52 protein-coding genes (2 of these 52 cut by a window edge) are annotated in these 56,647 nt (G+C 58.9%); 27 read left to right on the top strand and 25 right to left on the bottom strand.

The features are described from left to right. The 3 genes in view from ACJ8OK_RS21470 to ACJ8OK_RS21460 are tightly spaced (at most 45 nt apart) and all read left to right on the top strand, a layout consistent with a single transcriptional unit that may run on beyond the window. Positions 1-187 carry the 3' portion of an ArsR/SmtB family transcription factor gene (locus tag ACJ8OK_RS21470; RefSeq protein ID WP_004941008.1) on the top strand. The gene continues 128 nt to the left of window position 1, outside the view, so the window shows 187 of its 315 coding nt (coding positions 129-315); its start codon lies off the left edge, out of view; the stop codon is at positions 185-187. Continuing rightward, complete coding sequence (locus tag ACJ8OK_RS21465; protein WP_015377555.1) at positions 184-513, top strand: SRPBCC family protein; 330 nt, start codon at positions 184-186, stop codon at positions 511-513. The genes ACJ8OK_RS21470 and ACJ8OK_RS21465 overlap by 4 nt, the downstream gene beginning before the upstream one ends. Positions 514-558: 45 nt before the next feature. Further along, positions 559-1,152 carry an ATP-dependent Clp protease proteolytic subunit gene (locus tag ACJ8OK_RS21460; protein WP_015377556.1) on the top strand — a complete coding sequence of 198 codons (594 nt, stop codon included), beginning with the start codon at positions 559-561 and terminating at the stop codon, positions 1,150-1,152. A gap of 35 nt (positions 1,153-1,187) precedes the next feature. On the opposite strand, the gene ACJ8OK_RS21455 is transcribed toward ACJ8OK_RS21460, so the two are convergent. Next, positions 1,188-1,397, bottom strand: coding sequence for a hypothetical protein (locus tag ACJ8OK_RS21455; protein ID WP_235363105.1), 210 nt, complete (start codon positions 1,395-1,397; stop codon positions 1,188-1,190). A gap of 829 nt (positions 1,398-2,226) precedes the next feature. Between ACJ8OK_RS21455 and ACJ8OK_RS21450 the strand changes: the two genes are divergently transcribed. The 4 genes from ACJ8OK_RS21450 to hutU all read left to right on the top strand — a co-directional run bounded on the left by ACJ8OK_RS21450 (position 2,227) and on the right by hutU (position 6,982). Continuing rightward, on the top strand, positions 2,227-2,535 hold the full coding sequence (locus tag ACJ8OK_RS21450; protein ID WP_234722519.1) for a phosphoribosyltransferase family protein: 309 nt from the start codon (positions 2,227-2,229) through the stop codon (positions 2,533-2,535). Between the two features lie 16 nt (positions 2,536-2,551). Continuing rightward, entirely contained in the window at positions 2,552-3,784 is a 1,233-nt protein-coding gene (locus ACJ8OK_RS21445; protein ID WP_085058628.1) for an MFS transporter, read from the top strand. An 11-nt stretch (positions 3,785-3,795) separates the two neighbouring features. Then, positions 3,796-5,208 (top strand): UbiD family decarboxylase domain-containing protein, encoded by a 1,413-nt coding sequence (locus ACJ8OK_RS21440; protein WP_442531008.1) that lies wholly within the window; start codon positions 3,796-3,798, stop codon positions 5,206-5,208. Between the two features lie 79 nt (positions 5,209-5,287). Further along, positions 5,288-6,982: a urocanate hydratase gene (gene hutU, locus ACJ8OK_RS21435; RefSeq protein WP_033633317.1), complete on the top strand. Its 1,695-nt coding sequence runs from the start codon at positions 5,288-5,290 to the stop codon at positions 6,980-6,982. Positions 6,983-7,111: 129 nt separating this feature from the next. On the opposite strand, the gene ACJ8OK_RS21430 is transcribed toward hutU, so the two are convergent. The 6 genes from ACJ8OK_RS21430 to ACJ8OK_RS21405 form a co-directional block, all read right to left on the bottom strand. Beyond that, positions 7,112-7,984: a hypothetical protein gene (locus ACJ8OK_RS21430; protein WP_033633316.1), complete on the bottom strand. Its 873-nt coding sequence runs from the start codon at positions 7,982-7,984 to the stop codon at positions 7,112-7,114. A gap of 43 nt (positions 7,985-8,027) precedes the next feature. Beyond that, positions 8,028-8,777: a fimbrial biogenesis chaperone gene (locus ACJ8OK_RS21425; protein ID WP_048322974.1), complete on the bottom strand. Its 750-nt coding sequence runs from the start codon at positions 8,775-8,777 to the stop codon at positions 8,028-8,030. Further along, positions 8,777-10,117, bottom strand: coding sequence for a fimbrial protein (locus tag ACJ8OK_RS21420; RefSeq protein WP_442531005.1), 1,341 nt, complete (start codon positions 10,115-10,117; stop codon positions 8,777-8,779). Before ACJ8OK_RS21420 ends, ACJ8OK_RS21425 begins: the two co-directional genes overlap by 1 nt. 27 nt (positions 10,118-10,144) lie before the next feature. Further along, the gene (locus ACJ8OK_RS21415; RefSeq protein WP_082996832.1) at positions 10,145-12,676 is read right to left on the bottom strand and encodes a fimbria/pilus outer membrane usher protein; all 2,532 of its coding nucleotides are present in this window, start codon (positions 12,674-12,676) and stop codon (positions 10,145-10,147) included. Between the two features lie 20 nt (positions 12,677-12,696). Beyond that, complete coding sequence (locus ACJ8OK_RS21410) at positions 12,697-13,419, bottom strand: fimbrial biogenesis chaperone (protein WP_082996831.1); 723 nt, start codon at positions 13,417-13,419, stop codon at positions 12,697-12,699. A gap of 88 nt (positions 13,420-13,507) precedes the next feature. Next, positions 13,508-14,041: a fimbrial protein gene (locus tag ACJ8OK_RS21405; RefSeq protein ID WP_336954885.1), complete on the bottom strand. Its 534-nt coding sequence runs from the start codon at positions 14,039-14,041 to the stop codon at positions 13,508-13,510. Between the two features lie 480 nt (positions 14,042-14,521). Between ACJ8OK_RS21405 and ACJ8OK_RS21400 the strand changes: the two genes are divergently transcribed. After that, complete coding sequence (locus ACJ8OK_RS21400; RefSeq protein ID WP_442531003.1) at positions 14,522-15,100, top strand: helix-turn-helix transcriptional regulator; 579 nt, start codon at positions 14,522-14,524, stop codon at positions 15,098-15,100. A gap of 7 nt (positions 15,101-15,107) precedes the next feature. On the opposite strand, the gene ACJ8OK_RS21395 is transcribed toward ACJ8OK_RS21400, so the two are convergent. After that, positions 15,108-15,602 (bottom strand): winged helix-turn-helix transcriptional regulator, encoded by a 495-nt coding sequence (locus ACJ8OK_RS21395; RefSeq protein ID WP_442531001.1) that lies wholly within the window; start codon positions 15,600-15,602, stop codon positions 15,108-15,110. 227 nt (positions 15,603-15,829) lie between these two features. After that, entirely contained in the window at positions 15,830-16,711 is an 882-nt protein-coding gene (locus ACJ8OK_RS21390) for a LysR family transcriptional regulator (protein WP_442530999.1), read from the bottom strand. 181 nt (positions 16,712-16,892) lie between these two features. Between ACJ8OK_RS21390 and ACJ8OK_RS21385 the strand changes: the two genes are divergently transcribed. Continuing rightward, positions 16,893-17,837, top strand: coding sequence for an amidohydrolase family protein (locus ACJ8OK_RS21385; protein WP_033633305.1), 945 nt, complete (start codon positions 16,893-16,895; stop codon positions 17,835-17,837). Between the two features lie 131 nt (positions 17,838-17,968). Here ACJ8OK_RS21385 and ychF read toward each other — a convergent pair whose 3' ends face one another. Beyond that, positions 17,969-19,060: a redox-regulated ATPase YchF gene (gene ychF, locus ACJ8OK_RS21380; RefSeq protein ID WP_004941048.1), complete on the bottom strand. Its 1,092-nt coding sequence runs from the start codon at positions 19,058-19,060 to the stop codon at positions 17,969-17,971. 334 nt (positions 19,061-19,394) lie between these two features. Between ychF and ACJ8OK_RS21375 the strand changes: the two genes are divergently transcribed. After that, positions 19,395-20,924: a SulP family inorganic anion transporter gene (locus ACJ8OK_RS21375; protein WP_033633303.1), complete on the top strand. Its 1,530-nt coding sequence runs from the start codon at positions 19,395-19,397 to the stop codon at positions 20,922-20,924. Between the two features lie 37 nt (positions 20,925-20,961). Here ACJ8OK_RS21375 and pth read toward each other — a convergent pair whose 3' ends face one another. After that, positions 20,962-21,552: an aminoacyl-tRNA hydrolase gene (gene pth, locus ACJ8OK_RS21370; protein WP_021504829.1), complete on the bottom strand. Its 591-nt coding sequence runs from the start codon at positions 21,550-21,552 to the stop codon at positions 20,962-20,964. A 301-nt stretch (positions 21,553-21,853) separates the two neighbouring features. On the opposite strand from pth, the gene ychH reads away from it, so the two are divergent. Further along, positions 21,854-22,132, top strand: coding sequence for a stress-induced protein YchH (ychH, locus tag ACJ8OK_RS21365; RefSeq protein ID WP_004941056.1), 279 nt, complete (start codon positions 21,854-21,856; stop codon positions 22,130-22,132). Between the two features lie 184 nt (positions 22,133-22,316). On the opposite strand, the gene prs is transcribed toward ychH, so the two are convergent. The 3 genes from prs to lolB form a co-directional block, all read right to left on the bottom strand. Continuing rightward, on the bottom strand, positions 22,317-23,264 hold the full coding sequence (prs, locus tag ACJ8OK_RS21360) for a ribose-phosphate diphosphokinase (RefSeq protein WP_004941061.1): 948 nt from the start codon (positions 23,262-23,264) through the stop codon (positions 22,317-22,319). A gap of 174 nt (positions 23,265-23,438) precedes the next feature. Further along, positions 23,439-24,305 (bottom strand): 4-(cytidine 5'-diphospho)-2-C-methyl-D-erythritol kinase, encoded by an 867-nt coding sequence (gene ispE / locus ACJ8OK_RS21355; RefSeq protein ID WP_048322990.1) that lies wholly within the window; start codon positions 24,303-24,305, stop codon positions 23,439-23,441. Continuing rightward, positions 24,302-24,925 carry a lipoprotein insertase outer membrane protein LolB gene (gene lolB / locus ACJ8OK_RS21350; RefSeq protein ID WP_004941069.1) on the bottom strand — a complete coding sequence of 208 codons (624 nt, stop codon included), beginning with the start codon at positions 24,923-24,925 and terminating at the stop codon, positions 24,302-24,304. The genes ispE and lolB overlap by 4 nt, the downstream gene beginning before the upstream one ends. 467 nt (positions 24,926-25,392) lie before the next feature. Between lolB and hemA the strand changes: the two genes are divergently transcribed. From hemA to kdsA, 6 genes are read left to right on the top strand one after another with little or no spacing between them, the layout of a single operon-like run. Beyond that, positions 25,393-26,655 carry a glutamyl-tRNA reductase gene (hemA, locus tag ACJ8OK_RS21345; RefSeq protein WP_004941072.1) on the top strand — a complete coding sequence of 421 codons (1,263 nt, stop codon included), beginning with the start codon at positions 25,393-25,395 and terminating at the stop codon, positions 26,653-26,655. Positions 26,656-26,686: 31 nt separating this feature from the next. Continuing rightward, positions 26,687-27,772, top strand: a complete 1,086-nt coding sequence (gene prfA / locus ACJ8OK_RS21340; RefSeq protein WP_015377573.1) for a peptide chain release factor 1 — start codon at positions 26,687-26,689, stop codon at positions 27,770-27,772. Beyond that, complete coding sequence (prmC, locus tag ACJ8OK_RS21335; RefSeq protein ID WP_060559350.1) at positions 27,772-28,605, top strand: peptide chain release factor N(5)-glutamine methyltransferase; 834 nt, start codon at positions 27,772-27,774, stop codon at positions 28,603-28,605. Before prfA ends, prmC begins: the two co-directional genes overlap by 1 nt. 40 nt (positions 28,606-28,645) lie before the next feature. Then, complete coding sequence (locus ACJ8OK_RS21330) at positions 28,646-29,047, top strand: SirB2 family protein (RefSeq protein WP_171455054.1); 402 nt, start codon at positions 28,646-28,648, stop codon at positions 29,045-29,047. Continuing rightward, complete coding sequence (gene sirB1, locus ACJ8OK_RS21325; protein ID WP_015377575.1) at positions 29,044-29,853, top strand: invasion regulator SirB1; 810 nt, start codon at positions 29,044-29,046, stop codon at positions 29,851-29,853. Before ACJ8OK_RS21330 ends, sirB1 begins: the two co-directional genes overlap by 4 nt. Before the next feature lie 58 nt (positions 29,854-29,911). Continuing rightward, a complete protein-coding gene (gene kdsA / locus ACJ8OK_RS21320; protein ID WP_004941087.1) occupies positions 29,912-30,766 on the top strand; it encodes a 3-deoxy-8-phosphooctulonate synthase in 855 nt (284 codons plus the stop codon). Positions 30,767-30,811: 45 nt separating this feature from the next. On the opposite strand, the gene dauA is transcribed toward kdsA, so the two are convergent. Both dauA and ACJ8OK_RS21310 read right to left on the bottom strand, forming a co-directional pair. Continuing rightward, positions 30,812-32,500 (bottom strand): C4-dicarboxylic acid transporter DauA, encoded by a 1,689-nt coding sequence (gene dauA / locus ACJ8OK_RS21315; RefSeq protein WP_048322997.1) that lies wholly within the window; start codon positions 32,498-32,500, stop codon positions 30,812-30,814. Between the two features lie 235 nt (positions 32,501-32,735). Continuing rightward, positions 32,736-33,218 (bottom strand): heme-degrading domain-containing protein, encoded by a 483-nt coding sequence (locus ACJ8OK_RS21310; RefSeq protein ID WP_410213740.1) that lies wholly within the window; start codon positions 33,216-33,218, stop codon positions 32,736-32,738. A gap of 323 nt (positions 33,219-33,541) precedes the next feature. Between ACJ8OK_RS21310 and ACJ8OK_RS21305 the strand changes: the two genes are divergently transcribed. Next, complete coding sequence (locus tag ACJ8OK_RS21305) at positions 33,542-34,642, top strand: GGDEF domain-containing protein (protein ID WP_033633297.1); 1,101 nt, start codon at positions 33,542-33,544, stop codon at positions 34,640-34,642. Between the two features lie 32 nt (positions 34,643-34,674). Here the strand turns inward: ACJ8OK_RS21305 and mfd are convergent, their stop codons facing one another. Both mfd and ACJ8OK_RS21295 read right to left on the bottom strand, forming a co-directional pair. After that, complete coding sequence (gene mfd / locus ACJ8OK_RS21300) at positions 34,675-38,148, bottom strand: transcription-repair coupling factor (RefSeq protein WP_442530994.1); 3,474 nt, start codon at positions 38,146-38,148, stop codon at positions 34,675-34,677. A 204-nt stretch (positions 38,149-38,352) separates the two neighbouring features. Beyond that, positions 38,353-38,958, bottom strand: a complete 606-nt coding sequence (locus ACJ8OK_RS21295; RefSeq protein ID WP_164122932.1) for a serine O-acetyltransferase — start codon at positions 38,956-38,958, stop codon at positions 38,353-38,355. A 419-nt stretch (positions 38,959-39,377) separates the two neighbouring features. Between ACJ8OK_RS21295 and lolC the strand changes: the two genes are divergently transcribed. From lolC to cobB, 5 genes are all read left to right on the top strand, one after another. Continuing rightward, the gene (lolC, locus tag ACJ8OK_RS21290) at positions 39,378-40,580 is read left to right on the top strand and encodes a lipoprotein-releasing ABC transporter permease subunit LolC (protein WP_213929096.1); all 1,203 of its coding nucleotides are present in this window, start codon (positions 39,378-39,380) and stop codon (positions 40,578-40,580) included. Beyond that, complete coding sequence (gene lolD / locus ACJ8OK_RS21285; protein ID WP_004941120.1) at positions 40,573-41,277, top strand: lipoprotein-releasing ABC transporter ATP-binding protein LolD; 705 nt, start codon at positions 40,573-40,575, stop codon at positions 41,275-41,277. The genes lolC and lolD overlap by 8 nt, the downstream gene beginning before the upstream one ends. Next, positions 41,277-42,524: a lipoprotein-releasing ABC transporter permease subunit LolE gene (lolE, locus tag ACJ8OK_RS21280; RefSeq protein WP_015377581.1), complete on the top strand. Its 1,248-nt coding sequence runs from the start codon at positions 41,277-41,279 to the stop codon at positions 42,522-42,524. Before lolD ends, lolE begins: the two co-directional genes overlap by 1 nt. Positions 42,525-42,577: 53 nt before the next feature. Next, on the top strand, positions 42,578-43,495 hold the full coding sequence (gene nagK / locus ACJ8OK_RS21275; RefSeq protein WP_033633294.1) for an N-acetylglucosamine kinase: 918 nt from the start codon (positions 42,578-42,580) through the stop codon (positions 43,493-43,495). 91 nt (positions 43,496-43,586) lie between these two features. Next, on the top strand, positions 43,587-44,423 hold the full coding sequence (gene cobB, locus ACJ8OK_RS21270) for a Sir2 family NAD+-dependent deacetylase (RefSeq protein WP_033633293.1): 837 nt from the start codon (positions 43,587-43,589) through the stop codon (positions 44,421-44,423). A gap of 47 nt (positions 44,424-44,470) precedes the next feature. On the opposite strand, the gene potD is transcribed toward cobB, so the two are convergent. Then, positions 44,471-45,514, bottom strand: coding sequence for a spermidine/putrescine ABC transporter substrate-binding protein PotD (potD, locus tag ACJ8OK_RS21265; protein WP_033633291.1), 1,044 nt, complete (start codon positions 45,512-45,514; stop codon positions 44,471-44,473). Between the two features lie 236 nt (positions 45,515-45,750). On the opposite strand from potD, the gene ACJ8OK_RS21260 reads away from it, so the two are divergent. Further along, the gene (locus ACJ8OK_RS21260) at positions 45,751-46,461 is read left to right on the top strand and encodes a MurR/RpiR family transcriptional regulator (RefSeq protein ID WP_004941137.1); all 711 of its coding nucleotides are present in this window, start codon (positions 45,751-45,753) and stop codon (positions 46,459-46,461) included. Positions 46,462-46,473: 12 nt separating this feature from the next. On the opposite strand, the gene ACJ8OK_RS21255 is transcribed toward ACJ8OK_RS21260, so the two are convergent. From ACJ8OK_RS21255 to ACJ8OK_RS21230, 6 genes are all read right to left on the bottom strand, one after another. After that, positions 46,474-47,859, bottom strand: a complete 1,386-nt coding sequence (locus ACJ8OK_RS21255; RefSeq protein WP_048323015.1) for a family 4 glycosyl hydrolase — start codon at positions 47,857-47,859, stop codon at positions 46,474-46,476. Positions 47,860-47,883: 24 nt separating this feature from the next. Further along, positions 47,884-49,443 carry a PTS transporter subunit EIIC gene (locus ACJ8OK_RS21250; RefSeq protein ID WP_060559365.1) on the bottom strand — a complete coding sequence of 520 codons (1,560 nt, stop codon included), beginning with the start codon at positions 49,441-49,443 and terminating at the stop codon, positions 47,884-47,886. A gap of 219 nt (positions 49,444-49,662) precedes the next feature. Further along, a complete protein-coding gene (gene potC / locus ACJ8OK_RS21245; protein ID WP_004941147.1) occupies positions 49,663-50,445 on the bottom strand; it encodes a spermidine/putrescine ABC transporter permease PotC in 783 nt (260 codons plus the stop codon). Beyond that, entirely contained in the window at positions 50,442-51,302 is an 861-nt protein-coding gene (gene potB / locus ACJ8OK_RS21240; protein WP_004941149.1) for a spermidine/putrescine ABC transporter permease PotB, read from the bottom strand. Before potB ends, potC begins: the two co-directional genes overlap by 4 nt. Continuing rightward, entirely contained in the window at positions 51,286-52,401 is a 1,116-nt protein-coding gene (gene potA / locus ACJ8OK_RS21235; protein WP_004941151.1) for a spermidine/putrescine ABC transporter ATP-binding protein PotA, read from the bottom strand. Before potA ends, potB begins: the two co-directional genes overlap by 17 nt. A gap of 8 nt (positions 52,402-52,409) precedes the next feature. Continuing rightward, complete coding sequence (locus ACJ8OK_RS21230; protein ID WP_130054910.1) at positions 52,410-52,700, bottom strand: hypothetical protein; 291 nt, start codon at positions 52,698-52,700, stop codon at positions 52,410-52,412. A 57-nt stretch (positions 52,701-52,757) separates the two neighbouring features. Here ACJ8OK_RS21230 and pepT point away from each other — a divergent pair, with 57 nt between their 5' ends. The 3 genes from pepT to ACJ8OK_RS21215 all read left to right on the top strand — a co-directional run. Next, entirely contained in the window at positions 52,758-53,987 is a 1,230-nt protein-coding gene (gene pepT, locus ACJ8OK_RS21225) for a peptidase T (RefSeq protein WP_004941154.1), read from the top strand. A gap of 300 nt (positions 53,988-54,287) precedes the next feature. Then, positions 54,288-55,418, top strand: coding sequence for a tail fiber domain-containing protein (locus ACJ8OK_RS21220; RefSeq protein ID WP_082996821.1), 1,131 nt, complete (start codon positions 54,288-54,290; stop codon positions 55,416-55,418). Positions 55,419-55,624: 206 nt separating this feature from the next. After that, positions 55,625-56,647, top strand: partial view of an S-type pyocin domain-containing protein gene (locus ACJ8OK_RS21215; protein ID WP_235363293.1) — the 5' end (the start) only. Its footprint extends 1,119 nt past the window's final position; the window shows 1,023 of its 2,142 coding nt (coding positions 1-1,023); it begins with the start codon at positions 55,625-55,627; its stop codon lies beyond the right edge, outside the window.

Genomic DNA, 56,647 nt, shown 5'->3' with positions numbered 1-56,647 from the left:
GTCGCAACACCTGGCGGTGCTGCGCAACGCCGGACTGGTACGCGAGACGAGGCAGGGGCGCTGCGTCAATTACCAGGTCGACCCGGAAGGGCTGGCGCAGATCGCCCAGTGGCTGGCGAAGTACCGCGCCTACTGGCCGGCGCGCATCGACGCGCTGCAAACTTTGCTGAAGGACATGGATCAATGAACAAACAGGCTGAGCGGCCGCCGCGCGACCGGCTGGTGTTGGAATATTCGCTCGAGGCGCCGCCGGAAAAAGTGTGGCGGGCGCTCAGCGTTCCCGAATTGCGCGAGCAGTGGCTGCCGACGGGGGATCTGGCGCAGGCCGAGCCGCTGGCCGCCACGCCGGGTGAGGCGGTGAGCTATCGCCTGCGCGATGACCAACCGCCGTTTCTCGAAAGCGTCGTCACCCTGCAGATCGTGCCGGACGCCGGCGGCGGCAGCCTGCTGCGGATTATCCACCAGCTCGATGCCGCCAACGATGGCCCGCCGACGGTGATGCGCGCCGCCTGACGCGTTAAACACATTTCTCTTTGTTGCCAACCCAGGAGTTCACCGATGCGTGAGAAGATGATGCTCGTCCCGATGGTGGTGGAACAGACCAGCCGGGGAGAACGTTCCTTTGATATTTATTCGCGCCTGCTGCGCGATCGGATAGTGTTCCTTAACGGCGAAGTCAACGACGACGTGGCCGAAATGCTGTGTGCCCAACTGCTGTTTCTGGAGGCGGAAAACCCGGAAAAACCCATCCATCTTTATATCAACTCGCCGGGCGGGGTGATCACCAGCGGGCTGGCGATTTACGACACCATGCAGTATATCCGCGCCCCGGTGCATACGCTGTGCATGGGCACCGCGCGCTCGATGGGCTCGTTCCTGCTGATGGCCGGCGAATCGGGGCACCGCATGGCGCTGCCTAATGCCAGCCTGCACGTGCACCAGCCGCTGGGCGGCTTTCAGGGGCAGGCCTCCGACATCTTGATCCACGCCGAAGAGATGAAGCGCACCAAAGACACGGTGATTCGGTTGTATGCCCAACATTGCGGCCTAAGCTATGAAGAGGTGGAGCGGGTGTTGGATCGCGATCGCTTTATGACCGCCGACGAAGCGGCGGCCTGGGGGCTGATCGATCGGGTGCTGCGGGCGCGGTGAGTGTCGGCCCCGATAGCTGAATGAAGGGGGCAATATCATTGGTAGGTGAGCGCCGTTGAGGTGGTCCAGCCTCGCTGACCGGCACATTCGCCGATAATGATGGCGATCTCTTTCCTTTCTGCATTGCCGATGTTCATTGCAGCGCTTTTACCCGTCAATGTGACCTGTGTGCCGGCGATGAGCTGGCAAATATGTTTGGTGGGCTCCAACAAGTTATCCATATTGGGTTGAGTAATTAATGGCATCGGGCCGCTTCAGCACTAGCTGAGGCGCCTTTTAACCGGGTGTGTTGGTGATGGTGATATTTTCGCAATTATTTCCAATCGTCGTATTCGCACTGCCATTAACGAACTGACTGCGTGTTTCCATTGAAGATGAAAAGGCAGAATAACCAGCGAAGAGGGTATCGATAATTGTGGCTATACCCGCGAGGATGGGGATTTTATTGTGCAGGATATTTCTCTATGGGTATTTGTTATATTGATGCTTGGTAAATATACCTTTCTCTACTAAATGGGTAAAGTGTAACTGAAAATATAATTAATTGAGTTTTAAAATGCATTTTTGCTTAATTATTCAACAAATCTATGATTATAAATGGGAACATTCTAATTATTGTATTTGGTTGTTTCCTTCAGCAATAAAACCAAATTGGAGCGCATACTTCATCTTCCTCGCAGTTATTAATGCAGTGGCCTTTATTTTTCCCCTTATTTAACAGTGTGGTTAGCCATTCTGTATCTCGCTTTTGCACACTTCATTTTGCCTCTTTTTTTGAACCAGTAATACCTTTTTCTCTTCAGGGGTAATTGTTATGAATTTGTTTCTGATCACAAATTGAGCAATTTTATATTGCCATGATCTTGTCTATACAACTATATACTTGAGACAAAACGAATGACCAATAACCAGCTGGACTTTACGTGGTTAATTTTTTTTGGTGTTTAATTTTACGATTTAATAATGTCTAAGTATTAATTCATTTTTATTTTGAATGAAATTGATGGATTGAATGTCAATTTACCGTATATCACGTGCTAATCGGGATTTTACGCTTCAAGGAGATAGTCGAACATGAAACTTGGCGCATTTTTAATGCCGGCACATCCGCGTTATCGCTCGTGTCTCTTTTTGAACGGTGTAGAGCCAGGAGACAACGTTTACATCGTGGACGATCTCATCAGCACCGGTGGAACATTGGTGGGATTAATCTCCGCAGTGCGTAAAGCCGGAGCCGAAGTGTCAGGCATCTTATGCGTGGTGGAAAAACGCAACTATGGTGGAGCCAGGCGTGTGTTCGAGGCGACGGGGATCTCGGTGCAATCGCTTATTGAAGTGGATGTGAGCGGCGAGCATTCGGTCGTTGTGGGCGTCAATTATTAAATAAAAGGAGGCTGTGATGATCAAGGAAGGGCAGTTTCGCGGTTGGTACATGGTCGGCGCCGTTCATCTTTTGCTGGCGGTTATTTTTGGTGCGGCCTATTCATTCGGAGCATTTTTTACTGCATTACAGACGAACTTTGACGCTGGGCGTTTTTCTACCGCCTCAATCTTCTCGCTGACGGCGTTAATTTACTATGCCGTTGGGGTATTTTCCGGTGCCTGGAGCGATCGTACTTCGGTGAGGACGGTAACCGGCATCGGTATTTTACTGCTTTCGCTGGGATTCTTCGGCAGTAGCCTGCTGGCATCGTCACTGACGGCATTTTTGCTCACGTTTTGCCTGTTGGTAGGGGTTGGCGTCGGATTGGTTTACGTGCCGGCTGTTTCAACCATCCAACGTTGGTTCGTCGTTCATCGCAGCTCGGCTTCCGGCCTGGCGCTGGCCGGCACCGGCTTGGGAACGCTGGTGGGGCCGATGGTGGCCGGTGGGCTGATGCAACATTTGTCCTGGCAAAGCACTCTGCAAATTTATGCCGTCGCTATCGCCGTATTGGGGTTGGCTGCCGCCTTCATTTTACGAGGCCGGCCAGAGGACGTGGGCGAATATCCCGATGGGCTTCGTCCCGTTGAGGTGACATCAATACCGGGTTCCGCGTTTAACGGTAGCGTTACGTTGCGAGAAGCGGCGAGACAGGCTCAGTTTTGGTGGTTTTTTATCGCGATATTTTTCGGTTCGATCGGGCTGTTTCTGGCATTGGTTCATATCAATCCTTATGCGCTGCAACAGGGGCTAAATTCAACGCAGGCCAATCTGCTCATCGGCTTGATCGGCGTGGGCAATATCGGCGGCCGTCTGGTTTTGGGGCGGATAGGCGATCGCATGGGCGCGCGACGTTTTTTGGTCATTGTTACGTTGAGTTTGGCCGTGTTGTGCGGCTTTTGGAGTGTGGCGCACAGCTTTACCGCGCTTGCGATTTTCGCGTTGTTATTCGGCGCGGCCAACGGCGGCTGTATTGCGCTGTATCCGGCGGTGGCCAGTACATGGTTCGGCACCGCCAATCTGGGCGCCATTCTGGGGGCGTTGTATATCGCGGTGGGGATCGCCGCCGTTGGCGGGGGCAGCGCCGCCGGTTGGCTGTATGATCTGTATCAGAGTTACACGTTGTCCATTGCGTTGGCCGGCATGGCGGCGCTGTTGTCTGCGTTGGGGATCGTCTTGGCTTCTCGCTGTACTTCCCGGATGGGATGAGGGGGAGTCAAATGCTATTGCCTAATGACTTGCGCTCTACCTTGGCGCTGTTGCGGCAAACAGGGGATGAAATCACCCTGGTGAAGAGATCGATTTCTCCCGAGGTGGAGATGATTGAAGATTTTCTCGATGCCTATCGCCAGCCTGGCGGTTCCTGGTTTGCCGATGAGCAACCGTTACGGCTTTATCGACGACCAACACGGGGCGAGTTTCCCGTTTTGATGGGGATGTTTGGCAATCGTCGCCGTTGTAGGTTGTTTTTGGATCCCTACGGACGTTATTCCTCAGAAATATCAAATGCTCAGTTGCTGCTGCAGGCGGCGAGTAGTCCGATAGCACCCAGATTACTGGGCGGGGATAAACGCAACTTTCGCAACGTGCGTAAGCCTGCTGAAATCCTGGATTTGCTGCCGATCCTACGTTATCTGCAAGATGATCCTGGGCCGACGGTGACGTTGGGGTTGATCTATGCGCACGATAATCGAACCGGAGCCGCGAATTGTTCTTACCACCGAATTACCTTCAAAGAGGATTCCGCAGTGGTGTCGATTGACTCTCGTGGTCACTTGCAACACATGCTTTCGACACATCTGGCGCGCGGAGAGCGACTGCCGATTTCCGTCAATATTGGGCTTGATCCGGCCATTTATCTGGCTTCGACATTGACTCGGCCTTGTCTTTCTTACGGTAGCGACGAGTTAGGCGTTGCGGGGGCCCTGCGCAGCAATGCGGTCGAGGTTGCGCCATGTCGCGCCAATACGGGGCGATATATCGCCCATGCCGAGATCGTTATAGAAGGGATGTTGAGTGCGGAAAAAGAGCCGGAGGCAGCAGAGGTGGCCGGTTTTTCCTTACCTGAATATCTCGGTTATCGCTCGCCATGCGGTATGGCCACAACACTGCAGGTTCAGGCGGTAAGCTACCGCGCCGGGGCGATATATCAGACGCTGTCGGGTCCTGGAGTGGAGCAATCCATTCTGCTTGGTTTAGGCCAAGAGTGTTCGCTGCTCGCCCGACTAAAAACAGAAGGGCTTGAGAGGTTGTTTTGTCGAGTCGCGGCTCTGCCTTCCGGCGACGGTCACTTGCTTACCGTATTGCAAGTCGCTAAACGCGCTTGCGGTGACGATCTGTGCGTTATCGACGCAGCCAAGAGATTGCTCGGCGAAGTGCCGTCACTCAAAAATGTGTTACTGGTGGATGAGGATGTTGACCCTTATTCGGAGCGTGATGTCCTCTGGGCTATGAGTACGCGCGCCCGACTTGAACGCGACATTCACGTTAGCGCTTTGCTGCCCGGCACTTCCCTTGATCCCTCGCAATTGCCGCTTTATGGCGGGAGTGATGCGAATGGGTTCGTCAATAAATGCGTCGTTGATTGTACGGTTCCTTTTAGCTCTCGGCGGCGTTTTCAACGGGCGTTTTAATGTGAGCGGTACGCCTTTCTGTAGCCTGCCTGACTAGGCTGGCGAACCATGATGTCTGTCATGTTGAAGGAGACAAGCCATGACGAATACTCTCGATCCTCGTTTCGATTCCACCCGGAATATTTGTGCTCCCAGGGGCAATCAATTGACCTGCAAAAATTGGCTGACTGAGGCGGCCTATCGCATGATTCAAAATAATTTGGATCCCGACGTCGCCGAAAACCCGCAAGGGTTGGTCGTGTATGGCGGTATCGGTCGCGCTGCTCGCAATTGGCAATGTTACGATCAGATTTTAGCCTCACTTAAAGCGCTCAATGAAGACGAAACTCTGTTGGTTCAATCCGGAAAGCCGGTTGGTGTATTCCGCACCCATACCGATGCTCCCCGAGTGTTAATCGCCAATTCTAATTTGGTTCCACAGTGGGCCAATTGGGAACACTTCAGCGAGCTTGATCGCAAGGGATTGTTCATGTACGGGCAGATGACGGCCGGTAGTTGGATCTACATAGGTAGTCAGGGCATTGTGCAGGGTACGTTTGAAACGTTTGCTGAAGCGGGCCGCCAGCACTATGGCGGGGATCTGACAGGACGCTGGATCCTTACCGCCGGGCTGGGGGGCATGGGCGGGGCGCAGCCGTTAGCGGCGACATTGGCCGGCGCGGTTTCTTTGAATATAGAGTGCCAGCAGAGTAGCCTGGATTTTCGTTTGCGCACGCGCTATCTCGATAAGCAGGCAAAAGACCTGGATGAAGCTATCGCTTTGGTTAAGGAATACACGGCGGCCGGACAGGCGATTTCTATAGGGCTGCTAGGCAATGCCGCAGAGGTGTTGCCTGAGCTGGTCAAACGCGCGCGTGCAGGCGGTATCCGGCCCGATCTGGTTACCGATCAGACCTCTGCGCACGACTTGATCCACGGTTATTTGCCGGTTGGATGGAGCGTGGCGCAGTGGAAAGCAGCGCAACGCGATCCGGCGCAACATGCCCGATTGTCTGACGCTGCAGCCGGTAGCTGCGCCATTCATGTGCAGGCTATGCTTGATTTCGTTGACATGGGGGTGCCGGCCGTTGATTACGGTAACAACATTCGCCAGGTCGCACGCGACATGGGCGTGGAAAATGCTTTCGATTTTCCTGGCTTCGTACCGGCTTATATTCGCCCGCTGTTTTGCGAAGGCAAAGGACCGTTTCGTTGGGTAGCGTTATCTGGCGATCCGGAAGATATCTACAAAACGGACGCCAAGGTTAAAGCGCTGTTTCCTGAAAACCAGCATATCCATCGTTGGCTGGACATGGCGCGTGAGCGCATTGCTTTCCAGGGGTTGCCGGCGCGCATCTGTTGGTTGGGGTTGGGCGAACGCCATCTGGCAGGCCTGGCTTTCAACGAGATGGTGCGCAGAGGGGAGCTTAGTGCACCGGTTGTTATCGGCCGAGATCATCTGGACACGGGTTCAGTCGCCAGCCCCAATCGTGAAACCGAAAGCATGAAGGATGGAACCGATGCCGTTTCCGATTGGCCGTTGCTGAATGCATTGCTCAATACTGCGGGCGGCGCTACCTGGGTGAGTTTGCATCATGGTGGCGGTGTGGGTATGGGATATTCACAGCACTCGGGAATGGTGATCGTGTGCGATGGCAGTGAGGAGGCTGACCGGCGGCTTGCTCGGGTGTTGGTCAACGATTGCGGTTCCGGCGTGATGCGCCATGCCGATGCCGGCTATGAGCAAGCCGTTGCCGCCGCGAAAAGGTTTGGATTGAAACTGCCGATGCTTTGAGAATCAGAGCTTATTGGGACTTTATAGCGGTTCTTATAGGGTGGAACCGCTATTTTTCTATAGGCCGATTTTCACACCATTGTGAGTATTTCACCTCTGGGCATGTGACGATTTAGTCTCGGCGTCAACTTACGATTTTGCTGTCTGGCCTTCTTGCCTGTTTTGCCAAACCCGTTCAAGTCCGAATTCGACCATCGCGAAATAGAGACTAAAATAGCGCTCCGCCATGATGAAGAACGAACTGTTGAGTTCGATCACCACATTATTGGTGGTGGTCAGCAGGCCGGATTTTTCCGCCGCCTGCAGAATGCGGTTCACGTGCGCGCGTGAGACGGAGCAGGACTTGGCGATTTTCGCCGAGGAGAGCAGCAGAAAGGGGGAGTCCTGTCGGATGCTTTCGATAAACAACATCAACAGCACCATGTGGCCGGCATCTTTGCTGATGAACAGCGCGGATTGCGGCACCAGGTCGATCAGGTAGACCTCCTTGAGCATCAGTTGCCCGTAGGCGGCGAAAAAGGTGGACAGAAAGTCGGGCGCCGCCAGCAGCGCCGCGATGGGCATCTGTGGCGCCAGCGCCTGGTAAGGGCGCGCCATTGAGGCGATCAGCGCCTGGGTTTCCGCCAGCGCGTGCGGCGTAGGCTTATAGCGTAACTGGCGTTTGTCATGCTCGCAGGGTTTGACCTCCAGCCGGCGCCCGACCCGTAAAAAGAACAGAAAGGAATCCAGGGAATTCTCGCTGATCATATTCTTCCCTTTGAAAAAGGCCTTGATGTCTTTCAGCGCGGCGGCGGGCTGGTGGTAATAAATGGACAGGATGGTGGAGCAGATGATGAACCGGCTGTTCCTGAAAATGATTTTGTAAAACAGCGGATGCTTCTTGTAGGTCTCCCTCAATAATTCCCCGTGTTTGACGATGGCGGCGTGGAACGCCGGTGACTGCCTGATGATGTTGGCCTGTTTCTCCAGGTGAAACTGTAGCTGGAATCTGCTTAGACTCATTTTCCCTATTTCCTGTACTTAAAAAATGTGCTGCTTTTTATCGTTATGGGTTTGCTGTGTATGACTTGACGATCTGCTGGCCCTGGTCGTTGATGAGGGTGGTCTGAACGGTGGCCCGAGAGGGGAGCCCGGATGCCGAAACGCCGTCGAGGTGATAATCCCGCGAGCTGAATGGCGCGGTCATCATGTCGCTTTCTTGTCGCACCGGGTAATCGCGCCTGTTGGTGTGCACGGCGATGTGCGCGAACGAGAGATAAAACGCCGATCGGTTTTGACAGCGCAGCAGATAACCGTCCGGCGATTTTTGCAGCGTGAATGAGACGGCCCCGGCCGCGTTTTCGGCTTTCCCCTGCAGCGCTCTGGGCCGGTAGAAGATTTTCATCTGGGTGTTCATCGCCAGCGTCACGCGCGACGCCAGCGGCGGCGTGGCCGGCCGGCTGGGCGGGATCTCATACAGGTTAAGCCAGAACACCGACTCCCGGTCGGCGGGCAGGTTCGCGCCGGCAAACAGGATCCTAAGCCCCTTCAGCGCCGAAGGCGGCAGGGCGAACACGCTGGGCAGGGTGACAAACGGCGCGCGGGACAGTTCGGGGGCGGCGTTGACGTCGCCGTTATCGACCCAGGTTTGCGCCACGATCGGATAGCCGTTGGTGTTGAGCAGCATCAGGGTTTTTTCCGTCTCGCCTTCGCGGAAAATCACCCGCGTGGCGGAGGCGATGATGCCCGCCTGCGCGCCGATGGAAGCCAGCGCCAGCAGCAGGGCGCATCCCATCGTCAGATATTTCTTTCTCATCATTGAACCTTAACCCAAACGTAGGCCCTGGCGTCCACCTTGCCGGCGGTGACGGTTTGCCCGGGCAGCCGGGCGAGCGTGGCGGTGAGCTGGGTGGTGTAGTGGGTAAACCCCGCCGAGGTGCTGCCGCCGCCGCTGGCGCCGTTGAGCACCGGGTACCAGCCGGCGTCGTTGCCCTGCGGGCATTGCCCGGCGCTGCAGCGCGCCCAGCCGACGAAATTCATCGGCGCGCCGTTGCCGGCGTTGGCGAGCGCGATACCCACGCCGGTAGCGACGCTGCTGTCGGTGCCGTAGCCGCTGGAGAGCAGGTAACTCACGCCGCCGTTGGCGCTGACCAACCCGAGCCGCTGCGCCGCGACATAGCTTTCATACGGCACCTGCAGGCCGAGGGCGGTATTGTTGCTGCTGACGCCGGACACGGCGGCGTTGTCACATTCGATATTGAGGGTGAACTGCGCCTGTGAGGTTTGCCCGGCGGTCAACTGGCTGACGGAAATGGTCGGCAGGATCACCAGCGGCGTGACGTTGCGCGCCACGCAGGTGGCGGTATAGGTCAATGAGGAGATCGGTGCGGTGCCCATGCCCATCGCGTTCCAGCGCCCGGTGCCCCAGGTGGCGTAGTTGGTGGCGGAATCGCTGCCGATAGGATCCGAAGCGATGCCGGGCCCCTGAAAGGTGACATAGCCGTTCGGCTGCGTGCAGGTATAGTTCGAATTGCCGGTGGTCGACGCCATGCCCACCAGCGGGTTGCCGGCGCTGTAGCCGCAGTAGTTGCTGGCGCCCGCGCCCGGCAGCGAGCTGATGCGGATCAGATCGGCGCGGATGGCGCTGAAGTCTTTCACCCGGATCTGGATTTTGTTGCCGACGGTGGCGTAGCGGGTAATCGGCGCCGACTGCCAGTAACGGGTAAAAACCTTGCCGGAATCCAGGTGGGTCAAACGGATGCCGACGTAAGGGAAGTAGGTGGCGTAATAGTTGGGGTTGCCGTCCTGGGCGCCCAGATCGTAATAGCCGCCGACGCGGTCGTCGCCGTTGGTGGCGAAGACTTCATAAATTTGCCCAACATCGCCGGCATCGCATTCATACAGCACCTTGTTGGGATCGGGATAACGGGTGCCGGAGGTCAGATCGAACACGCTGGTGCCGAGCGGCGTGCCGACGGGCTGCAGGTAAGTGCTGGTCAGGTTGACCCGGCCCAGCGCCGTGCCCACCCCGCAAGGATCGCAGCCGGAGTCGATCCAGGGGGCGACCCGCGTGCATTGCGCCAGCGCCGCGGGGGCGCCGAACAGCGACAGGGCGAACAGCGCCGGGGCGGCGACCAGATAAGAAATGCGTTTCATCGTCTCTCCTGAGATAAGTTAAACGGGCTAACGGCACGGGGCGCTGAGCCGCTGAATCGGGTTGTCTTCCGCGGCGGGCAGGCGATAATGCAGCGTGCACTGCTGGCCGGGCGCGTCGCCCCAGTTCAGCGTCAGCGTGCCGGCATTCCGGTCGCTGCGCAGATATACCTGATTGGCCTGGCCAACCATGCCCACGCTGTTGCCTGCCGCGTCAAGGACGTTGGCGCCCATCGGGATCGGTGCGTTATCGGGCCGCTGTGCGGTGATCAGCAGCGCCTGGCCGCGCACGGTGTTGAAGCGCAGGCGCACCGTGGCACCGGCATAAGGAGCCACGCGCCGCTGGCCGTCTTCCAGTTCCGCTTTGTCGTTCATGCCCTCGGGGTTCAGCGCGACGGTGTTGTAGTGATAGGGCACCAGCGACGGCGCCAGGGCGTAGCCGAAGCGATCGACGCGCGCGCCCTGGCCGTCCATCACCCGTGCGCCGCTGGCGCCGGGCGCTTCGATCAGGGCGAAGGTGTCGCCGACATACGGCCCTAATGTCACGCCGCCGCGGTGCGCTACCACCGCGCCCTGCAGCGACAGGGAGCCTTGTCGGTACTGGCGCGCGGTGGAGAACGAGCCGGTGACGTTGGCGTAAGGCAGGCGGGTTTGCAGGTTGCCGCCCCAGACGCTTTGTTGGCGATCGTCGTCGGTGGTGAAGTTCAGGCCGTAACTGACCGGCTGTTCGTCGCCGACGCTGCCCGACAGCGCAGCCTGATAGTTGCCGCCCTGACCCTGGCTGTGGTTGGCCAGCAGCGAGACGCTGGGGGCGGATGATGAGCGCCCGAGCGGGAAGCTCAGCGACAGGGCGGTGACGGTCTGCGCGTTCTGCGCCAGCGGCGCGCTGTAGACGTTATCCAGCGGCCCGTAGCCGCGGTAGTCGCCGTTGCTGTAGCCCAGGCTGCGGGTGCGGGTGACGGAGAGGTTAAGCGCCACGCCGTTGCCGAAGGTTTTCCCCCAGCCCAGTTGGAGCTGATTGTCGCGGCCGCGCTGATCGCGGTAGTCCTGAGTCGAGCCGGACATCGTCAGGCTGCCGAACGCGCCCATGCCCTGATTGACGGCCACCTCGAAACGCGAACGCTGGCGGTAGGAGTCGGACTGCCAGTTTTGGCCGGTAACGGCGGCGCGCCGCACGCCGAGCACGTCGCTGAGATCGCGAAAGCCTTCGGTAGAGTAGCGGTAGCCGGCGATGGATAGCGTGGTGTCCGTCGGGCTGAAGGTTCGGCTGTAAGAGAGGTGCAGCATCCAGCCGGAGGCGCCGCCGTCCGGCAGGCTGGCGTGGGAATAGGTGGTATCCATGCCGAAGGCGCCCAGCCAGCTGCTGTACACGCCGCCCAGCATCATCGCCTGATAGCCGTCCGCCAGCTGATTGCCGAGGTTGAAGGTCAGGGCGTTGGTCAGGCCGTGCTGCCAGGTCACTTCGCTGAACAGATCGTTGTCGCCGACGTAGCGGGAACGGCCGACGATGGCGGAGTAGCGCGACTGGCCGGGGCGAATGGATTCCGGCACCGCGGCGAACGGCACGGTGAAGGTGCTGACGCTGCCGTCGGCTTCGGTCACCACCACGGTCAGATCGCCGGCGTAGTTGGTGGCGTACAGATCGTTGATGGCGAACGGCCCCGGCGCCACGGTAGTTTCGTACAGCGTGCTTTTACCCTGCAGCACCGTCACGCGCGCGTTGCTTTTCGCCACGCCGCGCACCACCGGCGCATAGCCGCGCTGTGAATCCGGCAGCATGCGATCGTCCGAGCTGAGCTGAATGCCGCGAAAGCCCAGGCCGGAGAAGAAGTGCCCGTCGGTAAAGCCTTCGCCCAACAGCATTTCGCTGCGCCAGGGCAGGATTGCGCGCTGCACGTAGCGGCGGCTGGTGTCCAGGTGACCGCCGAACTCCCGATCGTAGCGGTAGCTGGACTGCTGGCGGTAGCGCCAGAGCCCGAGGTTGAACCCGCCGTTCAGGTTGGCGTAGGTCGAATCGAGATCGCGGGTTTGCCCCTGCCGGTAGCTGACGTGGTACTGGTTGAGGTTGTAATTGACGAAGGCCATTGATTCGCCGCTGTCCAGGCTGGCGGGATTGACGCTGCCGCGCGGCCGGCCGTTCAACAGCGCCTGCGGAATGCTGAGATCCAGCCGCAGCCGCGAGATATCGGCGTTCACCATGATGTCCTTCAGATCCCGGCCGGGCAGCAGGCATGCCGTTTCGGCCGCCGGCGGATTTTTCAGCCCGAAGCGCGTCAGCTGCGGTCGATCGAAACAGGGCAGCACCTGTTTGCCTGCGCGCATGAAGCGAATTTGATCGCGCTCGAGAAACTGGCCGTTGAGGTACAGATCGATCTGATAGCTGCCGGGGGCGACGGCGTCCTGCTGGTTGAACTGGCTCAGGGCGCTGTTGCTCAGCACGCTGCCGCGCAGCAGCGCGGGATCGAAGGTGTAGCCATCGGCGGCGGCGCAGCCCAGCGGCAGCGCCAGCAGCGCGCAACACCAGCGTGCGGGAAGCGGCGTCGCCTTGCGAGCATCGAACATGAAAACCTCCCTGTCTGGTTTCAGCGCGCGACGTTCAGGGTGCGTGTGATTTCCACCCCATAGTCATTGATGACGCGCAGCGCGATCTGCCGCACCTCACCGTTCACCGGCCAGCTGGCCTGCGAAAACGGCGGGATCAGGTCCGCCTGCGGGATCACGGTGCGTTTTGCGCCGCTCAGGATCGCGGCCTGGCTGACGTTGGCGTAGTAGCCGGTCGGGTTATCGACGCGCAGCGCGTTGCCGACCTGGCGCAGGTTGAGCTTATCGATGACGTGGTTGGCGTCGCCGGCCAGCCCGGCCGGGCGATAGAACACCTTCAGCCGGTTGGTGACCACCAGCAGCAGTTTGTTCTTGTCGCTGTCCGTCTGACGCACGGCGGGGACCTGCAGGAAGTTGAGGTAGAACAGCGATTCGCGATCGCGCGCCAGCGGCTGGCCGACGAACGACAGCCGCACCATTTGCCCGCTGTGCGGATCCATGCGGAAGATTTGCGGCGAGGCGACAAAGGGCGCATCGGCGTTTTCCGGCGTGGACTGCGGGTTGTTGATGTCGAGCCAGATCTGCATCAGCGCCGGGGCGCCGTCATCGTTGGTGAACTGCAGCGTTTTCTCCCGCGCCTCGGCGGGGTAGATCACGCGGTTGCCGAGCAGCGTTACGCTGGCCAAGGCGTGGGTGGCGGCAAAACTCATCAGGCAAAGCGACAGGGCGGCCCATCGGCGGGCGGAACGGGATATCTGCGGCATAAACGTGAACCGATAAAGAAGCGAGTCATTCAGCGCCGTCCGCTAAGGAACGGCGCTGGCATCAACAGGTATGGCGCCTGACGCCGGCTTATTTGTAGCTAATGGCGAACTGGGCGGTGGCGATCACCGAACCGGCCGCCACGCCGGTGTCTTCCGCGTAGTAGCGGGCCACCAGGTTCTGCGAGGTGGAGGTGGCGTCTTTCGCCAGCGTCATCGCCGACGTGGTGACGGTCGAACCGCTGGCGAACGACAGCGGCGTGGTGGCGTCGCTGTCCAGCAGTTGAATGGACACCTTGGCCGCATCGCCCGCGTTGCCCAGATTGCCGTTGGTGGTCGGGTTGTTGCCCGCCAACACGGTTTTGATCGCCGTATCGTTGGTCGCCGCCGCACAGCCCGTGACGTTAACGGTAAAGGTGGTGTCGCCGGCGGTGGCGCCTTTGGTGGCGAGCTGGCTGGCGGCGACGGTCGGCAGTAATACGACCGGGTTGGATTGGTTGCCGTTAATATTCACCGAACAGGTTTGCGTGCTGACTTCGCCTTTGAATTGCACGGTATTGGACGAGGCGGCCGCACAGGCGCCGGAGAGAGCCAGCATGGATAATGCGACTAATTTAACATTCATGTGAAATACCCTTTAATTAACTTTAGAGAAAAGCTTTCCTGACAGTAATAAATTACTGACGTGCGTTTGTTGATTAATCATGTTGCGCAATTGTTTTTTAAACGCGTCGGCAAACATGGATTTTCATCCTAACAAACTAAGAATTTTCCCTATAGGTGTTTTCCGCATGGTAATAAGTTTGCGATGCGGGTTGTTACATTTATTTTCATTTTTGCTTATATCATACAAAATGGAAAATAGATCTATATCATTGCGTTGCGTTTTTATTGGATCGTCGGTTTTTGTTTATGAAATAATTTGAAACATTCATGCCTTTTTTGCGTATTAATCAAAGTGCTGGCTGTTGCGTGATTATTTGAAAAACATGTTATCAAGATGTTTTATATCGGTGTGCTTTGCAGGCGAATTACCCCAAAAAAGAGCAGCGACAAGCCGCCTGAGGTGTGGAAGCATACTTTCACGCTGATAAGGAGAATTAAAGTGAAAGTGATTTATATCGACGGTTCGCCGCTGTGCTGTTTGGGGATGAAAACATTATTGGGAGAAGGAGTGATAACCTTATCCTCGCCCAATATTAATATTATTAAAAATATAAGCCCTGCGCCTGATTTAATTATCATGGATTTTCCCCATGAAATTTATCGGTTCGAAGCGTATTTGCGATTTATTCACGCCTCACGTGCTGAATATGAAGGCGTCCGGATACTGTTCTTCGTCGATAAGACTTCGCCGCTGATCATGGCATTTATCGCGGCGGCGCAGCCGGATGCGATTTTGCACAAACGGGAAGCGCTGCGAGTGGTGTGGGAAACCTGCGCGGCGCTAGTCCGCCGTGAAGAGGCGGGCGAACGGCGCGTGGTGAGGCGGCATCGGGCGGCGGCGATCACGCCCGGCGAGGCGGCGGTGCTGTGTGAAACGGCCCGTACGGAAGATATCCGCCTGACCGCGCGGCGGCTGAATTTGCACCCGAAAACCGTTTATTCGCACCTCAACAATGCCGGCAAGAAGTTCGGCATCCGCAATCGGGTGGAATTGCTGAAGATGATTGCGCTGCTGTAGCGCGCCGTTAACGGGCCTGGCCGACGGCCAGTCGCCATTGCGTCATTTCGTCGGCGCCCGGCCCGGCCGCCAGCGCCAGGCTTTGCGGCGGCAGAGATTCGCCGGTCACGGCATCTACCACGCGCAGGGTAGCGGGGTGGCCGGTCGCGCGGTCAACCACGCGCAGCGGCGGCCCGGCCAGCTCGGACAGATTCCATTTGTCGCCAATCTGAATCATCGCCATCACCAGCAGCCCGAGATCTTTTCCCTTCTCCGTCGGCAGATACTCGTAGCGAGCGGGGCGCGTTTGGTATTGCCGCTTTTCGATAAGGCCGTGGCTTTCCAGGGCCTTGAGCCGGTCGGCCAGCGTATTGTTGGTGATGCCGGTCGATTGGCGCAAATCGTCATAGCGCGAGAGCCCCAGCAATAGATCGCGCATGAGAATCGCGCCCCAGCGATCGCCCAGTGCTGACAGCACGTGCGCCACCGAGCACGTCATGCCTTCAAACCCTTTTGCTTTCACGTTGCCTTACCTCCGCTTGCCGCCTGATTGCCGAGAATTTTATCGCCTCGGCTTGATAACTTCAATAATTGGAGTTATTACTCTTATTATTGGAGTTTATGATTAACAGCGGCTGATGGCCTGAACGCCGGCCGGAAAGCCACGCTTTCACCGTGAGTGTCGGCTTTTATCTTCGCGTTCAAAGAGGGGGCGAGATTAAGCGTGGGGAGAGGAGAAATCGACGAAAGTCATAGATTACTTTTTACATCTGATATGAAGGCATTAACGATGGCGGATTTTTCATTCTCACGATAGATGAAAAAAAACTCAGTCACGTTATCGACACCGAGGATCGCTCTGTAGGTAATGTTAGGCAGCTTGATTGAGGATAGTGTAGAAGGAACGATAGCGATGCCCAGGCCAGAAGCCACCATGGCGAGCACGCTTAGTGTACTGTCCAGCCGATAGGAAACCTGGACGTCTTCTTCAAGAATGGCTTTCAGGATACGAAGCTGACCATCGTCTCCGCTGTTTTCCGAGTAGATGATAAAGTCTCGTCCCGAGAGGTCTTCTTTTTTCAAGGTCTCTTTTTTAGCCAGATCGGAGTCTTCCTGAATCACGACGACCCAGTCAAACTTTTTAATGGGTATAAGGCCGAGCCCCGGTGGGATTTTGAGATCCAGATTGGGGCAATAGCTGACGTCGATATTTCCGTTGACGATCTCATCGGTTTGTTTCCAATAAGACATCTCTTTGGCGAGGAAATTAACGCCGGGATGCTCTGCTTTAAATCGATGAATATCGGCAGTGACTAATCCCGCCGCGACGGCATTGCCGACAAATCCGATTCGCACATTGCCATTCTCACCTTTCGCTGCTGCTTTGGTTTCGTCAAGCGTGCTTTTTATTTTTTCATAAATATCCGGTGCATTTTTTAAAAATATCGCTCCTACTTCGGTTAGTTCGACATTGCGGTTGTTGCGAATAAAAAGTGGTGCGCCAATTTCTTCTTCCAGCGCTTTTATCTGCATGCTGAAAGCCGACTGTGTAACATGAATTCGCTTAGCCGCCTTGCCGAAATGTTTTTCTTCAACGAGAGCCAGGAATGCCTGGATATGGCGAAAATTCATGGATTAGATTCCTGTGTCAGTCGTTCAAAAAAATGAATTGGATATATAGCGATCATGAAAATACCCTCTAATAGAACTCGCGTTAAAGTGTAGATTATTTCTGGAGTGCGGGCTAGTCAACAACACTCAGCGTGTTGCTATCTGTTTCAAAAACCGAATATATGTATAGTGGAGGCGTTAAATGAATTCATTAGCCAGAATCGATGTTCATACTCACCTGGTCCCGCCTTTTTGGGGCAGCGCGCTGCCCAGCCACGGCGGCGATCCGTCGGGCTGGTCTCTGCCCAAATGGACGGCGGACGACCATCTTCGCTATATGGACAAACAGCAAATAGCGACCAGCGTCCTGTCGTTAACCGCGCCGAGCGTGGTTGGCTGGGAAGGCCAGGCGCGCCGCGATATGGCCAGAAAAGTCAATGAGTATACGGCGGATCTGGTGGCGAAATACCCTACGCGGTTTGGTAACTTCGCGACCGTGCCGTTGCCGGACGTTGAGGGGGCGGTGCTGGAAGTGGAGTATGCATTAGATGTGCTGAAAGCCGATGGTGTCGTATTATTGACCAACTATGAAGGGGTTTATTTAGGGGATAAAAAGTGGGCTCCGCTTTGGGCCGCGCTAAATCAACGCTCTGCCGTTGTTTTCATTCACCCTGGTCATCCCATCATGGATTTGCTGGATGGCGTTCCGGGTCCCTTGGTTGATTACCCGTTTGATACGGCGCGCAATGCCGTCCATATGGTATTGAATGGCGTTATGGACAATTATCCTAACGTGAGAATTATTCTTTCGCATGCCGGCGGATTCCTGCCTTATGCCATTCTGCGCTTTACATTGTTGGCGGAATCGCTTAATCCAAATGGGCCGTCAGTTCAGGAGTTGAACGATAAATTTAAGCGTTTTTATTTTGATACCGCATTGTCTTCCGGCCCTAATGCATTTTCCAGCTTGCTGACGTTTGCGAATCATAATAATATTCTGTTCGGTAGCGATTATCCTTATGCGCCGGAGTCCGTTGCCGTTAAGTTTAATCATATTCTCGATGCTGAGACAAATCTGACGGATGCGCAGAAAGTACGCTTCAACCGGAATAACGCTCTGGCGCTTTTCCCTCGGTTAAATAAATAAAGGTTCTGCTGGGGAGGGAGATGCCGCATTGCTTTTAGCGCCGACGCATCCCCTTTCGAAAACAAAAAATCCACGCCGAAGCGTGGATTTTTCCGTTTCCGGCAGCGGAGAGAAACGCTGCGGGGAAGGAGTTAGACGTTGAACAGGAAGTTCATCACGTCGCCGTCTTTGACGATGTAGTCTTTACCTTCGGAACGCATTTTGCCGGCTTCTTTGGCGCCTTGCTCACCCTTGTAGGTGATGAAGTCGTCAAAGGCGATGGTTTGCGCGCGGATAAAGCCTTTCTCGAAGTCGGTGTGGATCTTGCCGGCCGCCTGCGGAGCGGTGGCGCCGACCGGGATGGTCCAGGCGCGCACTTCTTTCACGCCGGCGGTGAAGTAGGTTTGCAGGTTCAGCAGCTCGTAACCGGCGCGGATCACGCGGTTCAGGCCCGGCTCTTCCAGGCCCAGCTCGGCCATGAACTCGTCGCGTTCTTCGTCTTCCAGCTCGGCGATGTCGGATTCCACGGCGGCGCACACGGCGACCACCACGGAACCTTCGGCGTCGGCGATTTTACGCACGGTGTCCAGGTACGGGTTGTTCTCGAAGCCGTCTTCGTTGACGTTGGCGATGTACATGGTCGGCTTCAGCGTCAGGAAGCTCAGGTATTTGATCGCCGCCTTGTCTTCCGCGGTCAGATCCAGCGCGCGCAGCATGCCGGCGTTTTCCAGGTGCGGCAGGCATTTCTCCAGCGCCGCCAGCTCGGCCTTGGCGTCTTTGTCGCCGCCTTTGGCTTTTTTCTGCACGCGGTGGATGGCGCGCTCGCAGGTGTCCAGGTCAGACAGCGCCAGCTCGGTGTTGATCACGTCGATATCTTCGGCCGGATCGACCTTGTTGTTGACGTGGATGATGTTGTCGTTCTCGAAGCAGCGCACCACGTGGCCGATGGCTTCGGTTTCGCGGATGTTGGTCAGGAACTGGTTGCCCAGGCCTTCACCCTTGGACGCGCCTTTCACCAGGCCGGCGATGTCGACGAATTCCATGGTGGTTGGCAGAATGCGCTGCGGTTTGACGATCTCGGCCAGCTTATCCAGACGCGGATCGGGCATCGGCACCACACCGGTGTTCGGTTCAATGGTGCAGAACGGGAAGTTGGCTGCTTCAATGCCCGCTTTGGTCAACGCGTTGAACAGGGTGGATTTGCCTACGTTAGGCAGGCCGACGATACCGCATTTGAATCCCATGTTGTAATCACCTTAAATATCTTAACTATCAGCCGGTTAGGTTTAACCGACTGCATAAAGGGCAAAATAATGCCGCCATTATACACGTAATGGGCGTTTATCTCGATCAGACTTGCTTGGCCGGGGCGAACGCAGCGCGGACGACCGGTTTTTATTTGAGATTTGCATCACATTTACCCATACTGGCCGTTCCGATTAACCGACAGGAAACGCGCCGGATGTATTTCTTGCCTACGCCACCCTGAGCTGTGCCCGCCTGCACTCTGCCGCCCCTTGCGGCTCCCCATACCCGCTACGCGGGGAGATGATGTCATCTGTCATAAGTGAATAATGCATGTTTAACCTGAGTAACGTCAGGATCGCGGACGTTAAAAATGAAGTCCTGGCGGGCTTTGTGGTGGCGGTTTCGATGATCCCCGAGGCGGTCGGCTTTTCGCTGGTCGCCGGTCTTTCGCCAATTGTCGGCTTGCATACCGCGTTTATTATCGGCCTGGTCACGGCGCTGTTCGGCGGCAAACCGGGCATGGTTTCCGGCGCCGCCGGCTCCATTGTGGTGGTGCTGATGAGCCTGGCGGCGCAGTACGGCATGGGTTACGTGCTGTGGGCCACGCTGTTTGCCGGGGCGATTCAAATCCTGATCGGCGCCTTCCGGCTGGGCAAGTTCATTCGTCTGGTGCCGCTGCCGGCGATCCACGGCTTCGTCAACGGCCTGGCGATCGTCATCATGCTGGCGCAGCTGAAGATGATCGCCGGGCAGGGGCCGCTGATGTACGGCCTGGTGGCGCTGGCGATTGCGGTGGTGGTGCTGTTCCCGCGCCTCACCAAAGCCATTCCGTCTTCGCTGGCGGCGCTGCTGGTGGTCTCGGCGTTGGCGATTGGCCTCAACCTGCACACGCTGCGGGTGGGCGATCTGGCGGACATTTCCGGCGCGCTGCCGCACTTTAGTCTGCCGACGGCGCCGTTTACCCTGGAGATGGTGCGGGTGGTGCTGCCCTACGCGGTGGTGATCGCCCTGGTCGGTTTGATTGAATCGCTGCTGACCATGACGGTGCTGGATGAAATGGGCGGCAAGAAGGGCAACGGCAATCGCGAGAGTATCGCGCAGGGCGCCGGTAACGCGGTATGCGGCCTGTTCGGCTGCTTCGCCGGCTGCGCGATGATCGGCCAGTCGATCATCAACTTCACCTCGGGCGGGCGCGGGCGCATCTCCGGCACGGTGGGCGCCATCCTGCTGATTCTGTTCGTGGTCAGCCTGTCGCGCTATATCGGCCTGCTGCCGGTGGCGGCGCTGGCCGGGGTGATGCTGGTGGTGTGTTACAACACCTTCGAGTGGAGCTCGCTGCGCCGCTTGCGCCGCATGCCGAAAGCCGACGCGCTGGTAATGATCGTCGTCACGCTGATCACCATCTTTACCGATCTGGCGGTGGCGGTGATCAGCGGGGTGATTATCTCAGCGCTGGTGTTCGCCTGGCAGCAGGCGCGCATCCGCGTGCGCCAGCGGCAGGTGACGGGCGACGTGGCGGTGTATCAACTGGATGGCCCGCTGTTCTTCGGCTCCGCCGCGGCTTTCGCCGAGCTGTTCGATCCGCAGAGCGATGCGCAGAATGTGGTGCTGGATTTTGCCGGCACCCGGGTGATGGATTCCAGCGGCGTGGAGGCTATCGATAAGCTGACGGCGCGTTATCTGGCGGCGGGGAAAAGCATTCGTCTGCGCCACCTGAGCGCTGACTGCGTGCGCCTGCTCAAACGCGCCGGGCCGTTCTGCAGCCATGAGCTGGACGATCCGCAGTATTACGTGGCGGAAGAGGGCTTCACCGCCGATGAGCGCCGGGTGGGCGAGGAAACCTTCAACCCGCGCGGCTAAAAGCAGGCAGCGGGCAGGGCGCCCGCTGCGGCAAGGATCAGGCCTGCGCCTTGAAGCTGTGCAGGCGCTGAACGGTTTTTTCCAGCCCGTCTTTCATCAGCATTTCGGTGCAGCGCAGCGACTCATCGATCGCTTCGTCAATCATCTTCTGTTCGCTGGCCGGCGGCTTGCCGAGCACGAAGCCCACCACCTTGTTCTTGTCGCCCGGATGGCCGATGCCGATGCGCAGGCGGTAGAAGTTCGGGTTGTTGCCGAACTTGTTCTGGATGTCCTTCAGGCCGTTGTGGCCACCGTTGCCGCCGCCGAGCTTGATTTTGGCCACGCCGGGCGGCAGATCCAGCTCGTCGTGCGCCACCAGGATCTCGCTGGGTTCGATGCGGTAGAAGTTGGCCATCGCCAGCACCGCTTTGCCGCTCAGGTTCATGAAGGTGGTCGGCACCAGCAGGCGCACGTCGTTGCCCGCCAGGTTCAAACGGGCGGTGTAGCCGAAGAACTTGCTCTCTTCTTTTAACTGCTGATTGTGGCGCTGGGCCAGCAGATCGACGTACCAGGCGCCGGCGTTGTGGCGTGTCTGGGCGTATTCCGCGCCCGGGTTGGCGAGGCCGACTATCAATTTAATACTGCTCACTGGGAGATTCGCTATGATCAGGGTAATGGAAAGTGCCTTAGTCTACCTGTCGGGGCGATGAATGACAAAACCCGATCTCTGCCGTCACCCTGGGTAAGAAAGATGAATGATTCATTAGCTTAATAATTCAATTTGTCCGCTAATTTTCAGCACTGTGTTAAGAAGTGTCAATAATTCTTTACCATTTGTGATCGCCTCCGCAATCCCCTTGCCGCAACAGGGACTATACTTAACTTATCAAAGTGGGTTAACAAGTTGCAGCGTTATCCCGGTTGGCACATGGCAATCATGGAGATGGCATATGAAACGTAGAAGCGCGGACAGAGTGGGCAACTTTTTTATGGGACTGGGGCTGGTCGTGATGATCGGCGGTGTCGGATACTCAATTATTGCTGAAGTATCCCAGTTCAATCTGCCGCAATTTTTCGCCCACGGCGCCATCATGAGCATCTTCGTCGGCGCGCTGTTGTGGCTGGTGGGCGCGCGTATCGGCGGCCGCGAACAGGTGGCGGATCGCTACTGGTGGGTAAAACACTTTGATAAACGGTGCCGCAACGATCAACATCGTTCGTCGCATTAATTAAAAAAGCAGAAGGGAAGCAAGAGCGGGGCAAGGGAACATCTGCCGTGCATTAAGGTTTGAGGTCATGTCGGACTACAAGTAGAAAACCCGTTGTTGCTCGCGCACCAACGGGTTTTTCTTTTCTGCTGTCGGGCTCGCTATCTTTCCGGCGCAGTGGGCGCCGCACCGGAAAGACGACGAATTAATGCTCGAACATCGCAGAGATCGACTCTTCGTTGCTGATGCGGCGAATGGCTTCAGCCAGCATGCCGGACAGGGTCAGAGTGCGAACGTTTTTCAGTGCCTTGATTTCCGGCGACAGCGGAATGGTGTCGCAGACGATCACTTCATCAATCACCGAGTTCTTGATGTTGTCCACGGCGTTGCCGGAGAAGATCGGGTGCGTCGCGTAGGCGAATACGCGCTTGGCACCGCGTTCTTTCAACGCTTCAGCCGCTTTACACAAGGTGCCGCCGGTGTCGATCATGTCGTCGACCAGCACGCAGTCGCGGCCCGCCACGTCACCGATGATGTGCATCACCTGAGAAACGTTCGCGCGCGGGCGGCGTTTGTCGATGATGGCCATGTCGGTGTCGTTCAGCAGTTTGGCGATAGCGCGGGCGCGCACGACGCCGCCGATGTCCGGGGAAACCACGATCGGGTTTTCCAGGTTCTGCTGCAGCATGTCTTCCAGCAGGATCGGGCTGCCGAACACGTTGTCTACCGGTACGTCGAAGAAGCCTTGAATCTGCTCAGCATGCAGATCCACCGTCAGAACGCGGTCAACCCCTACGCTGGAGAGGAAATCGGCAACCACCTTGGCGGTGATTGGCACACGCGCGGAACGCACGCGGCGATCCTGGCGGGCATAGCCGAAGTAAGGGATAACGGCGGTAATACGACCTGCGGAGGCGCGACGCAGGGCGTCGACCATCACAACCAGTTCCATCAGGTTGTCGTTGGTCGGGGCACAGGTGGACTGGATGATGAAAATATCACCGCCGCGTACATTTTCGTTGATTTGCACGCTCACTTCGCCGTCGCTAAAACGACCTACAGCGGCGTCACCAAGGCTGGTGTACAAACGGTTGGCAATACGTTGTGCTAGTTCCGGGGTGGCGTTACCAGCAAAAAGCTTCATATCAGGCACGAGAAGAACCTCAGGCTTGCGTCCAGAGAAGATATTGTCATACGACCTCGCCAAGGAGCAGTCGGCGACGCCGGCGCAATATACATACGGGTATGTAAAACTAAAATTGAGATCGCAGGCAGCGCAGGGATAACAGGGCCAGGTGTGCATGACCCTGCGCAGCGAAACGTTGAGCTACGACTCAAACCGCCCGGAACGAATGCGATGTAGTGGGGAGACGTTAACGCCGCGCGCTACAAAACCACACAACCACTCCGGGGCTTGATTTAACACCTGACGGGCGGCGATTTCTGTGTCGAATTCAGCAAACACACAAGCACCTGTGCCAGTCAGGCGTGACGGGGCGTATTCTAACAGCCATGAAAGAAGCTGTTCAACCTCGCGAAAACGTTTTCTTGCGATCGGTTCGCAATCATTTGCGTACGGCGCCTGCAACAGCTCACTTAAGGAGCGAACCGGGGTGTCTCTTTTCAATTCGGGGTCGCCGAAGATAAGCGGTGTCGGGATACCGACGCCGGGATGCGCCACCAGATACCATTTTTCCGGCGGCTCGGCCGGCAGCAGGCGTTCGCCGATGCCTTCGGCGAAGGCGGCGTGGCCGCGCACGAACACCGGCACGTCGGCGCCGAGGCTAAGCCCCAACGCAGCCAGTTGGTCGTCGTCAAGGCCGCAGCGCCACAGTTCGTTCAGCGCCACCAGCACGGTGGCGGCGTTGGAAGAGCCGCCGCCTAGGCCGCCGCCCATCGGCAGGCGCTTGTCGATGCTGATGTCGGCGCCGCGCGGTGCGGTCTGCAGACCCTGTTCATCACAATAGCGCTGCAGCAGGCGGGCGGCGCGCACGATCAGGTTCTGCTCGTCCGGCACGCCGTCGACCGGCGTCAGCAGGTTAATGCGATCGTCCTGGCGCGGGTCAATGGTCAGGGTGTCGCCGTAGTCCAAAAACTGGAACAGCGTCTGCAGCAGGTGATAGCCGTCTTCACGACGGCCGGTGATGTACAGAAACAGGTTGAGCTTCGCGGGGGAGGGCCACTGGCGGATCATTTGAGCGTCCAGTTATCCATTTTCAGCTTGATGCGTTGGTCGCCCTGCTGCAGCTCCAAACGGTTCGGCAGCGTCGGCTGCACCTCGGTGCTGTAGCTCTGGTAATCCACTTTCCAGGTTTGACCGCCTTGCTGGTAGGTCAGTTTGCTCAGGCGATATTGGTCATCCAGCGCAAAATCGCTGGCTTCGCCCGGCAGGCCGACCATCCACTGGCGCAGGTTGTTCAGCGGGATCGCCATCCCGGTCAGCTTGCGGATCATCTCTTCCGGGTTGTCGCTGACGTAGCGTTTGCCCTGGTTGTCGGTCAGCTGCACCACGTTTTTCTGTACGTTGAGATCCATTTCCGTGCTGCCCAGCGGGTTAGTCAGTAGCAGGCGGTAGCGCTCCGGCGAAAACTGCTGCCAGAAGAAGCGGGCATAGACTTTTTTCTGATCAGACAAGTAGGCGAAAGAGCCGCGGGTCTGATAGGTGCTAAGCTGCTGCACCGCCTGCTCATGGGCGCGCCACTGCGGTGAGGTCGGGCTGGTGGCCGGGCCGGTTGGCTTGGTGGTGGTACAAGCGGCCAGCACCAGGCTGGCCAGCGGGATCAGACGGAGCAAACTAACTTTGCGTATTGGCATAACTTTTTCTTGTCCTTTTGTCCTTGCGGGCATGCGCGACGAAACCCGGATTCAGCGCTCACGCTAACGGGGCGGCGGCGGCGCGTCAATTTTTTGCTGCATCGCGTTGAATCTTGCCGCGTTTACCGGCGTAGTGCCAACACGGCGCGCGCGTCGGGGTTGCCATTAAGCGTAACACAATCGCCTGAAGGCGGGGGAGGCGCTCCCGATAAGCGGTGCAGAGTTGCGCAAACGCCGCCGTTATGTGCGCCGAATAGCGTGCGCGTCTTCGCAAACTGCGCTAAAATTTAAACCATCAGCCTTCCCTTTGACTATTTATCCCGCTGTATTTATTACTTATTCATTAATTGATGTCGTCTATGACAGCGATTGAACGGAAGATGCGGTTGTTACTTTTATTGATCCCGCGCATCAAGTAGAATGCCGTTCAACGAGAACCCGTACCAACAGAAGTATTACTCGAAGCAATGACCCTGCTGGCGTTAGGTATAAATCACAAAACCGCTCCGGTTTCTCTGCGTGAAAGGGTGACCTTCTCGCCAGAGTCCATCGATGAGGCGCTGACCAGCTTGCTCCAACAACCGTTGGTGCAGGGCGGCGTCGTGTTGTCCACCTGCAACCGTACCGAGCTGTACCTCAGCGTGGAGCAGCAGGAGCACATGCACGAACAGCTGGTCGCCTGGCTGTGCGCCTACCACAACCTGCGTCCGGAAGAGGTGAAGAAAAGCCTCTACTGGCATCAAGGCAACGACGCGGTCAGCCATCTGATGCGGGTGGCCAGCGGGTTGGACTCGCTGGTGCTGGGCGAACCGCAAATCCTCGGCCAGGTGAAAAAGGCCTTCGCCGAGTCACAACGCGGTCAGTCGCTGTCCGGCGAGCTGGAGCGCCTGTTCCAGAAATCCTTCTCCGTCGCCAAGCGCGTGCGCACCGAAACCGAAATCGGCGCCAGCGCGGTCTCCGTGGCTTTCGCCGCCTGTACGCTGGCGCGGCAGATCTTCGAATCGCTGGCCGATCTCAACGTCTTGCTGGTGGGCGCCGGTGAAACCATCGAGCTGGTGGCGCGCCACCTGCGCGAGCACAAAGTGCGGCATATGATCATCGCTAACCGCACCCGCGAGCGCGCGCAATTGCTGGCGGAGGAAGTCGGCGCGGAAGTGATCACCCTGCCGGAGATCGACGAGCGTCTGGCGGACGCCGACATCATTATCAGTTCCACCGCCAGCCCGCTGCCGATCATCGGCAAGGGGATGGTGGAGCGCGCGCTGAAGGCGCGCCGCAACCAGCCGATGCTGTTGGTGGATATCGCCGTACCGCGCGATATCGAGCCGGAGGTCGGCAAGCTGGCCAACGCCTATCTGTACAGCGTGGACGATCTGCACGCCATCATTCAAAGCAACCTGGCGCAGCGCAAAGCGGCGGCGGTGCAGGCGGAATCGATCGTGCAGCAGGAAAGCACCAACTTCATGGCCTGGCTGCGTTCGCAGGGCGCGGTGGAAACCATCCGCGACTACCGTTCGCAGGCCGACCAGATCCGCGCAGAGATGGAGGCCAAAGCGCTGGCCGCCATCGCGCAGGGCGCCAACGTGGAGCAGGTTATTCACGAGCTGGCCCATAAACTGACCAACCGTCTTATTCATGCCCCTACCAAATCCCTCCAGCAGGCCGCCGGCGACGGCGACGTGGAGCGGTTGCAGTTATTACGCGACAGCCTCGGGCTGGATCAGCATTAGTTTTCTCTATTAACAGGGTTTATTACCACGCATGAAGCCTTCTATTGTTGCCAAACTGGAAGCGTTACAAGAGCGCCATGAAGAAGTGCAGGCGCTGCTCGGCGATGCCGGCGTCATCGCCGACCAAGACCGGTTCCGCGCGCTGTCGCGAGAATACGCGCAGCTGACCGACGTCAGCCGCTGCTTCCTGGAATGGCGTCAGGTGCAGGAGGATCTGGAGACGGCGGAAATGATGCTGGACGATCCGGAAATGCGCGAGATGGCGCAGGAAGAGCTGAAACAGGCGCGGGCGAGCAGCGAAGCGCTGGAACAGCAGCTGCAGGTCTTGCTGCTGCCGAAAGATCCGGATGATGAGCGCAGCTGCTTCCTCGAAGTGCGCGCCGGCACCGGCGGCGATGAGGCGGCGATCTTCGCCGGCGATCTGTTCCGCATGTACAGCCGTTACGCCGAAGGCCGCCGCTGGCGCGTCGAGGTGATGAGCGCCAACGAAGGCGAACACGGCGGCTTCAAAGAAGTGATCGCCAAAGTTTCCGGCGACGGCGTGTACGGCCAGCTGAAGTTTGAATCCGGCGGCCACCGCGTGCAGCGCGTGCCGGAAACCGAATCCCAGGGGCGCATCCACACCTCCGCCTGCACCGTGGCGGTGATGCCGGAAGTGCCGGAAGCCGAGCTGCCGGACATCAACCCGGGCGATCTGAAAATCGACACCTTCCGTTCCTCCGGCGCCGGCGGCCAGCACGTTAACACCACCGATTCGGCGATCCGCATCACTCACCTGCCGACCGGCATCGTGGTGGAGTGCCAGGACGAACGTTCACAGCACAAAAACAAAGCCAAGGCGATGTCGGTGCTGGGCGCGCGCATTCGTGCCGCCGAGATGGCCAAGCGCCAGCAGGCCGAGGCGTCCACTCGCCGCAACCTGCTGGGCAGCGGCGATCGTTCCGACCGTAACCGCACCTACAACTTCCCGCAGGGGCGGGTGACCGACCACCGCATCAACCTGACGCTCTACCGCCTGGACGAGGTGATGGAAGGCAAACTGGATATGCTGATCCAGCCGATCGTGCAGGAGTATCAGGCCGATCAGCTGGCGGCGCTGTCCGCCGAGCAAGAGTGATGGAGTATCAACACTGGCTGAAAGCCGCCGCCGCGCGTTTGACCCACAGCGACAGCGCCCGGCGCGACGCGGAAATCCTGTTGGGTTTCGTGACCGGCAGGGCCAGAACCTTCCTGATGGCGTTCGGGGAAACCGTGCTGACGCCGCCGCAGCAACAGCAGCTGGAGACGCTGCTGGCGCGCCGCGAACGCGGTGAGCCGGTGGCCTATCTGGTGGGCGAGCGCGAGTTTTGGTCGCTGCCGCTGTCGGTCTCGCCCGCGACGCTGATCCCGCGCCCGGATACCGAATGCCTGGTGGAGCTGGCGTTGGCGCGCCTGCCGCCGCAACCCTGCCACTTCCTCGATCTCGGCACCGGCACCGGCGCCATTGCGCTGGCGCTGGCCAGCGAGCGCCCGGATTGTTCGGCTATCGGCGTCGATGTGCAGCCGGAGGCGGTTGCGCTGGCGCAGCACAATGCGCACAAGCTGAAGATCGACAACGTCCGATTTTTACAGGGCAGCTGGTTTGCGCCAGTCGCGGGGCAACGTTTCGCGCTGATCGCCAGCAATCCGCCCTATATCGATGCCGCCGATCCGCATTTGTCGCAGGGCGACGTGCGCTTCGAGCCGGGCAGTGCGCTGGTCGCCGCCGAGCATGGCTTGGCGGATCTGGCCGCCATCGTGCGCCAGGCGCCGCACTATCTGCAGCCGCAGGGCTGGCTGCTGTTGGAACATGGCTGGCAGCAGGGTGAGAGCGTGCGCGCGCTGCTGCAGGCCGCCGGATTTTCCGCTGTCGCCACCCACCGTGATTACGGCGACAACGACCGCGTGACGCTCGGCCAATGGCCGGGATAAGCGCCCTCATAATAACGACGCCCGGGCCATTTAAGGGAGCATCATGACTGCATACACCGCGTTGAAACATTTCCATTTGCTGACGGTCGCCATCAGTATTACCTTGTTTGTGCTGCGTTTCTTTTGGCAGTGGCGCCGTTCGCCGATCATGGGTCGCCGCTGGGTCAAGATAGCGCCGCACCTGAATGACACGCTGCTGTTCGTCAGCGGCATCGCGCTGGTGGTGACGTTCGGGTTTTATCCGCTGCTGGGTATGGACTCATGGCTGACCGAGAAGCTGTTTGGCGTTATTATCTATATCCTGCTTGGCTACGTCGCATTGGGCAAGAAGACCAAAAGTCAGCGGCTGCGAACCGTGGCGTTCGTGCTGGCGTTGGGCTGCCTGTACCTGATAATTAAACTTGCCACGACGAAAATACCGTTTCTGATGGGATACCTATGAGTAGCATTGCTGATTTTGAATTTAACACCTCGCCGCTGAGCGAAGGGGTGATCCTGGTGTCGCAGTCGGTGCGGCGCGATTTCCCGGCTGCCGACGTGGAGCGCAAGCTGCAACAGCTGGTGGACGAAGCGCGCGCGGTGGTGCCGGCCGATATCACTCAGGAGCAGCAACTGGATGCGCTCATTGAACTGTTCTACAAGACCTGGGGATTCGGCGGCGCCAGCGGCGTGTACCGCCTGTCGGACGCCATCTGGCTGGACAAGGTGCTGGAGGGGCGGCAGGGCACGCCGGTTTCGCTCGGCACCATCTTCCTGCACATCGCCAACGCGCTGGATCTGCCGCTGCTGCCGGTGATTTTCCCCACTCAGCTGATCCTGCGCGCCGATTGGCTGGATGAAGAGCTGTGGCTGATCAACCCGCTGAACGGCGAAACCCTGAGCGAACACCAGCTGGAGGTGTGGATTAAGGGCAACCTGGGCTTGGGCGCCGAGCTGGAAGACGACGATCTCGACGAATCCGAGAACATCATGGTGGTGCGCAAGATGCTGGATACGCTGAAGGCCGCTCTGATGGAAGAAAAGCAGCTGGAAATGGCGCTGCGCACCAGTGAAACGGTGTTGTGCTTCGATCCGGAAGATCCGTACGAGATCCGCGACCGCGGGCTGATTTATGCCCAGCTGGAGTGCAACCACATCGCGATTTCCGATCTCAACTATTTTGTCGAGCAGTGTCCTGAAGACCCGGTCAGCGAGGTGATCAAAGTGCAGATCCATTCGATTGAACCGAAACAGGTGACGCTGCATTAATTCAATGACTCCGTGCAGTTTGCAAGGCGACGGTTACAACCTTAACAAAGGCGAAAGCATGAAACAGAAAGTGGTTAGCATTGGCGACATCGACGTAGCAAACGATCTGCCGTTTGTGCTGTTTGGCGGTATGAACGTGCTGGAATCGCGCGACCTGGCGATGAGCATCTGCGAGCACTACGTCACCGTGACGCAAAAACTGGGCATTCCTTACGTATTCAAAGCCTCTTTCGACAAGGCCAACCGTTCTTCCATTCACTCGTACCGCGGTCCGGGCCTGGAAGAAGGGATGAAGATCTTCGAAGAGCTGAAAAAAACCTTCGGCGTGAAAATCATCACCGACGTGCACGAAGCGGCACAGGCGCAGCCGGTTTCTGAAGTGGTTGACGTGATCCAGCTGCCGGCCTTCCTGGCGCGTCAGACCGATCTGGTGGAAGCGATGGCGAAAACCGGCGCGGTGATCAACGTCAAGAAGCCGCAGTTTGTCAGCCCGGGGCAGATGGGCAACATCGTCGACAAGTTCAAAGAGGGCGGCAACGACCAGGTGATCCTGTGCGATCGCGGCAGCAACTTTGGCTATGACAACCTGGTGGTCGACATGCTGGGCATCAACGTGATGAAGAACGTGACTGGCGGCCATCCGGTGATCTTCGACGTGACCCACGCGCTGCAGACCCGCGATCCGTTCGGCGCCGCGTCCGGCGGCCGTCGTGCTCAGGTGGCCGAGCTGGCGCGTGCCGGCATGGCGGTTGGCCTGGCTGGGCTGTTCCTCGAAGCGCACCCGGATCCTAACAACGCCAAGTGCGACGGGCCGTCCGCGCTGCCGTTGGACAAGCTGGAACCGTTCCTGGCGCAGATGAAAGCCATCGACGACCTGGTGAAGAGCTTCCCGGAGCTGGATACCAGCAACTAAGCGCTCATCGCCAAAAAAAGCCCGACGCGTCGGGCTTTTTTACGTTCAGGCGCCGGTGGCCGCCAGCGCTTCCGGCAGCGTCGGGTAGAACTGCAAGCGGCCCTCGATCGGCTGCACCCGCGCGCGCGCCAGGGTTTTCAGCGGCTGGAACGGCACGTCGGTGATCACCAGCTTTTTATCCGCCGGCAGCACGTCGATAAAGCGCCGCAGGGCGTTCAGGCCGCCGGCGTCGAGCACTGGCACCGCATCCCACTGCAGCACGATCGTCCGGTAATCCTCGCTGCGTGCCAGCAGTTCGCTAAAGATACGCTCGGCGGCGGCGAAGAACAGCGGGCCATTCACTCGCAGCACCAGGCGGCCATCGTCGGCGCTCAGCTCGCTCAACCGCGTCATGCGGGCGATGCGGCGCATAAACAGCAGCGACGCCAACACAATGCCCACGGTAATGGCGATCACCATGTCGAACAGCACCGTCAGCGACATGCACAGCAGCAGCACCAGAATGTCGTCCTTCGGCGCCCGGCGCAGCAGGTAAATCACTTTGTGCGCCTCGCTCATGTTCCAGGCGACCATCAGCAGCAGCGCCGCCATCGCCGCCAGCGGCAGATAAGAGAGCCACGGCGCCAGAACCAGCAGCGCCAACAGCACCAGCAGTGCGTGGATGATGGCGGACACCGGTGAGGTGGCGCCGGCGCGCACGTTAGCGGCCGATCGGGCAATCGCGGCGGTCGCGGTGATGCCGCCGAAGAACGGCGCGATGATGTTGCCCGCACCCTGGCCGATTAATTCGCTGTTCGAGTTATGCTTCTTGCCGGTCATGCCGTCGAGCACCACTGCGCACAGCAGTGATTCGATCGCGCCGAGCATTGCCATCGAAAACGCCGCCGGCAACAGGGCGGAAACGGTTTGCCAACTCAGAGTGAACGGCTGCCCGCCGCCGCCCGGCAGATCCCAGGGCAGCAACAGCTGCGGCAGGATCGGCGGAATGCCCTGGCCGCTGCTGCCATCGGCCAGCAGGTAGCTGAAGCGGGAACCGATGGTCGCCACCGGGTGGTCAAACAGCGTCAGCAGCCCCATCAGCGCGGTGCCCGCCAGCAGCGCCGGCAGGTGGCCGGGCACCCGCAGGCCGAGCTTGGGCCAGAAGATCAAAATCAGCAGCGTCACGGCGCCGATCAGGGTATCGCCGAGATCCAGCGTCGGCAGCGCCTGCAGCAGGGCGTACAGCTTGCCGACATAGTTTTCCGGCGTGTGCGCCAGCTGCAGACCGAAAAAGTCCTTGATCTGCATGGTGGCGATGGTGATGGCGATGCCGGAGGTAAAGCCGAGCGTCACCGGCAGCGGAATGTACTCGATCAGCCTGCCAAAGCGCGCGAGCCCCATCAGCAGCAGAAATACCCCGGAGATCAGCGTGGCGACCAGCAGGCCGGCCAGGCCGAACTGCTGCGAGACCGGATAGAGGATCACCACGAAGGCGGCGGTGGGGCCGGAGACGCTGTAGCGCGAACCGCCGCTGACGGCGATGACAATGCCGGCGATGGCGGCGGTATACAGGCCGTACTGCGGCGGCACGCCGCTGGCGATCGCCAACGCCATCGCCAGCGGAATGGCGATAATACCGACCGTGACTCCGGCGATAGCGTCTTTCAACAGCCGCGCCAGGTTATAAGGTTCCCGCCAGCAGGCGTCTATCAGCGCGCTGAAGGGGCGAATTTTGTTTATTTCATGCGTTTTCATCTACGGTGCGTACCAAATCTTCAAAAGTGAAAGGAATGGCGGGCCCGATGAGGTCCGTCTTGTCACGTGACAGATACCATACGCCTTTTGTTCAGCGGATTACCAGACCTGTATCAATTTGGCGCAGGAAATCAGAGAGTCGCCCTTTTGTTCGGCGCTAAATTTCGATAATAGAGAAGTCAGCCGCAGATTCTGCGGCTGACAAGAAAAGTGACAGTCAAGGTTTTAACGGTTATTACAGCGTGGGCAGGGATAAGCCGAGAAAGTGGGCTAAAGTACTCACCAGCAGCTGGTGATCTTCCTTCTGCGGCGCGCCGGAAATGCTGATGCTGCCGACGCAGCCGAGGCCGGTCAGGGTGAGCGGGAAGGCGCCGCCGTGCACCGAATAGTCACGCACGCTCAGCCCGTAACGCTCCTCCAGCGACGTTTGCCGTTGCTGCAGGCGCAGGCCGATGGCGTAAGAGCTTTTGTGGAAATGGTTCACCAGATTGCGCTTGCGCCGCACCCAGTCGGCAATGTCCGGCGTTGTCCCCGGCATGGCGTAATAAAACAGCGTCTGCCCGGCCAGTTGGATCTCGATGGCGATGCTCAGGCCGCGCCGCTCGGCGGCGGTTTTCAGCGCCGCGCCCAGTTCCCAGGCGGTGGCGGCGTCAAAATGGGTAAAGGCCAGCGTCGCTTCCTGTTCGCTGAGCGCTTGCAGTTCATCGTCGATATTCATGCGGTTCTCCCCCGATAACACAACGCACAGAGTAGCCTGAAGCGGGCGTCGTGAGATAGACGGCTTGGCGATAAGATAGAACTGCTACTCTATTAATAGACTGTGTATCCCTATGGATTTCAAATTGCAGCTAGGCGCCCAGCGATCGCATCCCCAGGAGCTTACTCAGGTAAGTGACTGGGGTGAGAGCGTGCAGGTAACAACGCTGCGGTTTGAAAGACGACGGGTATAAATGGCCGCCGCCGAAGCGGAGACGACAGGGATGCGTTATTCAACGTCTGCACATTACCCCCTGGCGATCCCGAGGAGCGCGCTGACTATTTATGACTTACATTGCGTCCATTTCTACCCTTTACAGCGACGCCTGCATTACCTACGCGACGTTGTCGATAAGCTATTTCCTTCTCAGCAAGAATGCCCCTTTTTCTTATCAATCCGCACTGTGGAAGCGCGTTGTTTTCGGCCTGCTGGCCGGGGTGGCGGTGCTGTATTTGAGCCAGGATCGGCTGGAGCTGACCGATAAGGTGCATTACAGCTTTGCGATGATCCCGATGATATTGGTGACTTTCTTCGGCGGCGGCGTCAGCGGGCTGGTGAGTTTTCTGTTCGCCATGACGCTGACCGGCGGTTTCACCGTCGATAACCTGTTCATCGCCTCGATCGTCGCGCCGCTGCTGCTGTCGCGCGTGTGGCTGAAAAAATCCCACCGGACGTTTTACCTGACGATCGGCATCATCGCGCTGTATCGCATCGCGGTGGTGTGGCTGCTGGTGGACATGAGCGGGCTGTGGCCGGATGTGTTGCTGTACCAGGCGGTTTCCGCGCTCTGTCTGGCGATTTGCTATCATGCGCTGAATTTCAAAGAGCGCCATATCTACGCCTATTTCGCGATGCGCGCGCGCGCCACCACCGACAGCCTGACCCACATCAACAACCGCGCCAGCGTCGATTATCAGCTGATGCTGCAGCGTGCCGAGCGCCGCCCGTGCGGGCTGATGATCCTCGATTTGGATAACTTCAAAAGCATCAACGATACCTACGGCCATCCGGCCGGTGACGTGCTGCTGGCCAGCGTCGGCCGGCTGCTGCAAAACAGCGTGCGCAATGAGGACTTCGTCGGGCGCTACGGCGGCGAGGAGTTTATGGTGATCACCGCCAGCTACGATCCGCAGGTCATCGGCGGGGTGGCGGAGCGTATTCGCAGCGCGGTTGAAAGCTCGACGTTCTTGCTGAATGCGCACGACGAAGCGCACATCACGCTGTCGATCGGCGTGTCGCTGTATCTGCCGGGCATGACGCTGGACAAGGCGATCGCCATGACCGACGAGGCCTTGTATGAGGCGAAGCGCAGCGGCAAAAACCGGGTGGTGACCAGCCGCGTGATGCAGCTGGCGCCGCTGGGCGCCGGATTCCCGCGCGAATAAGCCGCCCCCGCCGCCACGGCGGGGGCGTTGGCTCAGACCGCCAGCGTGTGTTCGCGGAAGGCGTTCAGCAGCTCTTCGGTGAACGCCAGGCGTTTTTGGCGATCGGCCAGATCGAGCGTGAACTTCAGCTTGCTCGGGCCGTCCAGGCGGTAAACCTGCGGATTGCCCTGCAACAGGCCGATCAGATAACCCGGATCGACGCGGTTGTTGTCGCCGAACTCGATAAAGCCGCCGCGCTCGTTGCTCTCGATGCGTTTGATCCCCAGTTTCTGCGCATGCAGGCGCAGCGCCGCGCACTGCAACAGGTTGCGCGCCGCATCCGGCAACTGGCCGAAGCGATCGATCAGCTCGACCTTCAGCTCGTCAAGCTCACCGTCGTTCTTCGCGCTGGCGATGCGCTTATACAGTGACAGGCGGGTATTGACGTCGGGAATGAAATCTTCCGGCAGCAGCGCCGGCATGCGCAACTCTACCTCGGTCTGGTTGCTGGTGAGATCTTCCAGCGACGGTTCACGGCCGTTTTTCAACGCGTCGACGGCGCTTTCCAGCAGCTCCATATAGAGCGAGAAGCCGACGGTGGTCATCTGGCCGCTCTGGTCTTCGCCCAGCAGTTCGCCGGCGCCGCGGATCTCCAGATCGTGGGTCGCCAGCGCGAAACCGGCGCCGAGATCTTCCAGCGACGCGATGGCCTCGAGCCGTTTATGAGCGTCGGTGCCCATGGCTTTCGGGTTTGGCGTCAACAGATAGGCGTAAGCCTGATGGTGCGAACGCCCGACGCGGCCGCGCAGTTGGTGCAGCTGCGCCAGGCCGAAGCGATCGGCCCGCTCGATGATGATGGTGTTGGCGCTGGGGATATCGATGCCGGTTTCGATGATGGTGGTGCACACCAGCACGTTGAAGCGCTGGTGGTGGAAATCGTTCATCACCCGTTCCAGATCGCGTTCGCGCATCTGACCGTGACCGATGGCGATGCGCGCCTCCGGCACCAGCTCAGCCAGGCGTTGCGCCGCTTTCTCGATGTTTTCCACGTCGTTGTAGAGGTAGTAAACCTGGCCGCCGCGCAGCACTTCGCGCAGGATCGCCTCGCGCACCACCAGACTGTCGTATTCGCGCACGAAGGTCTTCACCGCCAGCCGGCGCGCCGGCGGAGTGGCGATGATCGACAGATCGCGCATGCCGCTCATCGCCATGTTCAGCGTACGCGGGATCGGCGTGGCGGTCAGCGTCAGGATATCGACGTCGGCGCGCATCGCTTTGATGCGCTCCTTGTGGCGCACGCCAAAGCGGTGTTCTTCATCGACGATCAGCAGCCCCAAATCCTTCCAGCGCAGATCGCTCTGCAGCAGTTTGTGCGTGCCGATGATGATGTCTACCTTGCCATCGGCCGCGTCGTCCAGCACCTGCTGCTGCTCTTTGGCGCTGCGGAAGCGCGACATCATCTCGATGCGGATCGGGCAGGTGGCGAAGCGATCGCGGAAGTTGTCGAAGTGCTGCTGCGCCAGCAGGGTGGTCGGCACCAGCACCGCCACCTGCTTGCCGTTTTCCACCGCCAGGAAGGCGGCGCGCATCGCCACTTCGGTTTTGCCGAAGCCGACGTCGCCGCACACCAGGCGGTCCATCGCCAGCGGCTGGCACATGTCGCTCAGCACCGCGTTGATCGCCTGTTCCTGATCCGGCGTGGTTTCGAATGGGAAGGTCTGGCAGAACAGCTGGTATTGTTCGCGGTTATGCTTGAAGGCGAAACCGGCCTTGGCGGCGCGCTGGGCGTAAATATCCAGCAGCTCCGCCGCCACGTCGCGCACCCGTTCGGCCGCTTTTTGCCGCGCGCGCGTCCAGGCGTCGCCGCCCAGCTTGTGCAGCGGGGCGTTTTCATCCGCGCCGCCGGCGTAACGGCTGATCAGGTGCAGCGATGAGACCGGCACGTACAGCTTGTCCTCACCGGCGTAGGAGAGGATCAGGTATTCAGCCTTGATGCCGCCGGCTTCCAGCGTGGTCAGGCCGACATAGCGGCCAACGCCGTGCTCCAGATGCACCACCGGCTGGCCGGGATGCAGCTCCGCCAGGTTGCGGATCAGGGTATCGGTGTTGATGGTGCGCCGGTTGTCCTGCCGGCGGCGACTGACGCGTTCGCCGAGCAGATCGCTTTCGCAGATCAGTGCACGCTGGCGCAGGCCGTCGAGGAAACCGTGTTCGGCGGCGCCGACCATCATGTAACGGCCCGCGGTTTCCGCCTGATCGAGACGCTGGATCAGCGCCGGCGCCAGCTTGATGCGGCCGAGCAGATCCTGCAGCGTTTCACGCCGCCCCTCGCTCTCGACGGAGAAAATCACGCTGCCGTCGAAGCCTTCGATAAAGCGGCGCAGATTATCCAGCGGGGATTTATGCTGCGCCTGCACCGCCAGATCGGGCAGGGCATGGTAATCCAGATTGGTATTGCCGGCCTTGACCGGCAGCTCATCGGTTTTCAGCGCGATGCGCGGCCAGGCTTTCAGCTCGCCGAACAGCGCGTCAACGCGCAGCCACAGCGTATCCGGCGCCAGCAGCGGGCGCATCGGATCGACGCGGCGGCTTTCGTAACGCTGGTTGACGTCCTGCCAAAAGCGCTCGGCGGCGCTCTCCAGATCGCCGGTATTGACGATCAGCGTATTGGCCGGCAGGTAGCTGAACAGCGACGGCAGCGGCTGGCTGAAGAACAGCGGCTGCCAGTATTCGATACCGGCGGGCCAGGCGCTTTTGCTGACCTGCTGATAGATGTGCTCGGCGTCGCGACGCACCTCAAACTGCTCGCGCCACTGGCTGCGGAACAGCTCGATGGCGTTCTTGTCGGTGGGGAACTCGTGGGCCGGCAACAGATTGATGGCCTCGACTTCGCTCAGCGTACGCTGGGTGTCGACGTCGAAGATGCGCAGGCTGTCGATTTCGTCATCGAAGAAGTCGATGCGGTAAGGCTCATCGCTGCCCATCGGATAAAGATCGAGCAATGCGCCGCGGGTGGCGAATTCGCCGTGCTCCATCACCTGATCGACGCTGCGGTAACCGGCCTGTTCCAGCTGCGCGCGCAGCTTATCGCGCGACAGGCGCTGGCCTTTCTTCATCACCAGCGCGTGGCCGTGCAGGAATTCGTGCGGGCAGACGCGCTGCATCAGGGTGTTGACCGGCAGAATGATCACGCCGCGCGCCATGGTCGGCAGGTGATACAGGCTCGACAAACGATCCGAGATGATTTCCTGATGCGGCGAGAAGCTGTCGTACGGCAGGGTTTCCCAGTCGGACAGCGTGGTCACCATCTGATCGGTGAACTGCTGGATCTCGTCGCGCAGCCGCAGGGCGTTTTGCATATCCGGCGCGATCAGCATCACCGGGCCAGGGTGGCGCTCGACGATCTCGGCGCACTCCACGGCGCAGGCCGCGCCGGTCAGTTGCCCCAGCTGGCGCAGATCGCCCGCGCGATCGGGCAGAGAATAACGAGGGGATGAAGAACGGTTACGGCTATCGGAAGTGCTCATTCAGGTATCTTTAATCAATGTGTTAGAGGGCGTCCCGGCACGGATAACCCAGTGCTTTTATGCTGTTTATAGTAGCCCAGCGGCCGGCAAACTGACACCGATAAAAGTGCCCTATCTCGTTAGTTATCGGGGCGACGATGCACGCAAGCGCGACGCCAACAAGGCGTCGCCGGGAGGAAAGATAGAACGCCAGTCAGCGCAAGATTAGCGCTTTTGATATTCGTCAAAGGACAAGTAATCCGTATTCAGCACAATTGACTCTTTGCGCGAAATAATCTTGGCCGGCATGCCTGCCACGATGCAGTTTGGCTCAATGTCACTGGTGACAACGGAGTTGGCGCCAATCGTCACATTGTCACCGATAGTGACCGGACCAACGATCTTGGCTCCGGCTGCAATGGTGACGTTATCGCCGATAGTGGCGACGTCTTCACGGCTTTTGAAGAGGTTGTTGCCGATGGTCACACCTTGCAGGATGGTGCAATTTTTACCAATCTTCACGTTGGGATGGATAACGATGCCGCCGAAGTGCGGAATAAGCAGGCCTTCACCGATACTGGCCTGATGGGGAATTTCGATGCCATATTTTATCTGCAGGCGCTTGAGATTTTTCACCAGTAGACGAAAACAAAGTCTCTCAAAGATATTGCGTTTTTTGGCGTGAAAATCACTGTGCAGCCGCAAGGTGAAAATGTAGTTAAAGCCGACGTAGTTCTGTTGGAAAAGGGACTTGATTAGCCTTGCGATGCCGGACTTTCTACTCGCGCGAAAGAAGTCGGCATAGATTTTATATTTTGTTTCCGTTCTCATTGATTGCCCTTGCGTTTAACCGATAACTATCATCAACTTTGTCAATGTTGGCAGATAGTAGCATAGGGTGAAATCGCTGGCGATCCTGCGCGCAGAACCTTGAGTGAAACCCGCTTGGCCGGCGGCGTGTTGCAACGGTGGGAAACGGCAATGTGGCCAGTGCCTGGTGAGTTACAGAGGCAAACGCGATATCGCAGGTCTCACTATCATTTTCAGAAGAAACTGAGGCGGAACGCCGCAAGTATTTTGCCGATTCACTAAAAACAGTTAAGTGTAAACAAGGGGTTATCCGAGATGGGAAGGCCGGATTCGTACTGCTGTAAGAATCGTAAAAATCTTTATTTTTCATTTAATTGTTTTCAGGGCGACGATATAATCCATGATCACTTTGCTTAAGCCACGGCTATCAAACGGATTTCATGTATCAACCTGTCGCGTTATTCATTGGCCTGCGCTACATGCGCGGGCGAGCCTCAGACCGCTTCGGGCGGTTTGTTTCCTGGCTTTCCACCATCGGCATTACGCTGGGGGTGATGGCGTTGGTCACCGTGCTGTCGGTGATGAACGGATTCGAAAAGGATCTGGAAAACAACATTCTCGGCCTGATGCCGCAGGCGTTGGTCACCAGTCCGCAAGGATCGGTCAACCCGCAGCAGCTGCCGGCCTCCGAGGTGCAGAAGCTGCAGGGCGTCACGCGCGTCGCGCCGCTGACCACCGGTGACGTGGTGCTGCAAAGCGCCCGCAGCGTGGCGGTCGGGGTAATGCTCGGCGTCAATCCCGACGAGGCCGATCCGCTGACCCCATATCTGGTCAACGTCAAGCAACAGCAGCTGCAGCCGGGCCAGTACAACATCATCATCGGCGAACAGCTGGCGGGGCAACTTGGTGTCAAGCGCGGCGATTCGCTGCGCGTGATGGTGCCGAGCGCCAGCCAGTTCACGCCAATGGGCCGCATTCCCAGCCAGCGCCTGTTCACTCTCATCGGCACCTTCCACGCCAACAGCGAGGTGGACGGCTATCAGCTGCTGGTCAACCAACAGGACGCTTCGCGCCTGATGCGCTACCCGGCCGGCAACATCACCGGCTGGCGCATGTTCCTGCAACAGCCGCTGACGGTCGATACCCTCAGCCAACAGGCGCTGCCGGCGGGCACCGTCTGGAAAGACTGGCGCGATCGCAAGGGCGAGCTGTTCCAGGCGGTGCGTATGGAGAAGAACATGATGGGGCTGCTGCTCAGTCTGATCGTGGCGGTGGCGGCGTTTAACATCATTACCTCGCTCGGCCTGCTGGTGATGGAGAAGCAGGGCGAGGTCGCCATTCTGCAGACCCAGGGGCTGACCCGCCGCCAGATCATGTCGGTATTTATGGTGCAGGGCGCCAGCGCCGGCATCATCGGTTCGCTGCTCGGCACGCTGCTCGGCGTGCTGCTGGCCACCAACCTGAATAACCTGATGCCGATCCTCGGCGCCTTGATCGACGGCGCTTCGCTGCCGGTGGCGGTCGATCCGCTGCAGGTGACGATCATCGCCGTGGTGGCGATGGCGGTTTCCCTGTTGTCCACGCTCTATCCTTCATGGCGCGCTGCCGCCGTACAACCCGCTGAGGCTTTACGTTATGAGTAACCATCTTTTGCTGCAGTGTGACAACCTGTGCAAGACCTATCAGGAAGGCAATCTGCACACCGACGTGCTGCGCAATGTCAGCTTTGCCATGCAGCAGGGCGAGATGATGGCGATCGTCGGCAGCTCGGGTTCCGGCAAGAGCACCCTGTTGCACCTGCTGGGCGGGCTGGACTCGCCGACCTCCGGCGAGGTGATCTTCAAGGGCGAATCGCTGAACGCCATGTCTTCGGCGGCCAAGGCCGAGCTGCGCAACCGCCAGCTGGGCTTCATCTATCAGTTCCACCATCTGTTGCCGGACTTCACCGCGCTGGAAAACGCCGCCATGCCGCTCTTGATCGGCGGCGCCAAGCCGGCGCAGGCGCAGGAGAAGGCGCGGGAGATGCTGGCGGCGGTCGGGCTGGAAAAACGCAGCAAGCACCGCCCGTCCGAGCTCTCCGGCGGCGAACGTCAGCGCGTGGCGATCGCGCGCGCGTTGGTCAACAACCCGGCGTTGGTGCTGGCGGACGAACCGACCGGTAACCTGGATAAACGCACCGCGGACAGCATCTTCGATCTGCTGGGCGAGCTGAACGTGCGCCAGGGCACCGCTTTCCTGGTGGTGACGCACGATCTGCAGCTGGCCAAGCGCCTGAGCCGCCAGCTGGAAATGGCCGACGGCCACCTGCAGGCGCAGCTGACCCTGATGGGGGCCGAATAATGGCGGGAGCCTCACTGTCCTTCCTGACGGCCCTGCGTTTCAGCCGCGGCCGTAAACGCGGCGGCATGGTGTCGCTGATCTCGGTCATCTCCACCATCGGCATCGCGCTGGGGGTGGCGGTGCTGATCGTCGGGCTGAGCGCGATGAACGGTTTTGAGCGCGAGCTGAAGAACCGCATTCTGGCGGTGGTGCCGCACGGCGAGCTTGAGCCGGTCAATCAGCCGTTCAGCGGCTGGCCGTCGATTCTGCAGCGGGTGGAAAAGGTGCCGGGCATTTTGGCCGCCGCGCCGTACATCAATTTCACCGGCCTGATGGAAAACGGCGCGCAGCTGCGCGCGGTGGAAGTCAAAGGCGTGGATCCGCAGCAGGAGAGCCGGCTGAGCGCGCTGCCGCAGTATGTGCAGGGCGACGCCTGGGCCAACTTCAAGCCCGGCGAGCAGCAGGTGATCCTCGGCAAGGGCGTGGCCGACGCACTGGGCGTTAAACAGGGCGCCTATGTGACGGTGATGATCCCCAACAGCGACCCGGAAATGAAGCTGCTGCAGCCGAAGCGCATTCGCCTGCATGTGACCGGCATTTTGCAGCTCAGCGGCCAGCTCGATCACAGCCTGGCGCTGGTGCCGCTGGCCGATGCGCAGCAGTATCTCGACATGGGTGACAGCGTCACTGGTATCGCGCTCAAGATGAACGACGTGTTCGCCGCCAATAAACTGGTGCGCGACGCCGGCGAAGTGACCAATTCTTATATCTACATCAAAAGCTGGATCGGCAAGTACGGCTACATGTACCGCGACATCCAGATGATCCGCGCCATCATGTATCTGGCGATGGTGCTGGTGATCGGCGTGGCCTGCTTCAACATCGTCTCCACGCTGGTGATGGCGGTGAAAGACAAAAGCGCCGACATCGCGGTGCTGCGCACCCTGGGCGCTAAAGACGGCTTTATCCGCGCCATCTTCATCTGGTACGGGCTGTTGGCCGGGCTGCTGGGCAGCCTGAGCGGCGTGGTGATCGGGGTGATCGCCTCGCTGCAGCTGACTAACATTATCCGCGGCATCGAGAAACTGGTCGGTCATTCCTTCCTGTCGGGCGATATCTACTTCATCGACTTCCTGCCTTCCGAGCTGCACTGGCTGGACGTGCTGATCGTGCTGGCGACCGCCATTGTGCTGAGCCTGTTGGCCAGTTGGTATCCGGCGAGGCGCGCAAGCCGCATCGATCCGGCGCGGGTGCTGAGCGGACAATAACACCAACGGGGAGGCAGCGATGCCGCCCCGTTTTTTTAGCCTGGGGATGGGTTATGTACTACGGTTTCGATATGGGCGGCACCAAGATTGAGCTGGGGGTGTTCGACGACAACCTGCAGCGCATTTGGCAAAAGCGAGTGCCGACGCCACGTGAAGACTACCGGCAACTGCTGGCCACGCTGTGCGATCTGACCCTTGAGGCGGATGCGTTTTGCGGCCGGCGCGGCAGCGTCGGCATCGGCATACCGGGCCTGCCCAATGACGATGATGGCACGCTGTTTACCGCCAACGTGCCGGCGGCGATGGGGCGTCCGCTGCCGCGCGATCTGGCGGCGCTGATCGGGCGCGAGGTGCGCGTCGATAACGACGCCAACTGCTTTGCGCTGTCGGAAGCCTGGGACGACGAGTTCCGCCGCTACCCGACGGTGCTGGGCATCATCCTCGGCACCGGCGTGGGCGGCGGCCTGATCGTCGATGGCAAGACGGTGCCTGGGCGCAACTATATCGCCGGCGAGTTCGGCCATTTGCGCCTGCCGGTGGACGCGCTCGAGGTGCTGGGGCGTGATGTGCCTCGCGTTGCCTGCGGGTGCGGCCATCAGGGTTGCATTGAAAATTACATATCGGGCCGCGGTTTCGAATGGATGTACGCCCATTTCTATGGCCGGCGCTTGCCTGCCATCGAGATCATTGCCCATTATCAGGCAGGTGAGCCGCAGGCGGTGGCTCACGTCGACCGCTTTATGGACGTGCTGGCGATCTGCCTGGGTAACCTGCTGACGGTGCTGGATCCGCATCTGGTGGTGATCGGCGGCGGGCTGTCGAACTTCGACGCCATTTACCAGGCGTTGCCGCAGCGGCTGCCGGCGCACCTGCTGCGGGTGGCCCGGCTGCCGCGCATCGAGAAGGCGCGCTATGGCGACGCCGGCGGCGTGCGCGGCGCGGCGTTCCTCAATTTGGCGCGCCCAACGTAATGGGCGTTGAGGCCGGGCGTGAATGTATGCAGCCAACAACGCCGCAACGTCCAGTAAGAAGGGTAAACAGGGAAAAGTAAGGAGAGAGTTAATGTACACTCGCCATCGGCTGTGTCAGTTTCGCAAGAGTAAGCATGTGCTGCATCAGCGCTTTCGTTCACGCATTTTTCATCGTGACACCATGGCGGCGGCCGAGCTGAAAAAGCCGTTTGTGGTGGTGTTGACCGGGGCCGGCATTTCGGCCGAGTCGGGCATTCGCACCTTCCGCGCCGCGGATGGGCTGTGGGAAGAGCACCGGGTGGAGGACGTCGCCACGCCGGAAGGTTTTCAGCGCGATCCGGCGCTGGTGCAGGCGTTTTACAATGAACGCCGCCGCCAGCTGCAGACGGAGGAGATCGCCCCGAACGCCGCACACCGCGCGTTGGCGGATTTGGAAGAGTGGTTGGGAGACAACTTCCTGCTGGTCACGCAAAACATTGATAACCTGCATGAGCGCGCCGGCAGCAAGCGGGTGCTGCACATGCACGGCGAACTGCTGAAGGTGCGTTGCACCCAGTCGGGGCAGGTGTTCGAATGGCCCGGCGATCTCAGCGTTGACGATCGTTGCCATTGCTGCCAGTTCCCGGCGCCGCTACGGCCGCACGTGGTGTGGTTCGGTGAGATGCCGCTGGGCATGGATGACATCTACCAGGCGCTGAGCAAGGCCGATTTCTTCGTCGCCATCGGCACCTCCGGCCATGTCTACCCGGCGGCCGGCTTCGTGCATGAGGCGCGGCTGGGCGGCGCTTACGCCATGGAGCTGAACCTGGAACCGAGCCAGGTAGAGAGCCAGTTCGATGAGAAACACTACGGTCTGGCCAGCGAAGTGGTGCCGCGTTTTGTGCACAAGTTCCTGGTGGGCAAGGTGGCGCGGGCCGACCGGCCCTGAGAAAGGCATCAGGGCGCAATGCGCGCCCTGATGGGATGGCGGGCGTATTAGCGCCCGGCTTTCAGCTTTTGGAAGTAGCTTTCGTACAGCGTGCTGGCGTCGCCGACGTCGTTTTGCCACTCGCCGTGCTCAATCACCGCCTTATCCGGGTAGAGTGACTTGTCGTTGGCGATCTCCGGCGACAGCAGCTTCTTCGCCGCCAGGTTCGGCGTCGGGTAACCGATGGTCTCCGCCACCTGCACCGCGATTTCCGGCCGCAGCAGGAAGTCGATCAGCTTCAGCGCCCCTTCGACGTTGCGCGCGTTGGCCGGAATGGCCAGGCTGTCCATCCAGAAGATCCCGCCTTCCTTCGGCCAGACGATCTCCAGCGGCGTGCCGGCCTGGCGCGCCACAAAGGCCGAACCGTTCCACACCATGCCGACGTTGACTTCCCCTTCCATAAACGGGTTGCCCGGGTTGTCGGAGTTGAAGGCCAGCACGTTCGGCATCAATTTCTGCAGCTCGTGGTAGGCGGCTTCGATCTCTTTCGGGTCAGTGGTGTTGCCGGAATAGCCCAGCTTGAGCAGCGCCATCTGGAACACTTCACGCGCGTCGTCGGTCAGCAGCAGGCGGCCTTTGTACTGCGGTTGCCACAGATCGGCCCAGGCGGTGACGGTGGACGGATCCTGCGCGTCGCTGTTGACGCCGATGGCGGTAGCGCCCCAGATATAAGGAATGGAGTAGTCGTTGTTGGGATCGAACGGCTTGTTCAGCAGGGTGGGATCGAGATCCTTGAAGTGGCTGAGCTTGCTCTTGTCGATTTTTTGCAGCATGCCTTCCTTGCTCATCTTGGCGATGAAGTAGGTGGAAGGCACCACCAGATCGTACGCGCCGTCTTTGTAGGTCTTCAGCTTGGCGTACATGCTTTCGTTGGATTCATAGGTGGAATAGATCACCTTGATGCCGGTTTCTTTGGTGAACTGCTCCAGCAGCCCCGGCGGGACGTATTCAGTCCAGTTATAGAAATACAGCGTTTTGCCGTCAGAGGCGTTTGCAGAGCAGAAACTCAGCGCCATCATCCCGGCTGCGAGCAGATGTGACCACTTTTTCATGCAGCGTATCCTTCAGCAGTAGTGAGCCGAACCCGTATGAGCCGCCGTTTTCGGCCGCGCCATACCCCAGAAAGGGGCCATTATAGGGGCCGGGGCGGGGTGGGTAAAGGCGGTTATCCCGCTGGCAAATCAAGGGGTTCTGCGCCTTAAAGCGCATCACAATTTGTGTGTCTCGCGCTGGACAGGCGGTGAAGCGCGTGCGAAACAATAATTTTGGCGAATAAACGAGGGCAGCGATGAATTTCAAACAGGTCTTCAGCCAGGCTGAGCTCAGCAAGACGGATCTGACGATTTTGCACTGCATTCTCGACAACCCGGACGCCTGCATCGACGACGGCATCCGTGCGGTGTCCGCACGCTGCTACAGTTCCCCCTCGACGCTGGTGCGGCTGGCTAAAAAGCTGGGCTTTCGCGGCTATCTCGAACTGGTCTATTTCATCAAATTCAACCTGACGATGGCGCCGGCTTACCAGGCGGAACGCGCTACGTCGGCGGCACCGCCGGCCCAGCAGGCGCAGTTTCTCGATCTGCTCGACAACGGCAAGATCCTGATCCACGGCAGCGGTTTTTCGCAGCTGGTGGCTCAATATATGTACAACAAGTTTATGACGCTGGGTGTAGACAGTTATCTGTCGCTGTGGCCGGATTTCGACATTCTTGACCGTGAGACGCGCTTTCGCTTCGACATGGTGATCGTGATTTCAAAGTCGGGCAACAGCGGCTCGGCGCTGAGCTGGAGCGAGGCGGTGAAGCGTAACCGCATTCTGCTGGCGGCCTTCTGCGGCGACGGCGGCAGCCCGCTGGCGCAGCAGGCCGACATGACCTTTCTGTTTGAGGACCGGCAAAAATACGATCACGATATCTACTATCCCAACCCGTTTTTCGGCCACTGTCTGTTGGGATTCGAGAATGTGATCACCGCCTGGTTTGAACGTCGCGGCCGCTGACGGCCGCACCGTTTAGCGCCAGTGCCCGGCATACGCGCGGTGGGCCTGCAGGTACTCCTCTACCAGCGTTTTTGCCAGCGAGTAGGAGTTGACCAGCGGGTGCACCATCAGCGCCTTGATGGCCAGTTGGCGGTTGCCGGTCAGGATCGCCGCCACCGCCAGCCGTTCGTACTCTTTCACCTGCGAAATCAGGTTTTTCTGGGTGTCGGGAATATCGCGCATTTTGACCGGCTGAATGCCGGCGCTGCTCAATTCGCAGCTGATTTCGATCACGTCATCCGGGTGCAGAAAATCGAGCGTGTCGCGGTTTTGCATCGACACCACCACGCGTTTTTGCCGGCCGCTGTTGACCGCCTCCAGAATGTCGATCGCCACCCCGGCATAGCCGCCGCTGTCCGGCTGCTCGATAAACTGTTGCAGCGTCAGCATCTCGCGCGTTTTCACCTTGCCCTGGTTGGACTCGCGCTGCATGTAGGAGTTTTCGCGCTGCAGATAATGGCTGAAATAGACAGAGAAGGCGTGTTCCAACTGGTGGGGGATGTCCAGCTCGCCTAACTCTGACAGCATTTGGCGGTTGATCGCCGCGATTTGTTCGCCGCGGGTCTCGCCGCCCGCGACGATGGCGGCGATCGCCTGCTCACGATAGTAGTAATAATAGAGATACTCGTTGAGCATCAAATTGTCCGACAGCGCCACCAACTCCGGCGAGAAGTATTTCATGCAGGTATCACGATACAGGCGCGGATCCGCCAGCAACCGTTCCGTGACCGGTTCGCCGTTGACGCGCGCATTGCGGAACCAGGAAAGATGGTTGAGGCCGAAGCAGTCGACGCTCAGTTGGTCTTCGCGGCAGCCCAGCAGCTCGGCCAGTTCGCGGATAAACTCGCTGGGGGCGTCGCAGATGCCATAGACCCGGCGCTGGAAGCCGGATTTGATGATCGCCTCGGTCACCATGCCGGAAGGATTGGTGAAGTTGAACAGGACCGCGTCCGGTGAGGAAACCTGTTCGATCAGGCGGCAATAGTCGAGGATCGCCGGAATCGAACGCATCGCCATGGCGAAGCCGCCGGCGCCGGTGGTTTCTTGCCCGAGCAACTGGTGATTGAGCGCGATGCGTTCGTCATGGATGCGGCCTTCCTCGCCGCCGATGCGCAGGGTGGTGATGATGTAGTCGGCGCCTTGCAGCGCCTGGCGCGGATCGCTGCTGAGGCTGAAAGCAATGTCGCCGCGAATGCGCTGGAATACGCCCTGCGCGAGGGCGCCGTAGATCGCCAGATGGCGCTCATCGGTATCCATAAACACCACTTCGGTAATGCCGATGCGATGGGCGTTATAGGCGATGGATTTGGCGAGGAACGGGGAACGCACGCCGCCGCCGCCGAGAACGGTTAATTTCATTCGATATCTCCCATTAATAAAGCGTTAGAGTGTCGCTAAATATTTCTCTACCTGATTTTTGACCTTGCCGACCGTGACGCCGTAAATTACCTGCACTTCACGGCGATTCTTCACTACGCCTTTGGCGCCGGTGCTTTTTAACGCGGCCTCATCCACCCGCGTCATATCCTTTAATTCCACCCGCAGCCGGGTAAAGCAGTTATCGACGGAAATAATGTTTTCCTTGCCGCCCAGCGCGCGAATAATGATGCCGCTCGGCTCGTCCGGGGTATTTTTGCGGTTCCGGTAATCCTGTTTGGAATAGAGTCTGACGTCCTGATCATCTTCACGACCCGGCGTCTTCAGATTGAGCTTCAGCACCAGCGTTTTGAACACCAGGTAATACACCGCAAACTGCACCAGGCCGATGAGCACGTACAGCGGCCAGCGGGTGAGGGAAACCGGCAGCGGCAGGTTATAGGCCAGGAACTCGACCAGCCCGCTGGCGCCCCAGGGGCGCACCTGCAACAGGTTGCAGACCACCTGCGACAGCGCGGTCAACACGGCGTGGATCACCCACAGCAGCGGAGAGATAAACAGGAAGGTGAACTCTATCGGCTCGGTGATGCCGACCAGGATCGAGGTGGTGATGGCCGGGATCAGAATCGCCTTGGCCAGCATTTTCTTTTCCGGCTTGGCGGTGTGATAGAAAGCCAATGCCGCGCCCGACAGGCCGAAGATGGTCACCATCCCTTGCTGCGAGAAGCGCAGCGCTTCGTTCATCAGCGGCGAGATGCTCGGGTCGCGCATATAGGCCAGGAAAATCGCCTGCGAGCCGGAGACGGTCTGGCCGTCCTGCACGATCGAACCGCCGATGCTGGTGAGCTGGAACGGCGACCAGATAAAGTGGTGCAGCCCGGTGGGGATCAGGAATTTCTCAAAGAAGCCGTAGACGAATACCCCGAGCGAGCCGGCGCTTTTCATAAAGCCGGTCAGCGCGATCAGGCCCTGTGAGATCGCCGGCCACAGGTAGCTGAAGGCGACGGCGTACAGCATGATGATCGGCGTCATGGCAATCAGTACCAGCTTGGCGCCGCCGTAGACCGAGAACACGCCGTTGAGTTCGACGTTGCACAGGCGGTTATGCACCCAGGCGATGGTGACGCCGAGGATAAGACCGAGGAAAATGCCCATATCCACCACGGTAAAACCCAGCAACTCCGTCTGCCCGGTGCCGTAATATTCGCCGTTGATCTTGGCCGCGACGTGGCCGCTGAATTGCAGATAAGAAGAATTGGCGCCGAGGAACATGATAAAGCACATCACGGCGACCAGCGCCGCTTCGCTTTTCTTGTCTTTAGCCAGGCCGTAGGTAATGCCGATGCAGAAAATCAGCCCGAGGTTGCCGAATAATGGCCAGAAGGTATCGCCGATCATTTTACCGATAGAGAAGACGGCGGAATGTTCATTGATTAATGTGGCATTGGTGAGAATAGAACTGAGCGCCAGGATCAGACCGATTACCGGCAGGAAAAATATCGGCCCCATCATGGCTTTGGAGAAAAGCTGCAGCTTGCTTAAGATATTATCGATAATACCTTTCATGGCAGTTCCTTTTTATATTTTAATGGATGACGACGTTGCTGAATAAACTCCCTGGAAGCGAGAAAAAAATAAGGCACCTTGCCTGAATTCAGTTATAGGGGGAAGTTTTCGCCGCTGCAATCAGCGGGGCGGAAATAGGCACCGATGGTCAGGGAGTGACAACCGGTGCCGGTTGTGAAGGGGATCACAACCGGGCGCCGCAGCGCCCGGCGGGAAGGGTTACTCGGCCTTGGGCGAGCGATCGCGCATCACCCACTGGCTGGCGATCACCAGCACCAGCGACAGCAGCAGCAAAATGGTGGCCAACGCATTGACCTCCGGCGAGACGCCGACTTTCACCATCGAGTAGATCTTCAGCGGCAAAATCTCGTAGCTCGGCCCGGTGACGAAGGAGGAGACCACCACGTCGTCCATCGACAGGGTGAAGCTCAGCAGCCAACCGGCCGCCACCGCCGGCATCGCCAGCGGCAGGATGATTTTGCGCAGAATGGTGAACTCGCTTGCGCCGAGATCGCGCGCGGCTTCCAGCATCTTCACGTCGAAGCCTTTCAGGCGCGCGTAGACGGTCACCACCACGAACGGCAGGCAGAAGGTGATGTGCGAGAACAGCAGCGACCAGAAGCCGAGCGAAATGCCCAGCAGCATGAACAGCACCAGCAGCGAGATGGCCATCACGATGTCCGGCGACATCATCACCACGAACAGCATGCCGCCGACAAACGGTTTGCCGCGGAAGCGGTAGCGGTACAGCGCCACCGCGGTCAGCGAGCCGATCAGCGTGGCGAAGGTGGCGGAGAGCACCGCCATGGTCAGCGAGTGGCCCGCGGCCTGCAGCAGGCTGTCGTTATTCAGCAGGGTGCTGTACCACTTGGTGGTAAACCCTTGCCAATTGATGCCGAAGCGCGAGGCGTTGAAGGAGTTGACGATCAGGATGACGATCGGGATATACAGATAGGCGTATACCAGCGTCATAAAGCCGCCGCGCAGCAGACGTCCGATCATGCCAGATCCTCCTTCTTGTTCAGCAGGCGTGCGGCCCGGTAATAAACCAGCAGCAACAGCCCCATCACCAGCGTCAGGCAGATGCTGGTGGCCGCGCCGAACGGCCAGTCGCGGATATTGAGGAACTGGCTTTTAATCACGTTGCCGATCAGCAGGTTTTTGGCGCCGCCCATCAGATCGGCGACGAAAAACAGCCCCATCGCCGGCAGCACCACCAGCAGGCAGCCGGCGATAATGCCCGGCATGGTCAGCGGCACGATGATGCGGATAAAGGTTTGCAGCTTGCTGGCGCCGAGGTCGCGCGCCGCCTCCAGGCAGGACTTATCGAGCTTTTCGATGCTGGAGTAGAGCGGCATCACCATAAACGGCAACAGGATATACACCAGGCCGAGGACGACCGCTTCCGAGGTGTACATGATGCGCAGCGGCTTGTCGATGACGCCGATCCACAGCAGCGCGTCGTTGAGATAGCCCCGGGTGCTGAGAAACAGCTTCAGGCCGTAGATGCGGATCAGCGAGTTGGTCCAGAAGGGCACGATCAGCAGAAACAGCAGCAGCGGCCGCACCTTCTGCGGCAACCGCGCCAGGATAAAGGCGAACGGATAGCCGATCGCCAGGCAGCACAGGGTGGCGATCAGCGCCATGTTCAGCGAGTGCAGCAGCACCTGGGCGTACAACGGATCGAACAAGCGCCGGTAGTTGTCCAGCGTGAACACCATCTGCACCAGGTTGGCGTCGTCGCGGGTCAGGAAGCTGGCGCCGATGATCATCAGGTTCGGCATGAACACGAACAGCAACAGCCAGGCGACGACGCCGACGATCACTACATTCTGGAAGACTTTACGCGATTTCTTCATCGGCCAGCACCACCTCCCAGCTTTCAACCCAGGTTACCGCCATCTTCTGATTGAGCGAGTGATCGACGTCCGGATCGTCTTCGTTGAAGAACTCGCTGACCATCACCGTTTTGCCGCTCTCCAGCTCGACCACCGATTCCAGCGTCATGCCTTTGTAGTTGCGCTCGCGCACGTAGCCGATCAGCCCGTCGTGCTGCGCGCTGTCGTTCACTTCTTCCACCCGCAGATCCTCCGGGCGCAGCAGCACCTTCAGCTTTTGGCCCGGCTCTACCGGCAGATCGGCGTAGATGTCGCACTCGCGGCCCTCGACGTTGGCGCGCACCCGCTGCGGATCGAGGCGTTGCAGGACCACCGCGTCGAAGATGTTGATCTCGCCGATGAAGCTGGCGACGAACAGGTTCTTCGGCTCTTCGTAGATCTCACGCGGCGTGCCGTCCTGCTCAATGCGGCCTTCGCGCATCACCACGATGCGATCCGACATGGTCAGCGCCTCTTCCTGATCGTGGGTGACGAACACGAAGGTGATGCCCAGTTTGCGCTGCAGCGCTTTCAGTTCGTTCTGCATCTGCTTGCGCAGCTTGTAGTCCAGCGCCGACAGCGATTCGTCCAGCAGCAGCACCTTCGGCTTGTTGACCACCGCGCGGGCGATGGCCACGCGCTGCTGTTGGCCGCCGGAGAGCTGGCCCGGCCGCCGCTTGGCAAAGTCGTCCAGCTGCACCATGCGCAGCGCCTCTTCGACGCGCGGCGTCAGTTCCGCCGCCGGCACCTTTTGCATGCGCAGGCCGAAGGCGACGTTGTCGAACACCGACATGTGCGGAAACAGAGCGTAGCTTTGAAACACGGTGTTGACGTGGCGATGTTCGGCCGGAATGGCGGTGATGTCCTGGCCGTCGAGCACGATGCGGCCCACATCGGCGTCTTCCAGACCGGCGATCAGGCGCAGCACCGTGGTTTTGCCACAGCCGGAGGGGCCGAGAATGGTGAGGAATTCGCCGTGGTTAATCGTCAGATCCAGATCGGCAATGATGGTTTTGCCATCGAACGCTTTGCTCAGGGCATGCAGTTCAACAAGGGGAGTCGGAGAGGATGTCTCAGTCATTTATCGTATTACTCTATCCCGTGGGCTAATGCAGATAGAACCGTAACTGGAAAAGACTGCCGGAGCTTGCGGGAATGCCCGCTGATCAAATGAAGCTCAAACCAGTTACGCCAATGGAAATTTTTCGAGCGCGCATGATAGACGCTGAATGCCGGAATTGAAAGCCGATCCGGCCCAGATGCCGCGTTTTTCATCATGATAGCGACAAATGACCCTGTGATGACAGCATTATTCCCCTCAGAAATCATCACAAAGATTAATGATATTGGCGAATTCTGGTTAAAAATGACCTGACGCAATATTTGATCCTGATCGGTTCCGCATAATGAAACGCGATATTCTGAGGGGCCGCTACCATGGACAAATTACTTGACCGCTTTTTCAACTACGTCTCTTTCGACACCCAGTCCAAAGCGAACGTAAAGCATGTGCCGAGCACCGATGGGCAGTTGAAGCTGGCGCGCGCGTTGCAGCAGGAAATGATCGCGCTCGGCTTCGAGCGGGTGTCGCTCAGCGAACACGGCTGCGTGATGGGCACCTGGCCGGGTAACGTCGCCTGGCCGGTGCCGGCGGTCGGTTTCATCGCCCATCTGGATACTTCGCCGGATTTCAGTGGCAAGCACGTCAATCCGCAGATCGTCGAGAACTATCGCGGCGGCGACATTGCGCTCGGCATCGGCGATGAGGTGCTGTCGCCGGTGATGTTCCCGATCCTGCACCAGATGCTGGGGCAGACGCTGATCACCACCGACGGCAAAACGCTGCTGGGCGCCGACGACAAGGCGGGCATCGCCGAGATCCTCACCGCCATGGTGCGCCTGCGCGCGCGCAAGATCCCGCACGGCGACATCCGCGTGGCCTTCACTCCGGACGAGGAGGTGGGCAAGGGGGCGCAGCTGTTCGACGTGGCGGCCTTCAATGCGGAATGGGCCTACACGGTGGACGGCGGCGGCGTCGGCGAGCTGGAGTGCGAAAACTTCAACGCCGCCTCGGTGACGATCAAAATCCTTGGCAACAGCGTGCACCCCGGCAGCGCCAAGGGGGTGATGGTCAACGCGCTGTCGCTGGCCACCCGCATTCATCAGGCGCTGCCGGCGGACGAAGCGCCGGAGACCACCGAAGGTTACCAGGGCTTTTATCACCTCAGCAGCATCAAGGGCAGCGTAGAGCGCGCCGAAATGCACTATATCCTGCGCGACTTCGAGCGCGAAGGGTTCGAGGCGCGCAAGCGCAAGATGGTGGACATCGCTCGCGAGGTCGGCAAAGGCCTGCCGCGCGATTGCTATATCGAAGTGAGCATCGAAGACAGCTATTACAACATGCGCGAACAGGTGGCGGAGCACCCGCATGTGATCGCGCTGGCGCAGCAGGCGATGCGCGATTGCGACATCGAACCGGTGATGAAGCCGATCCGCGGCGGCACCGACGGCGCGCAGCTGTCGTTCCGCGGCCTGCCGTGCCCGAACCTGTTCACCGGCGGCTACAACTACCACGGCAAGCACGAGTTCGTGACGCTGGAAGGCATGGAGCAAGCGGTGGCGGTGATCATGCGCATCGCGGCGCTGGCCGCCGAGCGGGCGCGGTAAACACCTTCGTTCCCCGGCCGGCTAGCGCCGGCCCGACTATGCTTTTCTGATCCGCCCGGCGGGGCCCAGCGCGCCCGCCGTTCTCTTGTCGTTCCCTGCCTCATTGTTGTCCCCTTCACCATACAACCCGCGGTGAGGGAATCCCATTATCCTTCGAGATAAAGTGCTGTTTATGCATACAGTTTTGCTGTGTGCTTAACCGGTTTTACAGCTTCGGTGCGGTGAGCCCAGTCGCTAGGGGATGCTGGGGGAATGAGCGCTGTTAACCGCCATCAAACAGGACGTAAGAGGGTAACAATCATGGCAGAAGAAAAGAAAAATGCTCAGGTGATTAACGGCGTTAACGACGATATCGCCGAACTGAAATCGCTGTCTACGCTGCGCCAGCGCGTGGTCAGCGACGGTGAAATCGTCTCCAAATCGGCCAATGGTTTTCGGCTGGCAAATGGCAATACCGGCGTGATGCTGCGTAATGATGGCCGCGATTTTTACGCGCTGGCGACGCCGGGCGGCCAAGCGCTTAACGGGCAGTGGAACACCTTGCGCCCGTTCTCATTCAATTTGGCGTCTGGCCGGGTTGCGATGCGCAATGGAGTGGATATTTCCGGCGGTGCGGTGGTGTCGCACAACGCGGGTATCTCCACCTCGACCACCGGCCCGGCTCCGCTTATCAATGGTCAGGTTTATGATGCGGCTGCCATGCATACTGATTTTACCAGCGGCAACGTCACTACGGTGATGTTAATGGGCTCGCGGATTGTCGCTGGTAAAGAAAATTATGGATTGCTCTCTTATCGAGACTGGCAGGGTAACTGGAACGAACTGCAGGTAAGGCCCAACGCCGAGCTTTCTGTAGGGCAATTGACTAAACGCAACCCCGATGGATGGATTTGGGCTGCTGGGAACCGTAGTGTTGACAATGATAAGGGACGCATTACCAATGGATTGCATTTGCAGGGGCGATACGACCTGTATGCCAACCTTTATCATCATGAATTTGTCGGCTCTCACCATTCGCTGGTGCTGAATGTCGCCAACGGTGGTGGGCAAGGCTGGTACGAATTCCGTAATGATGGTAACGCCTACACCAACGGCGCCTGGCACAGCAGCTCCGATGCCCGCATGAAAACGGACATCACCCAAATTGACGGCGCATTGGACAAGCTGGCCAATATCGGCGGCTACACCTACCTCAAACAGGGCGTGCCGGAAGCCGGGGTGATCGCTCAGGAAGTGGAGAACGTATTGCCGCAGTCGGTCACCCAAACCGAATTGAAACTCAACGACGGCAGCGTGCTGAAAGATGCGCGGGGCATCAATATCAACGGCGTGGTGGCGCTGCTGGTTGAGGCGCTTAAGGAAGAGCGTTCGGCTCGAGAAAGGCTGGAAGCGCGGTTGGCGGCGTTGGAAAAAGCGATTACGTGCGCCTGAGTAATAACAATTTTTGTGGGTAGCGCAGAGTATTAACCGATAGTGCTGCTGGCGATAAGCACTTAAGAATTTACTCTGCTGCCACATCAACGAAATAAAAGGACTGGCATATGAGTGGCGGAGATGGAAAAGACAGCCGTGGCCCAACGGGTGGAATTAAAGGGGGGGCTTCAGACCAGGGACCCAATGTAGGGCACGGTGGATCTATGGATATAAATATTCCTGGCATGGGGGATGTGCATATCGATGGAGTACATGGTTTAAATCCCGGTAAAGATAACAGTACCAACTGGGATGATGGTAAAGGGAACGGTAATGGCGGCAGGGACAGTAGCAGCAGTGGAGATTCCCAGGGGGCAGCGATACGGCGGCAGGTTAACGCTATCAAAAATGACCCTAAAGTTAATAATATACTGAAAGATTTACAAAAAAAGGTACGTGCGGTTACAACTTATGCAAAGGTAGCTTTGAAAAGTGTTGAGGCTGACGGAAAAATACAGGTGCAGGTTGGTGAAATTCGTACAACCGATGAAGCCGCCGTCAGCAAGGCTATTACCTCTGTCTCACAAGTTAAAAATGTACTTGGCGTGGGGTTGCCTGCTCAAGGCGGGATCGTGTTCGCCGGTAATATCGATACCCATCATAGAATCGGTAATTATCAGAACATACCCAACGGCAACAATAACGGCAACAATTCTGCCGCAGAGGATAAGGCGTCATTAGCCACCTATTCCGAGGTGCTTAATGGAAAAATCCCACCGGGTTTCTGGCTTGATAATAATAGGGTGATGACTGAAATTACGGAGCAATATGAAATCAACGGCGGCGGCAAAGGGAGCGATCGCACAGGTTACCGGCAACGTAATGTCGAAGTGCCTTCTTTGACATCGGCCTATCAACAATTTAAGCAGGTAGAACGAGAAGTAGCCGAAGAGGCCCGTAAAGCTGAAGAGGCCCGAAAGGCGGAAGAGGCTCGCAGAGCCGAAAAAGCTCGTAAGGCCGAAGAGGCTCGCAAAGCCGAGGAAGCCCGAAAGGCGGAAGATGCACGCAAGGTAGAAGCAGCCAGAAAAGCGTTGTTCGCCAAAGCGGGTATTATGGACGCTCCGGCGTATACGCCGGAAAAGCTAAAAGCAGCCAATGCGGCGCTGGCGGCAGCAGGTGCCATGGTGCTCAACCGTGCGCCCGCGATGCTGCAGACGTCGGTAATCGGGCAAGGCGTGATGACGACC

The sequence above is a fragment of the Serratia sp. CY71090 genome (genome assembly GCF_052166845.1).
In the GTDB taxonomy this organism is placed as follows: domain Bacteria; phylum Pseudomonadota; class Gammaproteobacteria; order Enterobacterales; family Enterobacteriaceae; genus Serratia; species Serratia nematodiphila.
The sequence above is the reverse complement of the archived record's forward strand: the minus strand, read 5'-3'. Positions and strand labels throughout refer to the sequence as shown.

Excerpts from the sequence above, each read along its gene's own strand:
- ACJ8OK_RS21460 (WP_015377556.1), top strand. The coding sequence starts at position 559 with ATGCGTGAGAAGATGATGCTCGTCCCGATGGTGGTGGAACAGACCAGC.
- lolD (WP_004941120.1), top strand. The coding sequence starts at position 40,573 with ATGAGTAACCATCTTTTGCTGCAGTGTGACAACCTGTGCAAGACCTAT.
- prmC (WP_060559350.1), top strand. The coding sequence starts at position 27,772 with ATGGAGTATCAACACTGGCTGAAAGCCGCCGCCGCGCGTTTGACCCAC.
- ACJ8OK_RS21405 (WP_336954885.1), bottom strand. The coding sequence starts at position 14,041 with ATGAATGTTAAATTAGTCGCATTATCCATGCTGGCTCTCTCCGGCGCC.
- hemA (WP_004941072.1), top strand. The coding sequence starts at position 25,393 with ATGACCCTGCTGGCGTTAGGTATAAATCACAAAACCGCTCCGGTTTCT.
- lolE (WP_015377581.1), top strand. The coding sequence starts at position 41,277 with ATGGCGGGAGCCTCACTGTCCTTCCTGACGGCCCTGCGTTTCAGCCGC.
- ACJ8OK_RS21465 (WP_015377555.1), top strand. The coding sequence starts at position 184 with ATGAACAAACAGGCTGAGCGGCCGCCGCGCGACCGGCTGGTGTTGGAA.
- cobB (WP_033633293.1), top strand. The coding sequence starts at position 43,587 with ATGTACACTCGCCATCGGCTGTGTCAGTTTCGCAAGAGTAAGCATGTG.
- ACJ8OK_RS21425 (WP_048322974.1), bottom strand. The coding sequence starts at position 8,777 with ATGAGAAAGAAATATCTGACGATGGGATGCGCCCTGCTGCTGGCGCTG.
- ACJ8OK_RS21310 (WP_410213740.1), bottom strand. The coding sequence starts at position 33,218 with ATGAATATCGACGATGAACTGCAAGCGCTCAGCGAACAGGAAGCGACG.
- ychF (WP_004941048.1), bottom strand. The coding sequence starts at position 19,060 with ATGGGATTCAAATGCGGTATCGTCGGCCTGCCTAACGTAGGCAAATCC.
- ACJ8OK_RS21450 (WP_234722519.1), top strand. The coding sequence starts at position 2,227 with ATGAAACTTGGCGCATTTTTAATGCCGGCACATCCGCGTTATCGCTCG.
- ACJ8OK_RS21415 (WP_082996832.1), bottom strand. The coding sequence starts at position 12,676 with ATGTTCGATGCTCGCAAGGCGACGCCGCTTCCCGCACGCTGGTGTTGC.
- prfA (WP_015377573.1), top strand. The coding sequence starts at position 26,687 with ATGAAGCCTTCTATTGTTGCCAAACTGGAAGCGTTACAAGAGCGCCAT.
- ACJ8OK_RS21390 (WP_442530999.1), bottom strand. The coding sequence starts at position 16,711 with ATGAATTTTCGCCATATCCAGGCATTCCTGGCTCTCGTTGAAGAAAAA.
- ACJ8OK_RS21455 (WP_235363105.1), bottom strand. The coding sequence starts at position 1,397 with ATGCCATTAATTACTCAACCCAATATGGATAACTTGTTGGAGCCCACC.
- hutU (WP_033633317.1), top strand. The coding sequence starts at position 5,288 with ATGACGAATACTCTCGATCCTCGTTTCGATTCCACCCGGAATATTTGT.
- nagK (WP_033633294.1), top strand. The coding sequence starts at position 42,578 with ATGTACTACGGTTTCGATATGGGCGGCACCAAGATTGAGCTGGGGGTG.
- potA (WP_004941151.1), bottom strand. The coding sequence starts at position 52,401 with ATGACTGAGACATCCTCTCCGACTCCCCTTGTTGAACTGCATGCCCTG.
- ACJ8OK_RS21375 (WP_033633303.1), top strand. The coding sequence starts at position 19,395 with ATGTTTAACCTGAGTAACGTCAGGATCGCGGACGTTAAAAATGAAGTC.
- ACJ8OK_RS21420 (WP_442531005.1), bottom strand. The coding sequence starts at position 10,117 with ATGAAACGCATTTCTTATCTGGTCGCCGCCCCGGCGCTGTTCGCCCTG.
- potD (WP_033633291.1), bottom strand. The coding sequence starts at position 45,514 with ATGAAAAAGTGGTCACATCTGCTCGCAGCCGGGATGATGGCGCTGAGT.
- lolB (WP_004941069.1), bottom strand. The coding sequence starts at position 24,925 with ATGCCAATACGCAAAGTTAGTTTGCTCCGTCTGATCCCGCTGGCCAGC.
- lolC (WP_213929096.1), top strand. The coding sequence starts at position 39,378 with ATGTATCAACCTGTCGCGTTATTCATTGGCCTGCGCTACATGCGCGGG.
- pepT (WP_004941154.1), top strand. The coding sequence starts at position 52,758 with ATGGACAAATTACTTGACCGCTTTTTCAACTACGTCTCTTTCGACACC.
- ACJ8OK_RS21430 (WP_033633316.1), bottom strand. The coding sequence starts at position 7,984 with ATGAGTCTAAGCAGATTCCAGCTACAGTTTCACCTGGAGAAACAGGCC.
- potC (WP_004941147.1), bottom strand. The coding sequence starts at position 50,445 with ATGATCGGACGTCTGCTGCGCGGCGGCTTTATGACGCTGGTATACGCC.
- ispE (WP_048322990.1), bottom strand. The coding sequence starts at position 24,305 with ATGATCCGCCAGTGGCCCTCCCCCGCGAAGCTCAACCTGTTTCTGTAC.
- ACJ8OK_RS21305 (WP_033633297.1), top strand. The coding sequence starts at position 33,542 with ATGACTTACATTGCGTCCATTTCTACCCTTTACAGCGACGCCTGCATT.
- dauA (WP_048322997.1), bottom strand. The coding sequence starts at position 32,500 with ATGAAAACGCATGAAATAAACAAAATTCGCCCCTTCAGCGCGCTGATA.
- ACJ8OK_RS21250 (WP_060559365.1), bottom strand. The coding sequence starts at position 49,443 with ATGAAAGGTATTATCGATAATATCTTAAGCAAGCTGCAGCTTTTCTCC.
- ACJ8OK_RS21260 (WP_004941137.1), top strand. The coding sequence starts at position 45,751 with ATGAATTTCAAACAGGTCTTCAGCCAGGCTGAGCTCAGCAAGACGGAT.
- ACJ8OK_RS21255 (WP_048323015.1), bottom strand. The coding sequence starts at position 47,859 with ATGAAATTAACCGTTCTCGGCGGCGGCGGCGTGCGTTCCCCGTTCCTC.
- ACJ8OK_RS21445 (WP_085058628.1), top strand. The coding sequence starts at position 2,552 with ATGATCAAGGAAGGGCAGTTTCGCGGTTGGTACATGGTCGGCGCCGTT.
- ACJ8OK_RS21440 (WP_442531008.1), top strand. The coding sequence starts at position 3,796 with ATGCTATTGCCTAATGACTTGCGCTCTACCTTGGCGCTGTTGCGGCAA.
- ACJ8OK_RS21410 (WP_082996831.1), bottom strand. The coding sequence starts at position 13,419 with ATGCCGCAGATATCCCGTTCCGCCCGCCGATGGGCCGCCCTGTCGCTT.
- ACJ8OK_RS21220 (WP_082996821.1), top strand. The coding sequence starts at position 54,288 with ATGGCAGAAGAAAAGAAAAATGCTCAGGTGATTAACGGCGTTAACGAC.
- kdsA (WP_004941087.1), top strand. The coding sequence starts at position 29,912 with ATGAAACAGAAAGTGGTTAGCATTGGCGACATCGACGTAGCAAACGAT.
- ychH (WP_004941056.1), top strand. The coding sequence starts at position 21,854 with ATGAAACGTAGAAGCGCGGACAGAGTGGGCAACTTTTTTATGGGACTG.
- mfd (WP_442530994.1), bottom strand. The coding sequence starts at position 38,148 with ATGAGCACTTCCGATAGCCGTAACCGTTCTTCATCCCCTCGTTATTCT.
- sirB1 (WP_015377575.1), top strand. The coding sequence starts at position 29,044 with ATGAGTAGCATTGCTGATTTTGAATTTAACACCTCGCCGCTGAGCGAA.
- potB (WP_004941149.1), bottom strand. The coding sequence starts at position 51,302 with ATGAAGAAATCGCGTAAAGTCTTCCAGAATGTAGTGATCGTCGGCGTC.
- ACJ8OK_RS21385 (WP_033633305.1), top strand. The coding sequence starts at position 16,893 with ATGAATTCATTAGCCAGAATCGATGTTCATACTCACCTGGTCCCGCCT.
- ACJ8OK_RS21295 (WP_164122932.1), bottom strand. The coding sequence starts at position 38,958 with ATGAGAACGGAAACAAAATATAAAATCTATGCCGACTTCTTTCGCGCG.